Origin of the sequence: Rathayibacter sp. VKM Ac-2835 (assembly GCF_013266705.1) — a bacterium.
Lineage (GTDB): Bacteria > Actinomycetota > Actinomycetes > Actinomycetales > Microbacteriaceae > Rathayibacter.
The window spans coordinates 449,699-505,707 of record NZ_JABSNQ010000004.1; the positions used below are offsets into that span (position 1 = coordinate 449,699).

Here is a 56,009-nt window from a genome sequence, read left to right on the forward strand (position 1 = left end):
GAAGGCGAAGAGGAAGACCGTCGCGACGCCCGGGACGATCATCGGCCGCAGCACCGAGAGGAGGATGCGGAACGGGCCGGCCCCGTCGATCCGCGCGGCCTCGGTCACCTCGCGCGGGATCTGCGCGAAGGAGTTCCGCATCAGGAAGACCCCGAACGGCAGGTTGAAGGTGAGGTAGAAGAGGATGATGCCGAGGTGGGTGTCGGTGAGGCCGAGCGCGTTCATCTCGAGGAAGAGCGGGGTCAGCACCGCCTGGAACGGCACCATCATCGTCAGCAGGATCAGCCCGAACGCGATGTTCGAGCCGCGGAACGGGAAGAGCACCAGCGCGTAGGCGGCGAAGGTGGTCACGACCACGCTGAGCACGGCGGTGCCGAGGGCGATGATCAGCGAGTTGACGACGTAGGTGCCCGCGCCGATCGAGCCGAGCAGGCCGGTGTAGTTGTCGAGGGTCAGGTTCGAGAAGGACTGCTCGGCGGCGGGCGCGACGATCTGCGCGCCGGGCTGGAACGAGCGCAGGATCGACCAGGCGACCGGCGCGACGAACGCGATCGAGACCAGCGTGCCGAGCACGACGTAGAGCAGGGTGCGGAAGCGGGCGGCGGGAGTGCTGCGGCGGGTGGGCATCAGTCGTCCTTCATCACTCGGAACTGGAGCAGCGTCAGCGCGGCCGCGATGACGACCACCACGAACGACAGCGCAGTGGCGTAGCCGACCTGCAGATCGCCGAAGGCCTTGTTGTAGACGTAGAGCATCACGGTGAGGGTGCCGGTGCCCGGCCCGCCGCCCGTGATCACGTAGAACTGGGTGAAGGCGAGGATCGCGCCGACGAAGCCGAGCACGCTGAGCAGGCCGAGGTAGCGCTTCACCAGCGGGACCGTCACCAGGAACTCCTGCTTCCAGCGGCCGGCGCCGTCGATCGCCGCGGACTCGTAGAGCGCGTCGTCGATGCCCTGCATGCCCGACATCAGGACGATCATGGTGAAGCCGGAGCCGACGTAGGCGCCGAGGAGGACGATGAGGGTGGTCGCGCTCGTCGCGTCGAGCAGCCAGGCGGTGGGCGCGTCGGTGAGGCCGACGGCCATCAGCACCTGGTCGAGCGCGCCGCTGTCGGGGCGGAACTCGAGCAGGGCGACGAAGCTCAGCGAGGTGAGGCCGATCACGTACGGCACGAAGACGGCGGTGCGGATGATCCCCGCCCCGCGCCGGTTGGAGCGGACCAGCACGGCGAGCAGGTAGCCGACGACGATGCCCAGCAGCGTCGAGACGACGGCGAACCCGAGCGTGTAGAGCACGGAGGCCCAGAACGTGGTGTCCGAGAAGGCGGTCGCGTAGTTGTCGAACCCGACGAAGCCGACGGTGCCGACCAGCGGCCAGTCCGTCACCGAGATCACCACGGCGAAGAGCAGCGGCACGACCACGAACACGACGACGAGGACGAGGGCGGGCAGGATCATCAGGAGCCCGGTGCGGGCGTCCTTCTTCCCGAGGGCGACGCTCATGCCTGGTTCACCTCCAGGACGCGGGCCGTCTCCTCCTGGCCGCGATCGAGGACCGCGTCGAGGTCCTCGTCGCCGAAGACCGCGCCGCGGAACATCGCGAGCCACGGGGACTGCACGGTGTTGGTGAGCTGGGTGTACAGGGTGGTCGGGGCGGCGAAGCCCTCGTTCATCCGCTCCATCCCGGGGACCATCAGCGGGAACTCGTCGGCGAAGCCGGTCTCGAGCACGTCGTCGCGCACCGGGTACCAGCCGAGCGCGGCGAGCCCGGACTGCTGCTCCAGCTCGGTGACGAAGCGCATGAAGTCCCAGGCCGCCTCGGGGTTCCTCGCCCCGCGCGGAATGGAGAGCACCGCGCCGCCGGAGAACTGCGAGACGCCGCCGTCGGGGCCGGGGAACGCGCTGACGCCGAGGTCGCCGAGGAACTCGGTGGTCGCTCCGCCGACGATCAGGTCGTAGGAGCCGGGGAAGAGGCCGACAGTGCCGTCGAGGAAGTCCTTGCCCCAGGCCGTGCCGCTGTCGGCGGAGGCGCCCGGCTGGGCGAGGCCCTCCTGCTCGAAGGTCCGGTACAGCTCGAGGGTGCGCCGCAGCGGCTCGTTGCCCGCGACGGTCGCGCGCTGGCGGCCGACGACGCCGTCGTAGAACGGACTCTCGTCGGCCCAGAAGTGCGGCTGGATCACGTAGCCGAGGATGCCGGCGGAGTTGCCGGTGAAGGTCACCCCGGAGACGCCGTCGAGCCGCTGGAGCGCGCGGGCGTGGGTGAGGTACTCGTCGAAGTCGGTCGGGCCCTGCTCCGGGTCGAGGCCGGCCTCCTCGTAGAGGCGCTTGTTCCAGAAGAGCTGCGAGACGTTGGAGAGGGCGGGCAGGCCGTAGACCCTGCCGTCGTAGGAGGCGACGTCGAGCAGCGGCCGGTTCAGCCGGTCGGCGTAGGGCAGCGCCTCGATCAGCGGGGTGAGGTCGGTCAGCGCCTCGCGGGAGCTGAAGACCGGGGTGGTGACCGAGTCGGGAGCGACGACGTCGGGCACCGCGTTCGCGCGGATGGCCGTCGCGAGCTTGGTGACCATCTGCCCCTCGGGGAGCACGGTCAGCTCGACCTGGACCGCGCTCTGCGCCGCGTGGTACTTCTCGACGATCGCCTGGGCCGGCGTGAAGGCGACGCTGCGGCACCAGAAGCGGATCGTGCCGCTCGGGGCGGCGGCGAACGAGGGCGCCGAGACGTCGGCCTCGGGCAGCACGGCGGAGCAGCCGGTCAGGCCGAGCGCGGCCGCGAGGCCGGCGCCGCCGAGAGCGAGCGCGCGCCGGCGGGTCAGGTCGGGCAGGTGCGGGTCGAGCAGGCGGAGAGGAGAGTGCATCGTCGGTCCCTCGTCGGTGGTCGAGTGCGTGCGGTCGGGTGCGGGCGGCGGGTCAGGTGGAGTCGCGGACGATCAGCTGGCAGGGGTGCGCCTCGATCCCGGCGCGGGGGCGGCCGTCGATGGCCTCCAGCGCGCGGGCGCCGGCCGCCCGGCCGAGCTCCTCGAGATTCATGTCGACGGTGGTGAGGGCGGGGCGGGAGTTCATCGCCGCAGCGGCCCAGTTGTCGAAGCCGACGATCGCGACGTCGTGCGGGACGCTCACCCCGGCCTCGCGCAGGCCGTCGGCGACGCCGCGGGCGATCTCGTCGCTCCCGCAGAGCACCGCGTCGACAGGCTCGACCCGCTGGCGCAGCATCTGCGCGGCCTGGCGTCCCCAGGTCTCGGTCCAGTTGCCGTAGAGCGAGCGGTCGCCCACCAGGCGCAGGCCGAAGGAGGGCGCGTGCTCCTGGACCGCCTCGGCGCGGATCCGGGCGGAGTAGTCGAGCCGGGGGCCGGCGACGTAGGCGATGTCGCGGCGGCCGAGCGCGGCGACGTGCTCGAGGGCGAGCAGGACGCCCTGGGTCTGGTCGACGACGACCGACATGTCGGCCGGATCGTCGGAGGAGCCCATCACGTAGACGATCGGCACGCTGGTCGCCGGCAGCGCCGGGCGCGGACCGGTGAGGTTGGTCATCACGACGATCGCGTCGACGCCGCGGGCGGCGAGGATCTCGACGCAGTGCCGCTCCCGCACCCGGTCGCCGCGGGAGTTGCTCAGCAGCACCGACGCCTGCTCGGCGGGGAAGGCGTCCTCGAGTCCCCACATCACCGGGATGCTGAAGCGGCCGATGTCGTCGGAGGTGACCAGGCCGATGGTGAGCACCCGCTGCTGGGGCGCCGGCCCGCTCGCGGCGGCCGGCAGCGCGAAGCCGAGCTCGGCCGCGGCGGCGAGGATCCGGCCGCGGGTGTCACCGCTGAGCTGGCCGCGGTTGTTCAGCGCCTTCGAGACGGTGCCGACGGAGACGCCGGTCGCCGCGGCGACGTCGCTGAGGGTGACGCGGCGGGCGGGGAAGCTCATCGTGGTCGTCCTCTTCTCGTCGTCGAGAGCGCGGGATGCGGTGACGGCCACGGTAGCTTGCGGCAACTTTCCGCGTCAAGGCAAAGGTTGCCGCTCCGTGCGGCGGCGTGCGCGGAGGTGTGCATCCCCTCCATGTCCGCGGCGCCGGGTTGAGCCGGGGCCGCGATCTCGGCATCGTGGCTCCCTCATCGATCACGGACGGAAGGAACGACCCGATGCTCACGCTCACCGACAACGCCAGCACCGTCGTCAAGACCATCACCGGTCAGACCGAGACCCCCGTCGAGGGCGGACTCCGCATCAGCGGCGACGACCTCGACGCCCGCAACTTCGCCGTCGCCGTCGCGCCGGCCCCGGAGACCACCGATGCGGTCGTGGAGCAGGACGGGGCGCGGGTCTTCCTCGACGTCGCCGCCTCCGTGGCCCTCGGAGACAAGGTGCTCGACGCGCAGGTGGACGAGGGCGGCTCCGTCACCTTCGGCATCACGCCGCAGGGCTGACGCTCCACCGCTCGAACGACGGAGGCCGCCCTTCCGCTGCTGCGGGGAGGGCGGCCTCCGTCGTTCCGGCGGCCCAGGACAGGTCGTTCCGGGCGGCTCAGGACAGGACGTCGCGGGTGGTGAAGCGCGCGATCGCCAGCGAGCCGAAGACGGCGACGTAGGCGAGCTGCAGCAGCGCGTTCTCGCCGAACGAGCTCCAGGCGATCGGGTCGCGCAGCAGGTCGGCGAAGTCGAACCAGCGGTCGGTGAAGAGGAACGGGTGCAGGGCGTCGAGCTGCGAGAGCGAGCCGACGATCTGCGCCGCGATCGACACGACCACCGTCGCGGCCATCGCGCCGACCGGGACGTCGGTGAGCGTCGAGATGAACAGGCCGATCGCCGCCAGCCCGATCAGCGACAGCGCCGCGTACACGGCGATGGCGAGTGCGCGCCCGATCGCGTCGGCCAGCGGGACGGTGCTGCCGGAGAGCAGGGTGACCGGACCGGCCGGGAAGAGCGCCAGGCCGATCAGGATGCCGACGACCATCACGGTCAGCGCCGCGGCGAGGCAGAACGCGATCGCGGCGGCGAACTTGACCACGAGCAGCCGGATCCGGCCGACCGGGCTGACCAGCAGATAGCGCAGGGTGCCGAGCGACGCCTCCCCCGCGATCGCGTCCCCCGCGACGACGCCGACGGTCAGCGGCAGGAAGAGCGGGACGGCGACCGTGATCGCCGCGAAGCCGGTGAACAGGCCGTTGCCGGCGATCGCGCCGACGAAGGAGGGGCCGCCGCCGTCGCCGCCGGACAGCCGCACGGCGACCGCCAGCAGGATCGGGATGGCCGCGAGGGCCGCCAGCAGCGCCCACGTGCGCCGGCGGCGGAAGAGCAGGGCCAGCTCGGAGGCGAGCAGCGAGCCGATCCCGAGGCGGCGCGCCGGGCGGGCGGGGGCGGCGGGGGCGGCGGCGGCGGTCTCAGCGCTCGACATCGAAGCCCTCCCCGGTGAGCTGGACGAAGCGCTCCTCGAGCGAGGGGCGGCGGACGGAGAAGCCGCGAACGCGGACGCCCGCGGTGACGAGGGACGCGACCACGGACTCCGGGGCGGCGCTCGCGGGCATCGCCGCGACGACCAGCGGCGGATCGATCGGGTGCTCGGCGGGGACGAGCCGCGGCGCGAGCCCCAGCTCGACGAGGGCGCGCTGGGCGTCGACCACGTCGGGCGTGAGCAGCTCGAGCGAGGCCGCGTCGCCGCGGAGCTCGTCCAGGCCGCCCTGCGCGACGAGGCGGCCGGTGCGCATCACGGCGGCGTGGGTGCAGAGCTGCTCGATCTCGGCCAGCAGGTGGCTGGAGACGAGCACCGTCGTGCCGTCGGCGTTGAGGCTGCGCACGAGCGAGCGGACCTCGCGGGTGCCCTGCGGGTCGAGGCCGTTGGTCGGCTCGTCGAGGACGATCAGATCGCGCGGCGACAGCAGGGCGACGGCGATGCCGAGGCGCTGCTTCATCCCGAGCGAGTACGAGCCGACCTTCTTGCCGGCCGCAGCGGAGAGGCCGACGCGCGCGAGCGCCTCCTCCGCACGGCTGTCGCGGCTGCGCGAGGACGTGCCCGCCTCGGCGGCGTCGAAGCGGCGGAGGTTGGCGCGGCCGGAGAGGAACGGGTAGAAGCCCGGCCCCTCGACGAGCGCGCCCACGCGCGGCAGCACCTCGGCGGCGCTGCGCGGCATGGCGGAGCCCAGGACGGTGATGCTCCCCTCGGTCGGCGCGGCGAGAGCGAGCAGCATCCGGATGGTCGTGGTCTTGCCCGAGCCGTTGGGCCCGAGGAAGCCGAAGACGGCGCCGCGCGGGACGGCGAGGTCGAGACCCGACACCGCCTCCTGGCGCCCGAAGCGCTTGGTGAGGCCCCGGGTCTCGACCGCGAGCTCGCCGGTCGTCACCGACCGGCGGCCGCGGTGAGCGCGTCGACCGGGACGGCGCCTGCGAGGACGCGACCGTCGTCGGTGAAGAGGACCGTGAACAGGGCGGAGGAGAGCACGCGGCCGCCGTCGACGGCCGTGGTCACGGCGTCGAGCTGGGCGAGCGACTCGGAATCACCGGCGGGCAGCTCGACGATCGAGCCCCAGCCGGTGCCGGTGGTGGTGACGCCGGAGTCGCCCTCGGGCGCGGCCGGGACGCCGGCGGCGTCGGTGGGCGCGGTCGCCTCCTCGTGGACCGGGGCCTGCTTCTCGGTGACCTCGGCGCCGGCAGGCGGGGTGAAGGAGAACATCGAGGCGTCGGGCGCCGAGACGTCGATGCTCGTGTAGGCGACGCTGAAGGCGGGCGCGGTGCCGCCGACCGCCGTGACGGCCACGCCGAGGGGCAGGCCGGTCTCGCCGTCGATCGAGACGGTGACCGAGCCGACGAGGGTGCTGCCGCCCCGCGGGGTGAGCACGAGCTCGTACGCGTCGCGGCCGGCGACGCGCACGTCGGAGCCGACGGCGACGGTGGTCGTCGGGTCGATCGCGGCGAGCAGCTGCTCCGCGATCGAGGAGGGCGTGGGGACCTCGCCGGCCGGCGCGTCGGGCCGGGGGGCCTCGGCGCCGTCGCCGGTGGGCGGGAGCAGGTGGGTGACGGCGTTCTCGGCGGAATCGTAGATCCAGACGCCGTCGGTCCTCGTGGCGACGACGTCGCGCTCGGCGAGGCGGTCGAGCACCTGGAGGCGCGCGCCCTGCTCGGCGTCGACGTAGACGCGGGCCTGGTGCGAGCCGGTCGCGAGCTCCATCAGCGCGCTGGTGGCCGAGGCGTCGTCCGCGCCCTGCGCACCGGAGCCGGTGCCGCCGAGAGCGGAGAGGTCGGGCAGGCCGAGGGCCGAGGTCTGCTGGACCTCGCCGGAGAAGGCGGTGGTGTCGCTCTCGGCGACGAAGGCGAGGAGATCGGTGGCGGACTTCTCCGGGAGGTCGCCGGCCGCGTTCGCGGACAGGGGCAGGGTGACGGCCGCGGCGACGACGACCAGGGGGACGACCGCAGCGGGGACCCAGCGCTTCCAAGAGGTGCTCATAGTGCTCGACGCTACGCCTCGAAACGCGGAGCCGCCTCCGAGTCGGGCGCCGTCACGGCGGACCGTCAGGCGATGCGGTCGGCCGACACGACGACGTTGTCGACGTAGTGCCCGTAGGAGTCGTCGAACACTCCCCCGCAGGTGATCAGCCGCAGCTGCGCCGTCGGGCTGGGACCGTAGACGTCCTCGGTCGGGAAGTCCTCCTTGGGCACCGAGACGGAGCCGGTGACCGAGAAGGTGCGGGTGCTGCCGTCCGAGAGGATCACGTCGACGGTGTCGCCGGGCACGAGGGCCGTGAGGTCGAGGAAGACGCCCGGGCCGATGCGCGAGTCGACGTGCCCCGCGATGACCGAGGGGCCGATGTCGCCGGGGACGACGCCGTCGCGGTACCAGCCCGCCTCGTCCACCTGCACGGGCGGCTGGATCCAGCCGGTCTCGTCGCGGGTGAGCGATTCGAGCGAGGAGTCGACGCCGATCGCGGGGATGACGACGCGCACCGGGGTGACCGCGGAGCGGGCGGGTGCCGCCGCGGCGACCGGGTTCTGCAGCGCGCCCGCGTCGCCCGGCGACGGGGTGGCCGGTGCGGTGGCGGCGGGCGCGGCCGAGGCCGTGGTCGTCGCAGCGGGTGCGGCGTCCTGCCCCGCGGCGGAGCAGCCGGCCAGGAGCAGGAGCGCCGCGAGGGCCGCCCCCGCCCCGGCGAGGCGGCGCATCAGCTCGCTCGGCCGGTGCCGACCGAGGAGCGGCGCGCGATCAGGGCGAGGGCGCCGGCGACCGCCGCGAAGACGCCGAGGACCGACAGGACGCCGAGGAGTCCGTCGACCAGCGGCGCGGCGGTCGCGGAGTCGGCGGAGGCGACGTGCACGGCGGTGGCGCCGCCTCCGGTCTGGATGCCGCCCGTGGGCAGGTCGCCGATCGCTGCCGAGTCGAGCACGGGCGAGACGACGAGGCCGTTCGAGGCGTCGTCGAGGACGAAGAGCGAGGCGACGGAGCCGGGCGCGAGGTCGAGGTCGGCCGTCGCGGTCACGGCACCGGCCGAGAGGTCGAGGCTCCAGGGGCCGGCGGGGACGCTGGTGTAGCCGGTGGCGGTGCCCTGCGCGGCTCCGGTCGCGAGCAGCGTGCCGGTCGTGGTGGCCACGTCCACCTGGCTGGCGGTGGTCGACGCCTGGACGACGCGGACGCGCGCCTGGCCGTCCGCGGGCGGGGTGAGGTCGTCGGTGAAGACGGTGGTGCGCAGGACGGCGTTGCGGCCGAGGGCGGCGACCGTCAGCGGGGTGCCGGCCGAGACGTCGACGGACTGCTCGATGACCGGGGCGGTGCCCTCGGGCGCATCGGAGGGAACCATCGCGACGACGTAGGTGCCGGGCTGCAGCGTCCAGTAGGGCGAGACCGCGCCGTAGGCCACGTCGTCCAGCTCGAAGGCCGCGCCGCCGCCGCCGAGGGCGGTCAGGGTCACGTCGACCGACTTGGTGTCGGGCGAGAGGTGCGCGACCCGCACCCAACCGGTCGCCGGCGGCGCCTCGGCCGCCGAGGCGGGCGCGGCGCCGAGAGCGGCGAGCGCGGACACCGCGGCGAGGGCGAGCGCGGCGCGCGCGAGACGGAGGGGGCGGATCGGGTTCATGGCGGGTCCTTCGGGTGGGGGCGTGCTACTGAGCGCCCGGGAGCAGCCCGGTCGGCTCATCGAGGTCGAGGGTGACGAGGAGACCCTCGGGGGTCGACTCGACGGACGTCGGGACGAAGTCGCCCGACTGGCTGCCGAGCCACGTGGTGGCGCTCTGGAGGGCGGCGACGTCGGCGGGGAGCGACGCGCCGTTGTAGCCGGACAGGATCATCCGGTGGCGGACGCCGTCGACCTCGTTCGCGCCGACGGGGAAGTCGACGACGGAGAGAGGAGTGAAGGCGAGCTGCTGGCCCAGCAGGAGCAGGAGGCGCGAGTCGACGCGACCCTCCTCGAGCAGGGTGCGGGCCGCGTCGGTCGTGGTCAGCGCGGGGTTGGCCGCGAGCTGGCCACCGGCCGAGGCGCGGGCGGCGGTGAGCACGGTGGCCGCGGCGGCGGCCTGGTCGGTGCCCTGGTCGAGGACCCGGCGCACCTCCACGGCGGTGTCGCCGCTGCCGAAGCTCGCGACGGTCTCGGAGTTGTCGAGCGCCGTCCCGGTCTCGCCGGTCGCGGTCGCCCGCAGGCTCGGCGTGGCGAGGATGTAGTCGGCCGCGCGCCAGGCGGAGTCGGGCGCCGCCGCGCTGAGCGTCGACTCCGAGACGACGGTGTCGCCGGGGAAGCCGGCGTCCGTCACGTCGCCGACGAGGTCGTCCTGCACGAGGAGCACCGAGGCGGGGTCGATCGTCTCGGCGACCCAGGAGACGGCGGCCTCGGTGGTGCCGGGAGCGGCGGCCGCGACGGGGCCCGCCCCGTCGCCGCCGTCTCCGCCGCCGTTCGTGATCAGCGGGACGGCGACGAGCGCGCCGCCGATCAGCAGCACGGCGGCGCCGATGCCGGCGCCGATCAGCACGGCCTTGCGGCGGGAGCGCGGGCGGCCCTCGTCGTCGGCCGGGTCGGCGGCGACGGGGGTGCCGTTCCACTGGTGGGCGGTCGCGGGCACCGGGGGCGCGAGGAAGCCGGGCGCGTCCTCGGTGTCGGTGTCGTCGATATCGGCGCGGTCGCCGCGGCCGGGGAACGGGGCCGGAGCGAGGAACCGCTCGTCGAAGAGGTCGCGGGCGGGGTCCGCGGTGCGGTGCTGCGGCTCGGCGTGCTGCTCGGGCTCGGCGACGCGGTCGGGCCCGGCGAGGTGCTCGGGCTCCGGGTCGTGCGGGGGCTCCGGGTGGCGCTCCTCCTCGGCGGGCGCGGACCGGCGCGCGGGGTCGGGCAGGAGCAGGCCGAAGGCTCCGCGGGGGCGGCCCTGCACCGGGACGAAGGACGCGGCGTTCGGGTGCGGGAACTCGAGGTGCTCGGTGTCGAGCTCGCAGATCTCGCTGATGACGGGCGCCGGCGCGGGGCCGGTGGCGCCGGTCGGGGCCAGGGCGAAGCCCCGGAGGAGCGCGGCGTCGACGATCGGCGCCGGCGGGGTGACAGCGACGGGGGGCGGTGGCTGGACCGCGGACGGCGCGGAGGTCGGCGGCTCGAAGAACAGGGCGTCGACGGGCTGCGGCTCGGCGGGCGGGGCCGCGGTCTCGGACTCCTCGGGCTCTGACTCCGCGGGCCCGCTCTCCTCGGGCTCGCTCTCCTCGGAGGGGAGCTCGACCGGCTGCTCGGCGAGGGGCGGGGCGACGACGGGCGGGGCCGGCCGCACCGGCGGCGCGGGGGGTGCGGGCGGACCGTCGAAGAACTGCGCGTCCACGGGCTGCGGCTCGAAGCGCGACGGCGTGGCCGACGGCGTGGCCTCGGCGGCCTGCGGCTCCTCGACCTCCTCCGACGGCGCGAAGTCGCGCGGGAGGTCGATCATCGGCGACGGCGCGGCGGGAGCCGGGGCGGGCGGCGGCGGGCTGCGGAACGCACTGTGCGATCCCCCGCCGCGCGGGGGGCGGGAGAGGTCGGGCACGAAGGAGGCGACCCCCGGATGGGGGAATTCGAGAGCATCCGCGTCGAGCTCGCAGTACTCGCCGATCGCGGGCGCGGGCACGTCGAAGACGCGCCCGGCATCCGCGTGCGCCGGAGGGGCGTGCTGCCCGAGGAGGGCGTCCCGGCGGGGAGCCTCCTCGTCGCGCGCCGGAGCCGGCAGGTACTCGGTCACGTCGGGTTCGACTCCGTACGGGGGTTCCCCTTCCCCGGGAGAGTCGCTGCGCCGCGAGCGCGAGAACAGCTGCCGGGCGGCCGAGACGGCGGTGCGCGCCATCAGCGGCGGCTCCGTCCGGCGTCGTTCCGACATTCGAGGGTCACAGCTCCTCTTCGGAGCGGACGCGCCGATCGGTCTGGTCTGGCGCGCGTTCCGGAGTGCTGTCCCCACATGCTCATGAGGCGCAGTCTTCCGTATCCGCTGGCGCGAAAGGTACCGGAGGTGGCGCTTGTGATCTGTTCGTCACGCGGTCGAGCCTGGGGAGGAGCCTCTCTGAGAGGGGTGCGCCGGGCCGGCCGCGGCGAGGATGATCGCAGGATGGACCTCCCGTTCCCCCTCCCCCTCGCCCCGATGCTCGCCAAGGCGGTCGCCGCCGTGCCCGCCCAGGACGCGGTGGCCGGCGGCTACTCCTACGAGCCGAAGTGGGACGGCTTCCGCGCGATCGTCTCCGTCTCCGGCGGGGAGTGCGAGATCGGCAGCCGCGGCTCCAAGCCGCTCACGCGCTACTTCCCCGAGCTGGTCGAGGCGTTCCTCCGGCTGCTCCCCGACGGCTGCGTCCTCGACGGCGAGATCGTGCTGGCGACCGGGCCGGCGGGCGCGCAGCGGTTGGACTGGGAGCTGCTCTCGCAGCGGATCCACCCGGCGGCCAGCCGCGTCGCGACGCTCGCGGCCGAGACTCCGGCGATGCTCGTCGCCTTCGACCTGCTCGCCGTGGACGGCCGGAGCCTGCTCGACGAGCCGTACTCGGCGCGGCGGGAGGCGCTCGCCGCGATGCTGGACGGCGTCGCTGCGCCCGTGCACCTCGGTCGGACCACCGCCGACGAGGCGCTCGCCCGCGACTGGCTGGAGCGGTTCGAGGGCGCGGGGCTCGACGGCGTGATCGCCAAGCCGCTCGCGGCGCCCTACGCGCCGGGCAAGCGGACCATGCTGAAGGTCAAGCACCACCGGACGGCCGATGTGATCGCGATCGGCTACCGGGAGCACACGTCCAAGCCCGGCCTCGGCTCGCTGCTGCTCGGCCTCCGCGACGCCGACGGGACGCTGCGGCAGGTGGGCGGCGCCTCGGCCTTCACCGACGCGCGGCGGGTCGAGCTGATCGACGAGCTCGCCGACGTCGTCGAGCGCGATGCGGACGGCGAGGCGGTGCGCGGCGACGGCGAGCGCAGCCGCTTCTCCGGGAGCCGCGACACCTCGTTCGTCCGGCTGCGACCCGAGCGGGTGCTCGAGGTGCGCTACGACCAGATGGAGGGGTCGAGGTTCCGGCACACGGTGCAGTTCGAGCGCTGGCGGCCGGACCGCGACGCGGACTCCTGCACCTTCGAGCAGCTGGAGACGCCGACCGCGTACGACCTGGGCGACGTGCTCGGCTGAGGCCTCCCGGCTACTCCTCCGACTCCTCCGCCGCCGGCTTCTTCGCGCGGCTGGGCTGCACGCGGGGCGGCTCCCCCGGCATCTTCGGGAAGTCGGGCGGGAACGGCAGCTCACCCAGGCCCGCGGAGAGGTCGCGCTCCCACCAGCCGAGCAGCACGTCGAGCCGGCCGGGCGCGTCGTGCATCCGGGCCCACGGGTCGCCGGTCGTGCTCAGGCGCTCGGGGACGGTGCGGATCGTGAAGGCGGTCGGATCGACGCCGTCCAGCTCCTCCCACTCCAGCGGGCACGAGACGGGCGCGTGCGCCAGCGGACGCGGGCTGTAGGCGCCGGCCATCGTGCGGTCGCGGTTGGCCTGGTTGAAGTCGACGAAGATCCGCTCGCCGCGCTCCTCCTTCCACCACGCCGTCGTGACCTGCTCCGGCATCCGCCGCTCGAGCTCGCGGGCGGCGGCGATGACGGCGTGCCGCACGTCGAGGAACTCGTGCTCGGCGACGATCGGCGCGAACACGTGCAGCCCGCGATTGCCCGAGGTCTTCACGAACGACTCCAGGCCCGCCTCGCGGAGCACCTCGCGGAGCGCGTGCGCCGCGACGACCGCGTCGGCGACGTCGGTGCCCGGCTGCGGGTCGAGGTCGATGCGGAGCTGGTCCGGACGGTCGCTGTCCTCGGCGCGCGACGCCCACGGGTGGAAGACGAGGGTGTTCATCTGCGCGGCCCAGACGGCGACGGCGGGCTCGTCGATCACGAGCTGCGGGTGCACGCGGCCGCTCGGATAGGTGACGGGGACGGAGCGGACGTACTCCGGAGCGCCCTTGGGCGGGTTCTTGGAGAAGAACTGGTCGCCGTCGATGCCGGAGGAGAAGCGCTGCAGCGAGATCGGCCGGTCGCCGTTCGCGGCGACGAACGCCTCGCCGACCGCGATCAGGTACTCCGCCACCTCGCGCTTGGTGATGCCGGGCTCCGGGAACAGCACGCGGCCCGGGCTGGAGAGGCGCACCTCCCGGTCGCCGTGCGGTCCGGGGACGGTGAGGACGACGGCGTCGCTGCTGGGCATGTCAGCGAGGCTAGCTGGCGCCGCCGCCGGGCGACAGGGGCCCGCCGGGGCGGCGGCGCAGGCGGATCGGGCCCTTCGCGCGGGACGGATCGACGATCTGCCCGCCCTGGACGATGTCGATCTCGCCGCGGTCGACGAGGCGGCGGGCGGCGCGGCGGACCGGCTCCATCAGCGGCCGCCACTCCTCTCCCCCGACGCGGCGGGCGACCTCGGACGGGCAGGCGGTGGAGGACGCGGCGCGCGCGAGGAGGACGGTGCGGATCTCCTCCTCGAGGCGCTGCTCCTCGGGGCCGACGCCGCGGCGGCGGCAGGCGTCGGAGCAGTAGCGGACGTTCTCCCAGTCGCGCGCCCACTTGGCGCGCCACTCGATCTCACGGCCGCAGGAGGCGCAGGTCTTGTTCTCGGGGCGGGTGCTCGACTCGCGGGGGCGGTGGGCCATGCTCACGAGTCTGCGCGCTGCGGGACGGGGGTGCCACGGGTTGCGCGGGGAGCGGACGCGGAGGCCGTGTGGCGGCGGGGGGGGGGGGGCACGGTGGGGGTGGTCCGATCTGCAGGTGATCCGAGGGAGGCAGCACCCCCGTGCGCGGGTGGGAGGGCTCTCGCCGTCGCGTCGCCTGCAGATCGGACGGACGGTGCGGGCCTCGGGGAGGCGGAGGCGGGAGTGTCATACTCCGCAATGAGGCGAGCGGCCCCTGCCCGGTGCGACAGGCTGGAGGGGCTGCGCTGCGGCGCGAGGGCGGGCCCGTTCCGCGCCGCCACCCCGATCGATCTGGAGTCTCCGATGAGCCGTGAGAACCTCGCCACCACGTCCGAGTCCACGCCCGCGGGCGACCCGCGGCCGCACGCGGCCTTCGCCGGGCTCTCGCCCGCGGACTTCAAGCTCGCGTTCCGCAACCACGCCGCGGGGGTCGCGCTGATCACGGCCGATCCGGGGACCGGACCGGTCGCGCTCACCGCGACCTCGGTCTTCTCGGTGAGCGCGGAGCCGCCGCTGTTCGTCTTCTCGCTGTCGTCGGCCTCGTCCAGCTCGCCGGCCATCCAGGCGTCGGAGACCCTCGTCGTGCACCTGCTCGGAGCCGAGCAGCTCGACCTCGCCCGCCTCGGCTCGACCAGCGGCATCGACCGCTTCGCCGACACCTCGATCTGGTCGCGGCTGCCGACCGGCGAGCCGTACTTCCCCGGCGCGTCCGCGTGGATCCGCGGCACCGTCATCAACCGCATGGAGGCCGGCTCGTCGACCATCGTCGCCGTGCACGCCCTCGAGGCGCACGTCCCCGACGACTCCGACGCCACCGCGCCGCTGGTGTACCACAACCGCACGTGGCACCACCTCGGCGAGCACTCCCGCCTGGGCTGACACCCGGGTCGGCCGGCCCACTCCTCAGAAGTTGCGGTAGTCGAGCGCGACTACCGCAACTCTGGCGGAGTCGCCGACGGCCGCGGGTACTCAGAAGTCGTCGTACTCGAGTGCCCGCGACGACACGTTCTGCGGAGCGGGTCGGACTGCGCGGCAGATCCCGGTCGGGTGCGACGCATCGTCAGCGGAGGAGGCCCGTCAGCCGCGATGAGCGACGAGCGGGGCTCTCGGCTGATGTCCTGGTCGCGGCTAGGTCTCGAGACGCGCTGCGCGCTGCTCGACCAGCATGGGGCGGCCGGATCCTTCACCAGCAGGGGCGGCCGCGGCCTTCTGCACGCGCGACGCCCGATGCCGTCGCCGATGCTTGAGAAGTTCATGATGATCGAGAAGCGCGCGCGGCGCGCGTATCGAGATCCACTGTCTGCTCGTCGCGGTGTCGACGTGCTGACGGGTGTCGGCCCTCCCCCGGAGGGTGGGTCTCGATACGCACTGCGCGCTCCTCGACCAGCAGGAAGAGGGCTAGGCGTCTGCGCCGGTGGCGACCGGGCGGGCGGGGGTGTTCGACCACTGGGACCAGGAGCCGGGGTAGAGGGCGGGGGCGAAGCCGGCGAGGGTGAGGGCGACGGCGTCGGCGGCGGCGGTCACTCCGGAGCCGCAGTAGACGCCGACGGGGGCGTCCGAGCGGACGCCGATCGACTCGAAGCGCGTGCGCAGGGCGGCGCCGTCGAGGAAGCGGCCGTCGGCGTCGACGTTCTCCGTCGCGGGGGCGTTCCGGGCGCCGGGGATGTGGCCGGCGCGGGGGTCGATCGGCTCGACGTCGCCGCGGTAGCGCTCGGGGGCGCGGGCGTCGAGCAGCACGCCGGTGGACGGCAGCGCGGCGGCCTCGTCGATGTCGAGCACCGGCAGGGCGCCGTAGGCCAGCTCGACGTCGCCCGCGACCGGCGTCACGGGGCCGGCCTCGAGGGCACGACCCGAGCCGGTCCAGGCGCGCAGCGAGCCGTCGAGCAGGCGCACGTCGGCGACTCCGGCGGCGCGCAGCAGCCACCAGGCGCGCGCGGAGGAGAGGTTCTTCAGGTCGTCGTAGCCCACGACGGCCTGCCCCTGGCGCAGTCCCCAGCCGCGCGCCGCCTCCTGCAGCGCCTCGATCGGGGGCAGCGGGTGGCGGCCGTCCTCGGGGGCGGCGTGCGCGGCGAGCTCGTGGTCGAGGTCGACGTACACGGCACCGGGGATGTGGCCCTCCGAGTACGCGGGGCGGCCGTCGGGCCGGTCGAGGCGCCAGCGCACGTCGAGGACGAGCGGGGGCTCGGGCGACGCGAGCGCCGCCTCCAGCTCGTCGGGGGTGACGAGCACGTCGGAGCGGAGGGTGGTGGTCATGTCGGTCCTCTCGAGGGGTGCGCTCACAGCGCGGTACCGGGATTCAGGATGCCCTGCGGATCGAAGACCCGCTGCACCGCGCGCTGCAGGGCGACGACGTCGGGGCCGAGCTCGCGGCGGGCCCAGTCGCGCTTGAGGGCGCCGACGCCGTGCTCGCCGCTGACGGTGCCGCCGAGCTCGAGGGCGAGGGCGAAGACGGCCTCGGCCGCGGCGTCGGCCTGGCGGCGGGACTGCTCGGAGTCGTCGCGCAAGCGGATGATCGGGTGCAGATTGCCGTCACCCGCGTGCGCGAAGACGTAGACGTCGGCGCCGGTGTCCGCGGCGATCGCGTGCACGCGGCGGATCGCCTCGGCGAGACGGGAGCGGGGCACGGCGATGTCCTCGATCAGCACGCGGCCGCGGGCCTCGATCGCGGGCAGGGCGTCGCGGCGGGCGCTCGCGAGGGCGAGCCCCTCGGCCGGGTCGAGGGTGGTCTCGACGCTGAGCGCGGTGGCGGCGAGCACCGCGCGCACCTCGGCGATCTCCTCGGCGGCGCCGAAGCCGTCGGTCTGCACCAGGAGGAAGGCGCCGCCGCGGCCGGCCAGGCTGGAGCCGCGCAGGGCGTCGATGGCTTCGAGCGTGCGGTCGTCGACCAGCTCGAGGACGCTCGGGCGCAGTCCGGCACGGGCGAGGGCGACGGCGGCCTCGGCGCCCGCGGCCACGTCGGCGAAGAACGCGGCGGCGGTCGCGGTCGCCCGCGGCCGGGGCAGCAGGCGGAGGGTCGCGCCGACCACCACGCCGAGACTGCCCTCGGAGCCGACGACGAGGGCGGTGAGGTCGAGGCCGACGACGCCCTTCACAGTGTCGCGGCCGAGGTGGACGAGCGAGCCGTCGGCCAGGACGACGTCGAGGGCGAGGACGGCGTCGCGCGTGACTCCGTACTTCGCGCCGCGCAGGCCGCCGGCGTTGGTGGCGATGGTGCCGCCGATCGTCGCGATCTCGACGCTGCCGGGGTCCGGGGCGTAGAGGAGGCCGTGCACGGCAGCGGCGCGGTCGAGGTCGGCGGTGATGACGCCCGGCTCGACCCGGGCGACGCCGTCGACGGGGTCGATCTCGAGGATGCGGTCCAGGCCCGAGACGTCGAGGACGAGGTCGCCCTCCCCCGCGCTGGCGCCGCCGGCGAGTCCGGAGGCGGCGCCGCGGATGACGACGGGGATGCCGTGGGCGGAGGCGTGCCGGAGCGCGGCGCGGACGTCGTCGACCGAGCGGGCGCGCACGACGCCGAGCGGGGTGCCGCCGGGCGACCAGCCGGAGCGGTCGGCGGTGGGGAGGTCGGCGGTGATCTCGACGGGGGTGGCGTCGGTGGGGTCGAGGGCGGGGGCGAGCGCGCTCACTCCGCGAGCCGCTCGATGACGGGCGCGGCGACGGCCGACGCCTTCACCCGCTCGAGGAACAGGATCACCGTCGCCGCGGCCGAGCGGTGCGTCGCGTCGTTCAGCGCGTCGTGGCGGCCGTCGGCGAGCACGTGGATCTCGGCCCGTGGGGCGGTGCGGTAGACGGCGACCGCCTCCGCGAGCGGGCTGATCGCGTCGGCCGCGCCGTGCAGCGCGAGCAGCGGGACGGTGACGGCACTGGCGGCGACGGCGAGCAGCTCGGGCGGCAGGGCGGCGGCGCGCGCGGCGGAGTCGGTCTCGCGCTCGAGGACGCCGGCGTGGTTCGGGCAGGCGGTCCGCTCGCCGATCCCCCCGCCGCTCTCGGCGCGCACGGGCAGTCCGGCGAGGACGACGGCGTCGACGGGCTCCGTCGCGGCGAGCTCGAGGGCGACCGCCGCGCCGGCGTCGGAGCCGACGAGGACGAGCGGCGCGATGGTCGAGGGGTCGCGGAGGAGGGCGAGCGCGGCGTCCCGGACGCCGGCGGCCGTCGCGTCGCCGAGGGCGCGGACGCGGTACGCGTCGCGGGCGATGCGGGCGCCGAAGCGCTCGTAGACGGCGGGGGTCTCGCCGCGGCCGCCGAGGACGACCAGGGTGCCGCGCGGAGCGATGCCCTCGGGCTCGTCGAAGGCACGGGCGGCGCGCGCGGCGGTGGGCGGGTGGGTGAGGGTCATGGGAGGGACTCCTTGTTCGGGCGGGCGAGAGGGTGGGTGTTCGGAGGGAGGTGGGTCTCGATACGCCCCTGCGGGGCTACTCGACCAGCATGCAAGCGCCCCTGCGGGGCTACTCGACCAGCATGGAAGCGGCTTCGCGGGGGTGCTCGACCAGCCTGGACGCGGGATCGAGCGGGTCAGCGAGCAGGTCTGCGAGCGCGAGCGGCGCGACGGCCGCGGCGCGGCCGCGGAGGCCGAGCAGGAGCTGCAGGCGCTCGTTGACGGGGGCGGGCACGCCGGCGCGGCGGGCGAGCAGCACGATCTCGCCGGTGAGGTGGTCGATCTCGCTGCTCGTGCCGCGGGCGGCGCTCTGCCAGGTGGACAGCCGGCCGGCGGTGTGACCGGGCACGGGATCGACGGCGAGGCGGGTGCCGTCGTCGGGGGCGACCGCCGGCCCGTTCGCGGCGAGGACGGCGCGCGCCTCCGCGACGAGCAGGTCGCGCGCGGCGGCGCGCTGCTCGGCCGGGCCCTCGAACAGGTCGAGGCCGTTGGCCGCGTTGACGAGCAGCTTGCGGGCCTTCCAGGCGCCGATGTCGGGCACGGCGCGGGCGGCGAAGCCGGCGCTCCGGAGGATCGCGGCGAACTCCTCCGCCCGCGGGTCGGCGGCGTCGGGGTGCCGGCCGATCCAGAGCACGCCGACGGTCGGGAAGGAGGGCGAGACGACCTCGCCGGGCACCAGGAAGCTCGCGGCGATGCCGATCGACACCCCGTAGACCGCGGCGAAGCGGCGCAGCGCGCTGTCCTCGGTGGCGAGTCCGTTCTGCAGGGTCAGCACCGGCAGCTCGGCGCCGGCCCCGCCCCCGGCGAGCGGCGTCCAGGCCCACTCGGCGAGCGCCGCCTCCGCGTCCTGCGCCTTCACCGCGAGCACGAGGACGTCGCCGCGCGCGGGTGCCGCCTCCGCCGGGCCAGCGGCGACGGGCAGCCGCACGATCTCCTCGCCCCCGGGCCGGCGCACGCGCAGCCCGTTCTCGCGGAGGAGCCGCAGGTGCTCCCCGCGCGCCACGAGCACGACCGGCTGCCCGGCCAGGTGCAGCTGCGCGGCGAGGACGGAGCCGACGGCCCCGCCGCCGATCACGAGGAACCGGCCGCTCACGGGCGCACCGCCGCTCGGCCGGGGATCGCCGCGAGCAGGGTGCGGGTGTACTCCGCGGCGGGCGAGCCGAAGACGCGGGCCGTGGTCCCCGCCTCCTGCACCCGCCCGCGGTCGAGGACGACGACCTCGTGCGAGACCTCGGCGACGACCGCGAGGTCGTGCGAGACGAACAGGTAGGCGACGCCGAGGTCGCGCTGCAGCTCGACCAGGAGCTCGAGGATCTGCGCCTGCACCGACACGTCCAGCGCCGAGACGGGCTCGTCGAGGAGCACGAGATCCGGCCCGAGGGCGAGCGCGCGGGCGATCGCGACCCGCTGGCGCTGACCGCCGGACAGCTCGGCCGGCAGCCGGGAGAGGAAGGAGCCGGGCAGCCCGACCCGGTCGAGCAGCTCGCGGGCGCGCTCCAGCCGCGAGGCGCGGTCGCCGATCCGGAACGAGACCAGCGGCTCGACGACCGACTCCAGCACCGTGAAGCGCGGGTCGAGCGCGGCGAACGGGTTCTGCTGCACCAGCTGGATCCGCCGGCGCAGCGGCCGCCACTGCCGGTCGCTCGCCGCGGTGAGGTCCTCCCCCTCCACGAGCACCCGGCCGCTCGACGCCCGCTCGAGACCGAGGGCGATCCGGAGCGCCGTCGTCTTGCCCGAGCCCGACTCCCCCACCAGCGCGAGGGTCTGCCCCGCGCGGATCGTGAACGAGACGTCGTCGAGCGCCCGGAACGGCGGGCGGCGGCCCGGCAGCGCGAAGTCCTTGACCACGCTCTCGACCCGGACGATCTCGGGAGCCGGTTCGACGTGCTCGAAGCGCGGCACGAGCTCACCACCCAGGCCGGGCGCCGCCGCGAGCAGCTCGCGGGTGTACTCCTCCCTCGGCGCGACCAGGATCTGCGCGGGCGGGCCCTGCTCCACCACCCTGCCCTCCCGCAGCACGAGGACGCGGTCGGCCCGGTCGGCGGCGACGGCCAGGTCGTGGGTGATGATCAGCAGCGCGATGCCCTGCTCGCGGACGAGCGACTGCAGGTGGTCGAGCAGGCGCTTCTGCACGGTGACGTCCAGGGCCGAGGTCGGCTCGTCGGCGATGATCAGCCGCGGCCGGCCGGCCAGCGCGATCGCGATCAGCGCCCGCTGGCGCAGCCCGCCGGACAGCTCGTGCGGGTACTGCCGGGCGCGCAGCTCCGGGTCGTCGATGCCCGATTGGCGCAGCGCCTCGAGCACCTCGGCGTCGACGGAGCGGCGGTCGACGCCGCGCAGGCGCACCGCCTCCGCCACCTGGGCGCCGATGCGCAGCGTCGGGTTCAGCCCGACCATCGGGTCCTGCGGCACGAGGCCGACGAACCGGCCGCGCAGGTGCCGGAGCCGCTTCTCGGCCGCGCGGGTCACGTCCTCGCCCGCGAGCACGATCGAGCCGCCGGTGATCCGGCCGCCGGAGGGCAGCAGGCCGAGCACGGCGTTCGCGGTCGTCGACTTGCCCGAGCCGGACTCGCCGACCACGGCGACGATCTCGCCGGGCGCGATCTCGAGGGAGACCTCGCGCACGACCGTGCGCTCGCCGTAGGCGACGCTGAGCCGGTCGAGCCGCACGAGCCGACCGGCCGCGGCGGGGCCGGCCGCGGCGGACCCGGCGGCAACAACGGCGGCGCTCATCGCTGCACCTCCTCGAGGCTCTTGGCCACGTGGTTGAGGGCAAAGACGAGCAGCCCGACGAAGAGCCCCGGCAGCAGCGACAGCCACGGGCTCGTGACGAGGTAGTTGCGGCCGCTGGAGATCAGCGTCCCCCACTCCGCTGCGGGCGGCGCCGCGCCGAAGCCGAGGAAGCTCAGCGCGGCGATCGCGATGATCGCGGTGCCGAGATCGAGCACGGCCAGCACGGCGACCGGCCCCCAGGAGTTGGGCAGCACGTGCCGCACGAGCACGCGCAGCCGGCTCGCCCCTCCGGTGCGCGCGGCCTCGACGTAGGGCAGCGTGCGCACCCGGAGCACCTCGGCGCGGGTGGTGCGCGCGAAGCCGGGCAGGATGCCGATGCCCACGGCGAGCGCCACCGGCAGCGTGCCGAAGCCGATCGCCGTCACGATCGCCAGGGCGAGCAGCAGCCCGGGGATCGCGAGCAGCACGTCCACGATCCGCATGATCACCGCGTCCACGACTCCGCCCGCGGAGCCGGAGACCACGCCGAGGGTCAGCCCGCCGACCAGGGCGATCGCGAGGGCGATCACCGTCGCCTGCACCGTCAGCGCGCCGCCGTGCAGGACCCGCGCGAAGAGGTCGCGGCCCAGTTCGTCGGTGCCGAAGAGGTGCGCGAGGCTCGGCGCCTGCAGCTTGTCGGTCGGCGCGGTCGCGGTCGGGTCGACGCCGGTGAAGAGCGCGGGAGCGATCGCCGAGGCCAGCACGAAGAGCACGAAGACCAGCGCCAGGACGAAGCCCGGGCGGCGCAGCAGCAGGCGGAGGATCCGCGCGCGGCGGGCGCCCCGGCCGTGCGCCGCGCGGGTGAGCGGCTCGGGGGCGACGAGCGCCTCGGGCCGGGTGAATTCGAGAGTCATGGTCGGCTCGCCTTCGGTGTCGAGGTGATGCGCGGATCGAGGAGGGGGTAGAGCAGGTCGACCAGGAGGTTGATGCCGACGAACACGACGGCGGCCAGCACGACGATCGCCTGGACGACCGGCACGTCCTGGGTGAGCACCGACTCCTGGGCGAGCGTGCCGATGCCCTGCCGGGCGAAGATCGTCTCGGCGACGATCGCTCCCGTGACGGTGTTTCCGGCCAGGATCCCGAGGATCGTCAGCGTCGGCAGCGAGGCGTTGCGGAAGGCGTGCCGCCACTGCACCGCGCCGCGGGAGAGGCCCTTGGCGCGGGCCGTCGTGGTGTACGCCTCCGCCTCGACGTCGGCGAAGCTGCGGATCAGCACCTGGGCGAGCATCGCCGAGGTCGGGATCGCCATGGTCACCGCGGGCAGGATCAGGCTCGCCGGGGTCGCGCTGCCGGTGGAGGGCAGCAGGTGCAGCGAGAAGGCGAAGAACTGGATGAGCAGCAGGCCGATCCAGAAGCCGGGGAACGCCACACCCGCGGAGGGCAGCCGGCCGAGCACCGTCTTCATCGGCGCCCAGCGGACGTACGCCGCCAGGTAGGCGAGCACCGTGCCGCCGATCAGCGCGAGGCCGATCGCCAGGGCGCTGAGCTGCAGGGTGCCGGGCAGCTTCTCGGCGATCAGGTCGGTGACCGGGATCCCCTTGGTGATCGAGGTGCCGAAGTCGCCCCGCAGTGCAGTGCCGAGCATCGTCGCGTACTGCTGCCAGACCGGCTGGTCCAGGCCGTAGCGCGCCTGGGCCTCGGCGAGCTGCTGCGGGGTGAGCGAATCCACCTCGACGTTGTTGGCCGAGAGCAGGAGCGCCAGCGGATCGCTCGGCAGCAGCCAGAGCACCGCGAAGGTGACGGTGTAGGCGGCCCAGAGCACCAGCACCGCCTGGCCGAGCCGGCCGAGGAGGTAGCGGCCGAGGCCCGAGGGGGCCGAGCGGGTGCCCGGCCTCCCCGGTGCTGTCCCCGGTGCCGCCGCCGGGGCCGGGGCCGAGCCGAGCGCGGTCACGGCTGGATCCAGGCGTCGGCGAAGTCGCCGAACGCCTCCGAGGTGAAGCGGAAGCCGTGCACCGCCGACGAGACGCCCGCCAGCTGGACCCGCTCGGCGAACGGGAAGACCAGTGCGTTGTCGATCAGGTAGTCCTGCAGCTCGCCGTAGACCTCGGCGCGGGCCGCGGTGTCGACCGTCTGCACGCCCTCGTCGAGCAGGGCCTGCACCGTCGCGGCCTGCTCGGCGTCGAGGCCGTTCGTCGCCTGCGCCTTCGAGCCGGCGTAGCGGGAGTCGATGATCCACTGGATCACGCCCGGGTCGGCCCGCGTGTAGTAGGTCGAGATCAGGTCGTAGTCGCCGCTGTTCAGCACGTCGGCGCGCTGGGCGCTGGTGATCACGTTCAGCTCGAGCTCGATGCCGACCTGCTTCAGCTGGTCCTGGATCAGCTGATCGCCGGCGCCGAACTGGGTGACGATCGGCACCGACAGCGTGAGTCGCCGCCCGTCCTTCGAGCGGTAGCCGTCGTCGCCGAGCTCCCAGCCCGCCTCGTCCAGCAGCTCGCCCGCGCCCTCGGCGTCGAAGGCGAGCTTCGACGCCTCGTCTTCGTAGAACGGAGTCGTCGTGTTGTAGATGCTGGTCGCGGCCGGGTAACCGGCGCCGAAGACCGTCGTCGCGTAGGTCTCGCGGTCGATCGCCTTCTGCACGGCCTGCCGCACCCTCTCGTCCGAGAGGATCTTCCCCTCGGCGACGTTCGGGTAGTAGTTGCTCGCGGGGCCCGGCAGCGAGCGGCTCTCGACCGTGTCGCCGGAGCCGGTGATCACGGCCTGGTCGTTCTCCGAGATCGGGTTCCGCGGCCAGGCGATGTCGATCTCGTCGCTGGTCAGCTGCCCGACGCGGACGCTGTCCTCGGCGACGTAGCTGATGTCGATCCCGTCGAGGTGCGCCTCCCCCGTGTTCTCGCGCAGGGCCGAGCCCCAGGCGTACCCGTCGCGCTTGTCCAGCGTGATGCCGGTGCCGGGGGTGTAGCCGGTCAGCGTGAACGGGCCGGAGCCGACGATCCCGCCGAGGCAGCGCCCCTCGGGCGTCTTCTCGTAGGACGAGGCGGCGAGGATCGCCAGGTTGGTGGTCGAGGTGCCCTGCAGGAACGCGGCGTTGGGTGTGGAGAAGACGACCTTCACGGTGTCGGTGTCCACCACCTCCGTGCCGGAGTAGCCGGCGAGGTAGACGCCGCCGTAGGCCGAGGGCAGCTGCCCGAGGGTGGCCTTGTCGTTGTCGAACGAGGTCTTCACGCTCTCCGCGGTGAAGGGCGTGCCGTCCGAGAAGGTGACGTCGGTGCGCAGGTCGAAGGTGTACTCGGTGCCCGCGTCGTTGACGCTCCAGTCGGTCGCGAGCCAGGGCTGGATCTCGCCGGTCTCCGGGTCCTGGTCGGTGAGCGAGTCGGCGACGTTGCGGATCACGGTGCGGTGCTCGATCCAGTAGGTCTGGAACGGGTCGACGCAGGAGAACGCGGCGTTGTCGGGGAAGAAGGCGAGCGAGAGCCGACCGCCGTCGACCGGGGTCGCGTCGTCGGCGGCAGTGCCCGCGCCCGAGGCGCCCGAGCAGGCGGAGAGGGCCAGCGCGGAGGCGAGGGCGAGCGCGGCGGCGGCGGTGCCCGATCGTCGGAGGGGGCGTGAGCGGTGGAACGTCATGGCGGTGGTCTCCCGTGCAGAGAAGTCGGAGTGCGGGGTGTCGGAGTGCGGGGTGTCGGAGTGCGGGGTGTCGGAGTGCGGGGTGTCAGAGTGCGGCGGCAGCGAGTGAGCGCGTGCCGGCGATCAGGAGGGCGGCGTCGTCCTGCGGCGGGTGCACCCGGGAGGCGAGGACGTCGCGGAGGTGCCGCTCGATCGGGTGGTGCCGGGTGAGTCCGGGGTTGCCGAGCGCGGCGACGGCCGTCTCGACCGCGGTGACGGCCGAGCGGGTGGCGAGCAGCTTGCCGACGACGAGGCGCTCGGCGGCGCGCGGATCGCCCGCGTCCACCCGCGCGGCCAGCGAGAGCAGCACCTCCTCGGCCTGCACCAGCTGCGCCTGGATCTCGCCGGCGACCGAGCGGATCCGCTCCGTGGTGGCGATCGGCCGGCCGAGCGAGGTCGGGACCCGCTCGTTCGCGAAGCGCACGAAGAAGCTCTGCGCCGCCCGCCCGACACCGACGTAGAGCGCCGCGACCGCGAGGCCGAAGCCGCCGGTCGCCCCGGCCTCGGGCGCGAGCTGCGAGCGGGGCGTGCCGCGGAAGTGCGCGAGCGGCAGACGGACCTGCTCGTAGACCACGTCGTGCGTGCTCGACGCCCGCTGGCCCAGGTGGTCCCAGGTCCGCTCGATCCGGACGCCCGCAGCGTCGCCGGGCACGATCGCGTGCGCGAGCTCGGGCTCGCCCGACGCCCCGCCGTGATCGACCGCCCAGACCAGGTGGTACGCGAGCCCCTCCGAGCCGGTGGCGAAGCCCTTGCGGCCCTCGAGCAGCCACCCGTCGCCGTCGCGGCGGATCGTCGTGGCGGGCAGGCCGCCCCGGGCCGGAGCGCCCCACTCGGGCTCGGCGCGCACCGCGTTGAGCAGCACGGGGCGCTCGGCGGAGTCGGCGAGCACCGAGCGGTAGAGCGCCTCGGGCCACAGCGCGGCGCGGTCCTGTGCGGCGTGCTGCAGCACGGTCATCGCCGAGATCAGCGCGACCGCCGGGTCGCCCTGGCCGAGCGCGCCGAAGACGCGGACGAGGTCGACGGTGGAGGCGGGCGTGCCGCCGTAGCGCGTGCCGACTCCGAGGGAGAGCAGTCCCGCCTCGTGCACGGCCTGGATCCCCTGCCAGGGGAACTCGGCGGTGCGGTCGTAGTGCTCGGCGGTCTCGGCCAGGCGGGCGGTGACCCGGGCCAGCGCGCGGTCGGAGAGGTCGGGCGCGGGCAGGACGGGCGCGGGGAGCACCGTGGCGGGCGCTCCCGTGAGCAGCGTCACGCGATCGCCCCGGCGAGCTCGGCCTCGAGCGGGGGCTGCGCGACGATCTCGCCGCGGCGCCCGGTCGCCTCGCGGTGCGCGAGCTCCTCGCGGACCAGCGGGATGACGTACCGGCCGTAGTCGACCGCGTCGTTCAGATTGTCGTAGCCGCGGATCGAGATCAGGTCGGCGCCGAGGTCGACGTAGTCGAGGATCGCCGCGGCGACCGTCTCCGGCGTGCCGACGAGCGCGGTGGACGCGCCGGCCGCCCCGGTGGCGGTCGCGGTCGGCGTCCAGAGCGCGCGGTCGTGCAGGTCCTTCCGCCGCGCGATGTCGAGCAGGCGCTGCGAGCCGACGTTCGCCGGGCCGGTGGCGCTCGGCGTCTGCACCCAGAGCCCCTTCTCGCCCTTGCGCGGGTTCGTCGTGCCGCCTCGGCTCTGCAGGATGCCGAGGATCCGGTGCGCCTTCTCCCAGGCGAGCTCCTCGGTCGGCGCGATGATCGGCCGGAAGGTGACCCAGGTGCGCGGGGTGTCGGTGCGGCCCGCGGCGAGCGCCGCGTCCGCGATCCGGTCGATCTGCTGCTGGGTGTCGGCCAGCGGCTCGCCCCACAGGCCGAAGACGTCCGCGAGCGCGCCGCCCTGGCGGTAGGCCTCGTCGCTCGAGCCGCCGACCGAGATCGGGATGGTGCCGCGCACCGGCCGCACCCGCGAGACGAAGTCCTCGAAGCGGTAGTACTCGCCCTCGTGGTCGAACGGCTCGGTCGCCGACCAGACCTTCCGGAGGATGCGGAGGTACTCCTCCTGCCGGGCGTAGCGCTCGGCCTTGCTCAGCCGGTCGCCCTCGCGGGCCTGCTCGTGGTCGTTCCCCCCTGCGATGAAGTGCACGACGGCCCGGCCGCCCGAGAGCTGGTCGAGGGTGGCGAGCGCCTTCGCCGCGACGGTCGGGTAGACCGTGTTGGGCCGGAGCGCGACGATCGGCTTCAGGTGCTCGGTGTACTGGGTGACCGCGGCGGCGATGGTGAACGGGTCGTGCCCGGCCGAGCCGTAGGGCACCAGCGTGTAGTCGAAGCCGCCGTCCTCGAGGATCCGGGAGTAGCGGCGCAGATAGGCGACGTCGATGGCCGGATCGGCGAGGCCGTTGACCTCGTTCGAGTGGTTGACGTTGATCGCGGAGATGAACTCGACGGTCATGGGAGGTCCTTTCGAGAGGGTGCGCGGGCGCACCGGGGAGGCGCGCGGGCACGCCGGAGGAGCGCGGGAGGGCGCGGAGAGAGGGACGCGCGGCGGCCGCGGAGGCGGGCGGAGGCGCGCAGAGGCCGGGACGGGAGCGGCTGGTGCCGGCCGTCGGGCGGAGGAGTCGGGCGGAGGAGTCGGGCGACGCGGAGGCGTCAGCGGGAGACCGGACAGGAACATCCGCGCACCGGCGCGAAGGGGTTCCCGTCCGAGGACATTCGAGCGCCGGGCATCCGACCGGCGGAGCCGATGACGCCGATGCTCCCGCGGCTCGCTGCACCGGTCGCGCCGAGGGGCGCGGCGGCGGTGAGGGCGGGCGGGAAGGTCATGGCTCCGACGCTACGGCCGAGGTGCTCCGGGCGTCCAACGATGATTCCGGATGCGTTCCGATCGGCGATCCCGATCGTTGGTAACGATTCGTCACACCCGCGTCGGGCGGCCGGCGACGGTGGTCACACTCGCGCGCCCGCGGGCACCGCGACCGGCCGTGCCCGCACCGTGCCGAAGACCTCCGCGAGCGCGGCGAGGGCCGTGTCCTCCACGTCCGGGGCGAGGCCGCGCCGCGAGACCAGGCGGAGGTTGACCGAGCCCAGCGCCGGCAGATCGTGCCGCACGACGAGTCCCTCGGCGACCGTGCCGCGGTGCGCGGTCGGCAGCACCGCGACTCCGACACCCGCGCGGGCCGCCGCGATCACGCCCTCCAGCCCGGCCGACTCGGCGACCACCCGCACCTCGTGACCGAAGGCGCCGAGCTGCTGCAGCGCGCGCTGGCGCATCCCGCACGGCTCGGAGTAGGCGACGAGCGGGATCGGCGCGTCCTCCGGCGGCTGCCAGCCGGGTGCCGAGTACCAGTCGAGCGGGAGCGTCGCGACCTGGCGGCCCGGCAGGTCGCCGCCCACGCCGAGGATGACCGCGAGATCGACGACACCGCGGGCCACCGCCTCCGTCAGGTGGGTGGAGCGGTCGAGCGTGAAGGTGAGCGGCCGGTCGTCGAAGGCGCGGTGCAGCGTCTCGAGCAGGCGCGGCAGCAGCTGCTCCGCGGCCGGCTCGGTCAGGCCGAGGGCGAGCGGGTTCTCGCTCGCCGCGTCGAGCAGCTCCAGCGCGTCGTCATGCACGGCGAGGATGCGCCGGGCCTGCACGAGGAGGCGCTCGCCGGCCGGTGTGAACCGAGTGCGCCGGCCGACCTTCTCGATGAAGGTGCGCTCCAGGCGCCGCTCGAGCGTGCGCACGTGCTGCGAGACCGTCGGCTGGCTGATGTGCAGGGCGACGGCCGCCCGCCCGAACCCGCCGCAGTCGGCGATCGCCACGAGCGTGCGCAGATGGACGATGTCGAGCGTCTCGGGCATCCCCCGACGCTACGCAGCCACCCGACCCGGGGCGACCGACGGCGCAACACGCGGACATCTCCCCTGCGCACGCGAACGGCCGAGGTCCCCGCTGCTGCGGAGCGCCCCGGCCGTCCCGTGCGAACGCCTCTCGGATCAGGCGCCGGAGATGCCCACGTACCCGTTCGGCTGCCAGTCCCAGAGCGCCCGGCCGTTGGCGCTGCGCACTACGAGGTTGCCGTCGTTCTGCATCGTCAGCACCGATCCCGGATTGCCGCCGGTCCCGGAGGACCACAGCGCTCGGCCCGAGGCGCTGTAGACGACCGCGTTGCCGTCGTTCTGCATCACGAAGCGGTTGCCCGCGCCGGAGGTTCCCGTGCTCCACAGGGCGACGTCGCCGGAGGGACTGCCGTAGTACACGACGACGTTGCCGTCGCTCTGCAGCACCGTGCGGACGTCGCCGCCTCGCGAGCGGAGGAACTGGCCGACGGAGAGCTGCGCGCCGGGCACCAGCGAGTCGCGGTATGCCGGGCTTCCGGCATCGCTCGACCAGAGGACGCGGAACGAACTCGAGTAGAGCACCAGATTGCCGTCGTTCTGCATCTCGAGCTGAGAGCCGTTGAAGTGGGACGTCCCGGTGAACCAGACCGCGGCCTCCCCCTGGTAGCTCACCAGGTCGCCCGACTGCAGAGAGAGCAGCGTGCCGCCGCTCGTCCCGGCGCTCCAGCGGACCCCGCTCTGCCCGATGACGACGAGGTTGCCGTCGTTCTGGTAGACGGCGCGGTAGCGGCCGTCGGCGGAGGCGAGCGCCTGACCGCGGACGAGCTGGCGACCGTCGACGAGGATGCTCTCGCCGCGGCTCGCCCAGAGCGGTGCCGCCGTGGCGGAGTAGGAGACGAGGTTGCCGTCGGCCTGGATCGCGAGGAACGACGGCTCCCCGCGGCCGTTGCTGCCGCTGGCCCACAGCGCCGCGCCCTGCGCGGAGTAGATCACGATGTTTCCGTCGCGCTGCAGCGTGAGCAAGTTGCCGGCACCCGAGGTGCCACTGACCCAGAACGCCCCACCGTTCGGGTCGTAGACGACCGCGTTGCCGTCGGTCTGCATCACGAAGCGGAAGACGCCCTGGCTGCCGAGGTTCGACCGAAGCTCCTCACCGGCCTTCAGCGTCGCTCCGACGGCGAGCCGATCGCCGGTCGCGACGGCCGCGGCGGCGGCCTCCGTCGAGACCCGCGAGGCGGGAGCCGCGAGCGCCGGACCGGCGACGGCTCCGCAGGTCAGGGTGGTGGCGAGGACGACGGCCGCGAGGCGGCCTCGAGTGGACAGGATCATGTGGTTCCCCCGGTGAATCGATCGCCCGCGGCAGTGCGGGTCCGCTCATCCTGGCAGTCGCGCACGACGGCCCGCCGACGCCGTTCTCACGATCCGATCACGGCCGCACGACGACGCGGCCCCTCCCCCGACCCGCCCTGTCGGACGGTCGTGGAAGGGGCCGCGCGGTGGTGCGGATCAGTGCGCGAGCACCGGCTCCGCGGACGCTCCGGACGAGACCGCCAGGCCCGCCGAGCGGCGGCGGAACAGCAGCACCGAGAGCACCGCGCCGAGGGCGAAGAAGCCCGCTCCCCAGCCGTAGGCGACCGCGTAGCTCTGCACCGCCGCCTCCGCCGCGGTGGTCGCCGTGGTCGGGGTGTGCGTGAGGAGGTAGTCGGTGACCGCCGTCGCCGCGAGCGTGTTCAGCAGCGCGGTGCCGATCGAGCCGCCGACCTGCTGGCTGGTGTTGACCATCGCCGAGGCGACGCCGGCGAAGCGCATGTCGACTCCGCGGGTGGCGGTCTGCATCGAGCCGGGCATGATCGAGCCCATCGCGAAGCCGAGCACCATCAGCGCCGGCAGCACGTCGGCCGCGTAGCCGCTGTCGAGGTCGAGGCGGGTGAGCAGCAGCATGCCGACCACGCCGAGCAGCATGCCGAAGGTCACCATGATCTTCGGGCCGAAGCGCGGCAGGAGCAGGTTGGTCGAGAGCTGCGCGGCGAGCACGAGCATCCCGATCATCGGCAGGAACGACAGCCCGGTCTGGATCGGCGAGTAGCCGAGCGAGACCTGCAGGTAGTAGGTGACGAAGAGGAAGATCCCAAACATCCCCGCGCCGGCGATCAGCACCGAGAGGTACGCGGCGCCGCGGTCGCGGTCGAGCACGATCTGCAACGGCAGCAGCGGGTGCTCGGTGCTGCGCTGGCGGAGGACGAAGCCGACGAGGAGCACGACCGCCGCGGCGAGCGGCACCCAGGTCATCGGCGAGTCCCAGCCGTCGGTCTCCGCGTTGGCGAAGCCGAAGACCAGGCCGAAGAGGGCGGCCGAGACGAGGATCGTCCCGGGGACGTCGAGCCGCGGGCGCGGGCCGACCCGGTCGATCGTCGGCACGAAGACGATGGCGCCGATGACCGCGACGACCGCGATCACGACGTTGATGTAGAGGTTCCAGCGCCAGTCGAAGCTCTCGGTGAGCACGCCGCCGAGGAGGAGACCGACCGCGCCGCCGGCGCCGGCGATCGCGCCGAAGACGCCGAACGCGCGGGCCCGCTCCTTCGGGACGGTGAAGGTGGTGGTGAGCACGGCGAGGGCGGTCGGAGCGAGGAGGGCGCCGAACACGCCCTGCAGGGCTCGGGCTGCGATGAGCAGCTCGAAGTTGGGGGCGGCACCGCCGAGCGCGGAGGCGATGGCGAAGCCGATCAGGCCGATGATGAAGGTGCGCTTGCGGCCGATCAGGTCGGAGAGGCGCCCGCCGAGCAGCAGGAGGCTGCCGAAGGCGAGCGAGTAGGCGGTGACGACCCACTGGCGGTCGCCGTCCGAGAAGCCGAGGTCGGCCTGGGCGGCGGGGAGGGCGATGTTCACGACGGTGGAGTCGAGGACGACCATGAGCTGGGCGAGCCCGACGGCGACGAGCGTCCACCAGCGGCGGGAGGACGGGGCCGGAACCGCGGGGGCGGCGGAGTCCGGCAGTGAAGTGGTCTGCGACATGGAGGAGACCATATACGAGACTCGCTAGTTTCGGAACTGCGGAGTTCTTCAATTAGCATGGTGTTCACACGGGCCGTCTCGCGCGGCCCTCCCGAACCGATTGGAGAAGCCGCGATGACGCCGCCCACTCCCCCCGCCGGCACCTGCGACGCCCCGGCACGCCCCGGCCGCCGCCGCGACCCGAACCGCGACGGCGAGATCCTCACCGCCGCCCTCGACGTGCTCGCCGAGACCGGCTACGACGGCATGACGATCGACATGGTCGCCGCCCGCGCGAAGGCCGGCAAGGCCACGCTCTACCGCCGCTGGGAGTCGAAGGCCGAGCTCGTCCTCGATGCCGTCGCCTGCCTGAAGGGCGCCGACCTCGACCAGGACGCGCTCCCCGACACCGGGACCCTGCGCGGCGACCTGGTCGCCCTGATCCGCCCGCGCGCCATCGAGGACGCCGAGCGCAAGCTCCGGATCATGTCCGGCGTCGTCGCGATGATCTCCAAGGCCCCGGAGCTCGCCGACGCCGTCCGCCAGGCCATCGTGGAGCCGCGCGCCCGCGCCAACCGCACGCTCCTGCGCCGCGCCATCGACCGCGGCGAGATCCCCGCCGACGTCGACGTCGACATGCTCGCCGTCCTGACCCCCTCGATGGTCTCCTACCGCGTGCTCCTGATGCGCGAGCCCGTCGACCGCGACTATTTGATCTCCCTGGTCGACAACGTGCTCCTCCCCGCGGTCGGCCTGCGCGCCGGAATCCCCGCCGCCTGACCGCCCACGCCAGGCCTCGACCATGCTGATCGAGTAGCCCGCCCAGCGGTCGTATCGAGATCCACCTCTGCCAGAAGCCGAGTCCGCAGACCCACCCTGCTGCCGGCGGCGGGTCTCGATACGCCCCTCCGGGGCTACTCGACCATCATGTCTGGGCACTCTCGCATCCGCTCCTCGTCGCCGAGCCGCGAAGCGGCCTCCCCGCTCGGTCCGCCCGCGAGCCACTCGCCCCAGTGGAGTCCGGGTCGAGTGGACTCGAGACGGGGTCCGGCAGAGATACAGGGCACGATGCGGGTCCACTCGGGAACGCCGACGGTTCCGAATGGACGCGAACCAGTGGCTACCCAGCGCTCGAAGCCCAGTGCGAGTCCGTTCGAGGATCAACCCCGATCGCGACACGACGAGCGAAGGCCCGCCTCCGATGGTCAGGAGACGGGCCTTCCAACTTCTTGACGAACTACTCGCAGGCGACGAGGTCTCCGTCGCGGTCGAGACCAGCGACGTCTCCGTAGTACGGGTAGTAGGTGTTGAACCACGCCTGTGCTGCTGCCTGCGACGAGAAGTCGTCGCAGTTGACGGCATTGCCCGGATTACCGGGCTGGCTCGGTCCGGGCGCGGGCGCCGGTCCCGGCTGCGGCGCCGGCGCGGGCGCCGGCTGGTTGCTCTGCCAGAGCGCGCGGCCGTCGGTCGAGTAGATGACCAGGTTGCCGTCGTTCTGCATGACCATGCGCGCACCGCCGTTGCCTGAGGTGCCCGACTGCCAGACGGCACGGCTCCCCGAGTAGATGACGGCGTTGCCGTCGCCCTGCATGACGAGGCGGTTGCCCGCTCCGCTCGTTCCGGCGCTCCAGCGGGGGCCGCCGTTGCTGTAGACGACGAAGTTGCCGTCGCCCTGCATGATCGCCTCGCTGCTGCCGTTCGACGAGCGGAGGAGACGACCCGAGCCGAGCTCGTTGCCCGAGTTCAGCGTGTCGCTGATCACGGGTGCGGGCGGCGCCGGCGGCGTGTAGCTCGACCACACGGCGCGGTTGCCCGAGTAGATCACCAGGTTGCCGTCGTTCTGCATCACCATGCGCGCGCCCGGGTTGCCCGAGGTGCCCGACTGCCAGCGCACAGCGCCACCGGAGGAGTAGACGACCGCGTTGCCGTCGGTCTGCATCGCGAGGCGGTTGCCGCTGCCGGACGTGCCGGTGGAGAAGCGGACCTCGCCACCGCGGTAGACGACGAAGTTGCCGTCGCCCTGCATCGCGGCGCGCGAGCCTCCGTCGCTCGAGACGAGCTGCTGACCGGAGCGGATCTCGCCGCCGCCGTTCAGCACGTCGCGGATCACGGGTGCCGGCGGCGCGGGCGGGGTGTAGCTCGACCACAGGGCGCGGCCCGAGGCGGCGTAGATGACGAGGTTGCCGTCGTTCTGGATGACCATGCGCGCACCCGGGTTGCCCCCGGTGCCCGACTGCCAGCGCACGGCGCCGCCGGCGGAGTAGACGACCGCGTTGCCGTCGCCCTGCATCGCGAGGCGGTTGCCTGCGCCCGAGGTGCCGGCGCTCCAGCGTGCGGAGCCGTTGCTGTAGACGACGAAGTTGCCGTCGCCCTGCATGACCGCCCGCGAGCGCGAGTCGGTCGAGGTGATCTGCTGGTCGGCACGCAGCTCGGCGCCACCGCGGAGGGTGTCGCCGACGACGGCGGGCGGAGCGGCCTGGTACGAGGTCGCCCAGGCGGGGGTGCCGTTGGTGCGGTAGACGACGAGGTTGCCGTCGTTCTGCATCACCAGGAACGCGCCGGGGTTGCCACCGGTGGCCGACTGCCAGAGCGCGCGGTTCGCCGTCGTGTAGACGACGAGGTTGCCGTCGGCCTGCATCGTGATGCGGTTGCCGGTGCCGGACGTGCCGGTGCTGAAGGTCGAGCGGCCCGCGGCGTCGTAGACGACCGCGTTGCCGTCGGTCTGCATCACGAAGCGGAACTGGTCGTTGCGCGAGACGATCCGCTGCCCGGCGGTGAGCGTCGAGTCGGAGGCGAGCCGGTCGGTCGCCGCGGCCGGGGGCTGCGTCGGAGTGGGGGTCGGCGTCGGCGTCCGCGTCGGGCGCGGGGTCGAGGTCGGGGTGGCGGTGGGCGTGGCCGTGGGAGTGACGGTCGGAGTGGCCGTCGGAGTCGGCGTCGCGGTGGGCGTCGGCTCGGGCGTCGCGGTCGGCGTCGGCGTCGGCTCGGGAGTCGGCTCCTGCGTCGGCGTCGGCTCGGTCGTCGGGGTGGGTGTCGGAGTCGGAGTGTCCGTCGGGTCCGCCACCGAGGACGAGAGCGCGGACGCGGTCGGAGCGAGCGCGGCGGCACCTCCCGCCGCGAGGAGGCACGCGAGCGTGAGTGCTGCGAGGCGGCGGGCGGGGGGCTGTGGCATGAAGCGCCTTTCACAGTGCGGATGCAGAGGAGGCCCGCGCATCATCGAGCGGGCCAGCCGGAGCCTCCCATGCGCTCTCCCCGCCCGTCCATCCTTTTGGGTAGAACTACCCAACAGATGTCGCGCGAGCGTGCGCGTCACGAGCGGCCCCGCGAGTCTCCTAAAATCGGAGCCATGTCGAAGGTCTTGAACAGTCTGCCCGTGGGCGAGCGCGTCGGAATCGCATTCTCGGGAGGGCTCGACACATCGGTCGCGGTCGCCTGGATGCGCGAGAAGGGTGCGGTGCCCTGCACCTACACCGCCGACATCGGCCAGGCCGACGAGCCCGACATCGACAGCGTGCCCGCGCGCGCCGCGCAGTACGGCGCCGAGATCTCGCGCCTCGTCGACGCGAAGAGCGCCCTGGTCGAGGAGGGGCTCGTCGCGCTGCAGTGCGGCGCCTTCCACATCCGCTCCGGCGGCAAGACCTACTTCAACACCACTCCCCTGGGCCGCGCCGTCACCGGCACCCTGCTCGTCCGCGCGATGCGCGAGGACGGGGTCGACATCTGGGGCGACGGCTCCACCTACAAGGGCAACGACATCGAGCGGTTCTACCGCTACGGCCTGCTGGCCAACCCGCGCCTGCGCATCTACAAGCCCTGGCTCGACGTCCAGTTCGTCAACGAGCTCGGCGGCCGCACCGAGATGTCGGAGTGGCTGGTCGCCCGCGGCTTCCCGTACCGCGACGCCACCGAGAAGGCGTACAGCACCGACGCGAACATCTGGGGCGCCACCCACGAGGCCAAGCGCCTCGAGGAGCTCTCCAGCGGCATGGAGCTGGTCGAGCCGATCATGGGCGTCGCCGCCTGGCGCGAGGACGTCGAGATCGCCGCCGAGACGGTCAGCGTCCGCTTCGAGGCCGGCCGCCCGGTCGCGCTCAACGGCGTCGAGTACTCCGACCCGGTCGCCCTCGTCCTCGAGGCGAACGCGATCGGCGGACGCCACGGCCTGGGCAACTCCGACCAGATCGAGAACCGCATCATCGAGGCGAAGAGCCGCGGCATCTACGAGGCGCCCGGCATGGCCCTGCTGCACCTCACCTACGAGCGCCTGCTCAACGCGATCCACAACGAGGACACCATCGCGCAGTACCACTCGGAGGGCCGCCGCCTCGGCCGCCTGATGTACGAGGGCCGCTGGCTCGACCCGCAGTCGCTGATGCTGCGCGAGTCCATCCAGCGATGGGTCGGCTCCGCCGTCTCCGGCGAGGTCACCGTGCGCCTGCGCCGCGGCGACGACTACACGATCCTCGACACCACCGGCCCCGCGCTGAGCTACCACCCCGACAAGCTGTCGATGGAGCGCGTCGGCGACGCCGCCTTCGGCCCCGAGGACCGCATCGGCCAGCTGACCATGCGCAACCTCGACATCGCGGACTCCCGCTCGCGCCTCGAGCAGTACGCCGCCGCGGGCCTGGTCGGCGGCTCGACCGCCGAGCTGGTCGGCCACCTCGAGATCGGCGAGTCCGAGGCCATCACCGAGGGCAACGGCTCCGCCGCCGCCGACGCCCTCGGCCGCGCCACCGACCTCGCCTCCGAGGGCGCCGCCTTCGACGCCGGCACCGACTGACGCACCACCCCTGAGGGCCGGCGGAGACTCCTCCGCCGGCCCTTCTGGGTACCCACGGCCCGTGCCCCCACCTCCGGCACGCGATACCACCCCCGGCACGCCGAAACGGCCCGATTCCGGGAGCCGAACGTCACTCCACGAGCCGAAGCTCCCGCCCAGCCGCCCTCGGCACGCGAAACGACCCTCGGCACGCCAGAACAGCCCGATCCCGCGAGCCCGACCCGGTTCCACGAGCCGGACGTCCGCCCGACAGCCCGCCTGCGCCGCCCGAGCCCAGACATCTCCTCTCCGGCCGGAGCGCACGGCCGCCGCCACCTCCTCCGTCCGGAGGGGTGGTCGCGGTGCCTCGTCGCGGCTCCTGGCTCGGGTCTGGCGGGCGCGCCGCAGGCGCGCGGGAAGGAGCCGCGACGAGGCACCGCGTCCACCCCGGTCGCGCCGAGCGCGACGTCGCGAAGCGACGAGCACGTCAGCATTCGGCACCCGGGGTGGTCAGTCCCCCCGCACCAGCCCGAGCGCCGCCTCCGCCGTCGCGACCGACTGCCCCGGATCGACCCGCGCCAGCACCAGCGCCGTCACCAGCAGCGACACCAGCACCCCCGCCTGCCGCCCCCGCCACTGCGCCGATTCCCCCGGCCACCGCGCCGCCGCCCCTGCGAGCATCGCCCGCTGCAGCTCCGCCCGGTACTCCGCGATCACCTCGCGCACCGCGTCGTCGCGCGCGATCGGCGCCCCCGCCGCGTTGAGCAGGAGGCACCCGCTCTGCGCCGACACCGTCCGCGGATCGGCGAGCGCGTCCCGGAGCCCCGAGAAGTAGTCCTCGAGGGCGGTCGGAGAGACCTCGTCGCGGGTCAACGGCGCGAGCCGAGGCCGCACGATCTCGTCGAGGTAGCTCTGCACCGCCGCGTCGAAGAGCCCGCGCTTGCTGCCGAACGCGTGGTAGAGGCTGGAGCGGCCGAGACCGGTCGCCGCCTCGAGCTCGGGCAGCGACGCCTCCTCGAAGCCGCGGTCCCAGAAGACCGTGCGCGCCGACCGGACCACCTGGTCGGTGTCGAAGCTCTGCGTGCGTCCCACGGCGACTCCCTCTGCTGACGACCCGGAACCGGCGGACTGTTGTGAACCGGTCGTTCCAGTATAGAGTGGGCCCGTTCGGTAGTGAACCGAGCGATACACAATCAGGAGGCCCCGCCGTGATCGTCATCGGACTCGTTCTCGCCGTCCTCGCGGCGCTGCTGCACGTCTACATCTTCGTGCTGGAGTCGCTGCTCTGGACGACCCCGCGCGCCCGCTCCACCTTCGGCACCACCGCCGGCGAGGCCGAGTCGACGAGGGAGCTCGCGTTCAATCAGGGCTTCTACAACCTGTTCCTCGCGATCGTCACGATCATCGGCGTGATCGTCCTCGCCTCTGGAGCGACCGCCGTCGGCGCCGCGCTCGTCTTCACCGGCACCGGATCGATGGTGGCCGCAGCGCTCGTGCTGCTGCTCTCCTCCCCCGGCAAGCGGCGCGCGGCGCTCACGCAGATGGCGCCCGGACTGCTCGCGGTCCTGGCGCTCGGCATCGGCCTCGCCGTCTCCTGATCCCCGCCCCCACGACCCCTCGGAAGGCTCCATGACCACCGTCACCAGTACCCAGATCCAGCTCGTCCGCCGCCCCGTCGGCTGGCCCGTCGCCGAGGACTTCCGCACCGCGCAGGTCGAGTACGACGAGCCCGCCGCCGGCGAGATCCGCGTCGAGAATGCCTTCCTCTCCGTCGACCCGTACATGCGCGGCCGGATGAACGACGTGAAGAGCTACACCCCGCCGTACGCGCTCGGCGAGACGATGACCGGCGGCGCGATCGGCCGCGTCACCGTGTCGAGCGACCCCGACTTCCCCGTCGGCGCCGTCGTGCTGCACCAGCTCGGCTGGCGCGACATCGTGCAGGCCGAGACCTCGGCGTTCCGCGTCGTCCCCGAGATCCCCGGCGCCCCGCTGTCGCTGCGGCTCGGCGTCCTGGGCATGACCGGCCTCACCGCCTTCGTCGGCCTCACCACCATCGCGGGGCTGAAGGAGGGCGACACCGTCTTCGTCTCCGGCGCCGCGGGAGCCGTCGGCTCGGCCGCCGGCCAGATCGCGCGGCTGCTCGGCGCGAAGCGCGTCATCGGCTCCGCAGGCTCGGCCGAGAAGGTCGCGCTGCTCACAGAGAAGTACGGCTACGACGCCGCGTTCGACTACCACGCCGGCCCCGTCCGCGAGCAGCTCGCCGCGGCGGCACCGGACGGAATCGACGTCTATTTCGACAACGTCGGCGGCGACCACCTCGAGGCGGCGCTCGACGCCTTCAACGACGGCGGACGCGCGGCGCTCTGCGGCGCGATCGCGGGCTACAACAGCACCGAGAAGCCGGCCGGCCCGGACAACATGGCGAACATCATCACCCGTGCGCTGACGCTGCGCGGCTTCACGCTCGCGGCCTACCTCGACCACGCGCCGGAGTTCAACCGCCTGATGGGCGGCTGGTTCGCCGCCGGCGAGATCGCCTACGACGAGACCGTCGTCGACGGCATCGACCACGCGGTCGACGCCTTCCTCTCGATGATGCGCGGCGGCAACACCGGCAAGATGATCGTCCGCCTCTAGTGCGACGCCGAGGCGTCCCCGGACCGTCGAGACGTCCCGCTGCTGCGGGCTGTCTCGACCGTTCGGGGACGCCTCGCTCGGCCCATGCTGGTCGAGTAGCCGCGCAGCGAGACCCACCCACCGGACGACGCCGGATCTCGATACGCCCTCTCCGAGGGCTACTCGATCAGCGTGAAGTGCGCGCGAACGCCGGTCAGCGCTTGACGGCGTCGATCTTCAGCATCTTCGCGATGACCGAGTCGAGCTCCGAGTCGTCGAAGATCTTCTTCCAGTCGTCCTTGATGAGCGCCTCGCGGCCGTAGCCCATGGCGATGTGGCACGCCTCGGAGAAGGGGTTGGAGCCGCGCAGGCCGTTGGTCAGCGCGATCCAGGTGTGGCCGTAGAGCATCGCGCGGGCGGCCTCGTAGGGCACGCCGACGCCGTTGACGGTCTCGTCGAGCGCCTCCTTGAGGAACTCGCCGACCATGCAGGCGATGGTCTCGACCAGGGTCGGCTCGAGCACGGCGAGCTGCTTGACGGTCACCCAGTGCACCGCGATGACGGGCGCGTAGATGGTCGAGATGACCTTCTCCGCGATCGCCCGCACGTCGTCGTCGGCGTCCTCGAGGGCCGCGACGACCTCCTGCGGTGCGGCGATGCCGCCGAACGTGTCGGCCCACTCCTCCGGCGTGGTGCGCTCGAGGAACACCGACGGGTGGCACGGGTGCGCCACGGCGTAGTGGATGTCCTCGCGCTTCGCCAACAGCCCCGCGTATGCGGCGGCCGGGTCGAGCGTGAGGATGATCGCGCCCGACTTCATCTGCGGGATCACGTCCTCCGACACCGCGCCGAGCACGACGTCCGGGACGGCGAGGATGACGACGTCGGCGTCCTTCACGGCGTCGGGGGTCGCGGTGATCTCGCGGCCGGCTTCGCGGGTGCGCTCCTGGCCGGCGGGCGAGGCCTCGCTGTAGAGGGCGTTGTAGTCCGACTTCTGCAGGTTGTTGGAGACCCGCATGCCCATCTTGCCGCCGGCGCCGATGACGGCGACGGTGAGGGCGGAGGCGGCGGTGCCCGGTGCGGTGGTGGCGGTGGTGTCGGTCATGAGTTCCTTCTCCTGAGCTGGTCGAGGGTGGTGCGGGTCCACTCGGCTTCGAGCCGGGTGGTGACGAGCGCCTGCTCCGCGGCGGGGACGGTGTCCTGCCAGGGGAGCCAGAACTCGATGATCTGGGTGATGCCGCGCTCCGCCGGCCGGAGCAGCACGAGCATGGCGTCGTAGTCGAGGCGGCCGTCGCCGAGCGCCGTGCCGGTGTAGACGAAGCCGACCCAGCCGGGATTGCGGCTGAAGTCGAAGTCCTTCACGTGCCAGTTGGCGACGTACGGGGCGCAGCGGGCGGTGACGTCCTCCGGCAGCTCGAGGTTCGCGACGGTGTTCGCCGGGTCGAGGCAGATCCGGATCCGCGGGTGATCGAGCGTCGCGATCACGTCGACGAGGTCGGCCGTGCTCACCTGCTCGTAGGTCTCCAGGGCCAGCGTGACGCCGGCCTCCTCCAGCTCGGGCGCGATCTCGCGCAGGCGCCGCAGCGTCTCCTCGCGGCCCGGCCGGTCCTCGCCCGACGTCCACATGCTGCGCAGCAGCACGACGTCGAGCGCGCGGGCCAGCCGGAGCCAGCGGCGCAGGTGGTCGGGGTCGGTGCCGCGGGTGCCGAGCTCGAGCGCGACCTCCGCGGCGTCCGCGACCCCGCGCAGCGACGCGAGCTGCTCGTCCGAGTACTCCTCGAGCGCCGGCACGTCGCACAGCTGCAGCAGGTCCACGCCGAGCGCGGCGGTCTCGCGGACCATGTCCTCGACGCCGAGCGGCTCGGGGACGCGGTCGGAGGAGCGCCAGAAGAAGGCGTAGCTGCTCAGCCCGATCCGGCTCACGGGCGGACCCCCTCGGTGCCGCGGGCGAGGGCGAGCGCCTCGTCGAGGATCGCGCCGACCGCCTCGGGGTCGTGCGCGAAGCGGCCGAGGAACAGCCCGGGCACGCGGCCCTCGAGCGCGGTCAGGAGTCCGGGTCCGGCGCTGCCGCCGTAGATCACGCGACTGCCGGCGCGGCCGGGGAGCTCCGCGAGCGCCGCCTCGAGCGCGGTGACGACGCCGGCGATGAAGGCCGGCTCGGCGGGCTCGGGAGCGCCGATCGCCCAGACCGGCTCGTAGGCGGCGAGGATCGGGCCGTCTGCACCGGCCTCGTCCGCGTCGGCGAGGGCGGAGCCGATCTGCGCGAGCACGAGCTCGACGGCGTCCTCGACGGAGCCGCGCTCGGTCTCGCCGATGCAGAGCAGCGGGACGAGGTCGTTGCGGAACGCCGCCGCGACCTTCGCGCGCACGCGCTCGTCGTCGTCGCCGAAGAGCGCACGCCGCTCTGCATGCCCGATCTCGACCAGCCGGCAGCCGATCTCGCGCAACTCCGCACCGCTCACCTCGCCGGTGAACGCTCCCGCGTCCTCCCAGAACAGGTCCTGGGCGCCGAGTGCGACGCCGGACTCCGCCGCGAGGATTCCGACCGGCACCAGCGCGGGGAAGGTCGGCACGACGAACAGCTCGACGGCACCGGAGGCGGTCGCCTCGTGCGTCCGCGCGATCTCCGCGATGCGCTGCATCCACTCGAGCGTCCGCGCGTGGCCGAAGTACATCTTGAGGCTCACACCGACGGTGAACGCCGGGGCGTCCCCGGCGGCGCGGCTCAGCACGAGCCGGCCGAGGCGGCGTCGTCCGCGACCGGGTTCCCGGCCTCGTACTCCTCGATCACGCGGACCTTCTCCGCGGAGGCGGAGGACGTGTCGAACTCGTAGCCGAGCCACTCCTTCGCGAGGCGGCGGGCCAGCTCGATGCCGACGACGCGCTGGCCCATGCAGAGCACCTGCGCGTCGTTGGAGAGGATCGAGCGCTCGACCGAGAACGAGTCGTGCGCGGTGACGGCGCGGATGCCGGCCACCTTGTTGGCGGCGATCGCGACGCCGAGTCCGGTGCCGCAGATCAGGATCGCGCGGTCGGCCTCGCCGCGGGCCACCATCTCGGCGGCCGCGATGGCGACGCTCGGGTAGGGCGTGTGCGACGAGGCGTCGACGCCGACGTCGACGACGGACGCGACGCGGGAGTCCTTCTCGAGGTCGGCCTTGACGATCTCCTTGTAGTCGAGACCGGCGTCGTCGGAGCCGACGACGAGGCGGAAGGGTGCGCTCATGGGTGTTCTCTCCTTGCTGGAAGCGGTCGTGGGGACGGAGTCGACGCTACGCGCCGGTGCCGACAGAGCCGGGGGCCGCGGCGAGCGGGGCGTCGTCCGAGTGCAGCACCGCGCCGATCGCGGTGACGATGAGCCCGAGCGAGTGCGCTCCCGCGTCGGGGGTGCCGAGGCTCTTCTCGGCGTGCGGCCGGGCGCGGCCCATCCTCGGCAGCAGCTGCGCGGTCGCGGCGGCGGCGGTCGTGCAGGCCTCGGCGGCGCGGGTCCAGGCCGCGGGCAGCTCCTCCCCCGCCGTGACGGCCTCGCCGAGGACATCGGCGAAGGGCACGAGCGAGTCGACCATCGTCTTGTCGCCCGGCGTCGCTCCGAAGCGGAGGATCGCCGCGCGGGCGCCGTCGACCCCCTCGACCACCGAGGCGGCCGTGGGCGCGGCGGTGTCGCCGAGCGCCGAGCCGACCGCGGCGAGCGCGGCGCCCCAGAGCGCTCCGGAGGTGCCGCCGGCCCGGTCGGACCAGGCGTCGCCCGCGTGGGCGAGCACGGTGCCCGCCCCGGCGCCGGCCTCGAGCGCGGCCCGGGCGGCGGCGACCGCTGCGTGCACACCGCGCTGCATGCCGATGCCGTGGTCGCCGTCGCCGGCGACCGCGTCGATCCGGCCGAGCTCGGCGGCGTTCTCGTCGATGGTGCTCCGCGTCGCGTCGAGGGCGGCGAGCACGGTGCGGGCGGCGTCGCGGGACTCCTCGCTCGCGTCGCCGATGACGACCGCGGCCGACTCCTCCTCGGTCACCGCGGCCTGCTCGGCCGCGCGGACGGAGCCCTTGCGGTAGGCGGGCGCCTCGGCCGGCGCGGCCCAGAGCCGCTCCAGCTCGTCGTCGACCCAGAAGAAGGTGAGCGAGACGCCGGCCATGTCGAAGCTCGTGACGAGCTCGCCGACCTCGGGCTCGAGGACCTCGAGGCCGCGCTCGCGCAGGCGACGCTCGACGCCGGCGTAGACGACGAACAGCTCCTCGTACTTCACCGAGCCGAGCCCGTTCAGCACGACGACCAGGCGCGAGCCCTCGGCCGCGTCGACGCCGTCGGGCAGCTCCTCGAGCAGCGACGAGACCAGCAGCTCGGCGAGACCGTCGGCCGTCGGCACGTCGTCCTCGCGGATGCCGGGCTCGCCGTGGATGCCCATGCCGACCGCCATCCGGCCCTCCGGCACGGTGAACAGCGGCTCGGACGCCCCGGGCAGCGAGCAGCCCGAGAACGCGACCCCGAAGGAGCGGGTGCGCTCGTTGGCGAGGCGCGCGATCCGCTCGACCTCGTCCAGAGAGGCACCCTCCTCCGCCGCGGCTCCGGCGACCTTGAAGACGGTCAGATCTCCGGCGATCCCCCGGCGCTTGTGCTTCTCGGCGACGCTCGCGCTCGAGACGTCGTCCGTCACCGTGACGGTGCGGACGTCGATCCCCTCGTCGCGCAGGCGCCGCTCGGCCGCGTCGAAGTTCAGCACGTCGCCCGCGTAGTTGCCGTAGCTGAGCAGCACGCCGCCGCCGTGCTCGGCCGCCGCGGCGACCGAGTGCACCTGCTGCGCGGACGGCGAGGCGAAGAGATTGCCCATCGCCGCGCCGTGCGCGAGTCCCTGGCCGACGAGCCCGCCGAATGCCGGGTAGTGGCCGGAGCCGCCGCCCACCACGAGGGCGACCGAGCCGGGGGCGCTCACGGTCGAGCGCACCACGCCGCCCTGGACCCGCCGCACGAAGCGGCGGTTCGCGGCGACGAAGCCGTCGATCATCTCGTCGGCGAAGTCGGACGGGTCGTTGTAGAGCCGGGTCATCAGGGGTCCTGTTCGAGGAGGGGCGGCCAGCGTCGGGCGGTCAGCGGGTCGTGCGGGTGCTCAGTGCGCGATCACGTCGACGCTGGGGGCGTCGAGCGGTGCGTCCTTGTAGCGGCGCGCGAGGAGGGACATCAGCACCGCGGAGAGCAGCAGGAAGAAGCCGACGATGACCATCGGGACCTCGTAGCCGCCGGTCGCGTCCCGGAGGGCGCCGGTGATGTACGGGGCCGAGAACCCGGCCAGGTTGCCGATCGTGTTGATCAGCGCGATGCCGGCCGCGGCCGCCGCCCCGGTGAGGAACCGGGTCGGGAAGGTCCAGAAGTTGGGCAGGGCCGAGAAGATCGCCATCGCGGTGACGGTGATGACGGCGATCGTGGCCGCCGGCGAGCCGGCGAAGAGCGCGAGCGGGATGCTCAGGCCGCCGACGATCGCCGGGATCACGATGTGCCAGGTGCGGACGCCGCGGCGGGTGGCGTCGCGCGACCACAGGTAGAGGGCGATGGCCGCGGGCACGTAGGGGATCGCGGTGATCAGGCCCTTCTCGAAGATGCCGAAGGTGGTGCCGTACTGCTCCTGGAAGCCCTCGATGATCGTGGGCAGGAAGAAGGCGAGGGCGTAGAGGCCGTAGATGAAGCCGAAGTAGACGAAGCTCAGCATCCAGACGCGGCCGCTCTTGAAGGCGGAGGACATCTTGGGGTGCGTCGTGACGCCCTTGGTCTTCACGTCCTCCTCGCGCTTCAGCGCGGTGGTCAGCCAGACCTGCTCCTCGCGGGTCAGCCACTTCGCGTCGGAGGGCTTGTCCTTGAGGTAGAACCACGCGATGACACCCACGATGATCGCGGGCAGCGAGACGCCGAGGAACATGAAGCGCCAGCCCTCGAGGCCGAGGATGCCGTCCTGCTCGATCAGGAAGCCCGCGAGCGGGGCGCCGATGACCGTGGTGAGCGGCTGCGCCAGGTAGAAGAGCGCGAGGATCTTCGAGCGGTGCTTGGCCGGCACCCAGAGGCTGAGGAAGAGGATCGCGCCGGGGAAGAAGCCGGCCTCGGCGACCCCGAGCAGGAAGCGCAGGGCGACCAGCTGCTCGAAGTTCTGCACCCAGGTGAACAGCAGCGCGACGATGCCCCAGCTGACCATGATGCGGGCGAGCCAGCGGCGGGCGCCGAAGCGGTGCAGCGCGAGGTTGCTGGGCACCTCCAGCAGGATGTAGCCGATGAAGAAGACGCCCGAGGCGAAGCCGAACTGGGCCGCCGAGAGCGCGAGGTCGGCCTCCATGCCGTTCGGCGCGGCGAAGCCGATGGCCGTGCGGTCGAGGTAGTTGATGAAGAACATCAGGGCGACGAACGGCACGAGCCGGATCGACACCTTCCTGATGGCGCTCTTCTCGACGGCGGCGTCCGCCGTCGCGGTTCCGCCTGTGCGGGAGGGAAGGTCCACGTCGATCTCCTGATCCGTGTCAACGACTGTGTTGGGTGGTGCGATGTGGCTCGGGCCGCCTTCGGGGGAATTGGCTGACCGGTTGACCAATTAGAGGATGCCGTGCGGTGGGTGGAGTTGTCAACCGGTTCCTCGGTCGCGTCGCTGCGGGCCGGTCGACGGCGCGGTTGCTACGGTCGGTGCATGCCGGCGTACCCCGAAGACGACCCGTCCCTCGTGCGCCTGGAGCTGCAGGTCCTCCCCCGCGGCACCGCCGTCGCCGAGGTCGCCAAGCAGCTCACCTCGCTGCTCACCCGCGGCGACCTCGTGCCCGGGTCCCGCCTCCCCCCGGAGCGCCAGCTCGCCGAGAGCCTCGGCGTCGGCCGGTCCGCGGTGCGGGAAGCACTCGCGGCGCTCGAGATCCTCGGCATCGTCACGGTGCGCCCCGGCTCCGGCACCTACCTGCGCGACAGCACCTCCGAGCTGCTGCCGACGACGCTGAGCTGGGGGCTGATGCTCTCGGCGGGGCGCACGGCCGAGCTGATCGAGGTGCGCAGTGGTCTGGAGGTGCAGGCCGCGATGCTGGCGGCGCTCCGCATCGACGACGAGGGACTCGCCAGGCTGCACGCGCACCTCGAGGCGATGGAGTCGCACCTCGACGACATCGCGGCCTTCGTCGAGGCCGACGTGCGCTTCCACCTGCAGATCGCCCTCAGCGCCGAGAACGTGGTGCTGCGCGACCTGCTGCAGACCATCCGCTCGCTGCTGCGCCTCTGGGTCGAGCGCGCGCTCAGCAGCCCGGAGCAGGCCCGCGACGCCTTCACCGAGCACCGTGCCGTGCTCGAGGCGATCGAGGCGCGCGACCCGGCCGCCGCCGCGCGCGCGATGGAGGCGCACATGAGCACGGCCTCGCGGAGACTGGCGGACACCGGGAGCTGATCCGCGGGCGCCGAACCGCCGCCGCCGATCGGGACGCCGCCGATCCGTGGGCAGCCGATCCGGACGCCGCCGATCCGGGGGCAGCCGACCGCGCCCCGCAGTGGCAGACTCGGCCCATGAACGACCTCCTGCGCCGCGGTGCCGCGGCGGCCCTGAGCCTCGCCGCCGTCGGGCTCCTCGTGACCGGCTGCGCGGGGCGCGCCGACATCGCCTCCTCCACCTCGCCACTGCCGCGACCGAGCGCGACGGCGACGGCCTCGGCCACGCCGCCCGTCACACCCTCCGCGACGGCGACGGCCCCCGCGTCGACCGCTCCGACCGCGGAGCCGACCGTCGCACCGACGGCGGCTCCGGTGCCGGAGACCCCCGCCCCGGTGCCGGCCACCGAGCAGCCTCCCGCACCCGAGCCCGCGACCGCCCGCTGCGTCGGGAGCGACCTCTCGCTCGAGTACCGCGCCGATCCCGAGGCGTCCGGCGCGGGCAGCAGCGCCTTCGACCTGATCTTCACGAACACGACGGACCGGACCTGCACGCTCGCCGGCATCCCCGGGGTCTACGCCGCCGGGGCCGACGGCAGCCGCCTCGGCGCGGTCGCCTCCGCCGACGGCCCGAACCCGTCCGGCCTGCTCCCCCTCGCTCCGGCGGCCCAGGCGGACGTCCGGGTCGCCTGGCACGCCCCCGGCGCCTTCGGCTGCCCGACCGCGACGTCGGCCTTCCTGGTGGCCGAGGTGATCGACGCGGCCGACGCCGCCGTCCGCGCACCCGCCGCGATCGAGGTCTGCACGGACAGCACCGTGTACCTGGACGCCTCGACCTACACGCTGCTCGGCTGAACCGGAGCCCCAGCTCGTCGGGGCCGGGGCTCAGGTCCCGCGGAGGGCCGCGATCGGCTCGATCCGCGAGGCCCGCCGCGCCGGCACGCTGCCCGCCAGCAGCCCGATCAGGGCGCCCAGGAGCGCGCCGCCGAACGCGACGCCGGGGTCGAGCACCGGGGTCCACTGCTGGGCGAGGGAGACCGAGAGCACCGCGAGGACACCGGTCGCCGCACCGACCAGCCCGCCGAGGAGGCCGATCACCGCCGACTCGACGACGAACTGCTGCGCGATCCTCCGCCGCGTGGCGCCGAGGGCCCGCCGGAGGCCGATCTCGCCGACGCGCTCCATCACCGAGAGCGTGGTCACATTGGCGATGCCGACGCCGCCGGCCAGCAGCACCACCACCGAGAGGATGAGGAACACCAGGTCGACGTCGGCGCGCACGTCGCCGGCGAGGTCCGATCGGCCGCCGGGCGCCGAGACGGAGACGGAGTCGGGGGCGTCGGGAGCGAGGGTCAGCGGTGCCTGCGCCGCGACCTGGGGCCCGGCGCCGATGTCGATGCGCGCCTGCAGGTCGCCCGGAGCCGCGAGCGCGAAGTCCGCCCGCGCGGTGCCCGTGGGGAGGACGACCGCGTCGAGCAGCTCGGCGCGCGCGTGGACGTCGGCGAAGAGCCCGAGGACCGAGTAGGCGACGCCGTCGATCAGGATCGAGGGCCGGGAGTCGACGCGCTCCACCCCGAGCCGCTCCGCCGCGCGGGCGCCGAGGACGACGACGCGGTCGGCGCGGGCGTCGTGGCCGGAGTCGAACATCCGCCCGGCGGTCACGTCGCCCTCCAGAGTGTCGAGGAGATCCGCGGAGGCGGCGAACAGCCGCGGCGGAGCGGCGGCGGGTGCCGACGGGTCGTTGACGGGCACCGCGGTGATGCTCGCCCCCTCGCGCAGCGACACCTCGCCCACGACCGCCGCCTGCTCGACACCGGCGAGGCGGCGGACGCGGTCGACGGCGTCCCAGGGCAGCCGCCCGGTGGCGACGCTGTCGCCGTTGGAGTTCTCCGCCTCGGCCGGCTGCACGACGACCTGGGTGGCGGCGAACGCGTCGAACCGGCGGGCGAGCTGGCCCGCGGTCGTCTGCGCGAAGCCGATCGTGGCGACGAGGGCGCCGATGCCGAGCACCGTGCCGAGGAGGGTCATCACCAGCCGGGCGGGTCGCGTCCCGATGTCCGAGGTCGCCTCGGCGAGCAGGTCGGCGGCGGTGAAGCGGTCGGCGCGGCGGACGGGCCGCAGGAGCGGAGACGTGCGCGCCGACCGGTGCCGCCGTCGCCCGAACCGGCTGCGGAGCGCCGCGCGCACCGCGCTCACGCCGTCACCTCCTGCATCCGTCCATCGGCGATGCGGAGGCAGCGGCGGGCCCGCCGCGCGACGGCGAGGTCGTGCGTGATCACGACGAGCGTGAGTCCGGTGTCCGTCAGGTCCTCGAAGAGCCGCATGACGTCCTCGGTGGTCGAGCCGTCCAGGTTCCCGGTGGGCTCGTCGGCGAGGAGGAGGCTCGGCCGCGCGACGACCGCTCGTGCCACGGCGACCCGCTGGCGCTCGCCGCCGGAGAGGATCGTCGGCAGGAAGCCGAGGCGGTGCCCGAGACCGACCCGGAGCAGGGCGTCCCGGGCCCGCGCCTCGCGGTCGGCGCGCGGGGTCCCGCTGTACAGCATCGGCAGCATCACGTTCTCGAGCACGGTCCGCCTCGGCAGCAGGTGGAAGGACTGGAACACGAACCCGATGCGCTGCGCGCGCACGGCCGCGCGGGTGTCCTCGTCCAGCGCCCCGGTCAGCGCACCGTCGAGGCGGTACTCGCCGACGCTGGGACGGTCGAGGAGACCGAGGATGTTCAGCATCGTCGACTTCCCGGAGCCGCTGGGGCCGACGATCGACACGTAGTCGCCCTCCTCGATCCGCAGGCTCACCCCCTTCAGCGCCTGCACCTCGGGCGGTCCGGGGAAGGAGCGCGTGACGTCCCGCAGCTCGACGAGCGGAGCGGTCACCGGCCGACCACGACCAGATCGCCCTCGTCGAGCGCCCCGTCCACGGGCGAGACCTCGACCGCTCCCTTCGCGGCGAGACCGGTGCTGACGACGACGAGGCGGGTGGGTGCGCCGGGGTCGCGCGGGTCGCCGTCGACGACCTCGACCCGGCTCTCGCCGCCGGAGCCCGCGGACAGCGCGGCGACCGGGACCGAGAGCACGGCGCCCTCCGTCGCGCCGACCGCGACCGTGACCTTCACGTTGGTGTCGCGCAGCTGCTCGATCTGCTCCGGCGAGAGCGGATCGGGGGTCAGCGTCACCGTCCAGCGCCCCTTGCCGTCCTTCGCGGGATCGACTCCCGAGACGACGGCGCCGTGGGAGGTGCGGTCCGGCAGCTCGAACGCGGCCTTCTGCCCGACCGAGAGCAGGCGCGCATCGGCCTCGGCGGCGGATCCGGAGAGCTCGAGCTGCGCGCCCGAGACGGTCATCGCCGCGCCGGACAGGACGCTGCCGCGCTTGGCGGTGACCTCGTCCACCCGCCGGGGCAGCGAGGTGAGGAACAGCACCTCGCCCGCGGGGAGCGCCGGCAGGACGGACTGGCGGGCCCGGGTGAGGTCCTCCTGCGCCTGCGTCACCTGGGACTGCGCCGACTCCACGGCGGCGCGCTGAGCGCCCGGATCGGTGCTCGCGCCCAGCTGGGCCCGCCTGAGCTCGGCGAGCCCGAGTGCGTCGTCGAGGTCCGCGATGCGGAGGGCGTCCGGCGGCTCGGCCGCGCGGGCGGCCTCCAGCTCGCGTCGAGCGCTGGCGACCGCGTTGTCGGCCTCGCGCACCTCGACCGGCGAGGAGCCCGCCCGAGCCGTGTCGAGATCCTTCTGCGCGGCGACGAGTCCCTGCTCCGCCGACCGCAGCGTCTCCTGGGCGGCGCGGACGACGTCCTCGCCGTCCTCCTGCGTCACGGGCGCCGCGTAGCCGGCCTGGGCGTAGAGCTCGGTGACCGCGTTCGCGGCCGTCTCGTCGAAGACGTCGTCGGCCGGGTCGCCGGCGTCGATCCCGAGACCGCGCAGCGCCGTCTTGAACTGCACCACATCGGGCCCGGACACCCCGAACCTCAGGGTCCGGTAGGCCGGCAGATCGCCGGGGAGGACGATGACGGGGCGGCCCGCGATCTCCAGGGCGATCGACAGCGGCGAGAGCTCCGCGCCGGCCGCGGGGACCTGACCGGTCACCACCGCGGCGCCCTGGATCGACGTCGTGTCGATGCTCACCTCGACCGCGTCCGCGTAGCGCACCTCGCCCCGGAGGGTGACGTCGTTGCTCAGCTCGCCGAACGCGACGGGCGCGGTGATCAGACCGGGGGCGGGCGGCTCCGCGTTCGCGGCGGCCTCGGCGGGCGACACCACGAACCTCCCGACGAGCAGGCCCGCGACCAGGCTCAGGAGCGCGGCGGCGGCCACGATCCAGAGGACGCGGTTGCGCGAGACGACGGCGGCCAGAGCGGCGAACTGGCCCCGGCGAGTCCCCGCCTCGGTCTCGGCGCCGTCGGAGCCGTCGGCGGGTTCGGCGGCCGCGAGGAGGTCGAGCGGATCGGTCGGCGTCGGATCGGACGGCGTCGGATCAGACGGATCGGACGAGCCCGGGCGACGGGGGACGCGCATCTACTCGCCCTGCTCGGCGGCGGCCTTCAGCGCGTCCAGCTCGGCCCGGTGGTCGTCGATGAACTGCTGCTCCAGTGCGTCCTGGACCTTCTTGTGCACCGCCGTGTAGTCGGTCTTCTCCCGGCAGTCCAGGTCGGCGAGTGCGAGCTCGATCTCCTCGTCCTTCACGGCGACGAGCTTCGGATCGGTCGGCTCGATCCCTTGGTCGTCGGCTGACGCCCAGACCGCCGACGCCTTCTCGGTGATCGAGTTCACGGCGTCGAACCGGGTCGCGAAGCCCGGGTAGCCGGCGTCGCTCAGGCAGGAGGACCAGGCCGCGTCGAGATCCGCCAGCTCGGGGACCGACGGCAGCTCCGAGTAGAACTCGGTCAGCGCGTCGAGCACCGGCTCGTGCTCCTCCCCGGAGGTCGGGTCCTCCTCCTCCAGCTCGTGCGAGGCGGCGCCGTAGCAGCCCGCCGTCGTCCAGTCGTACTCGTACGACTCGTCGTCGGAGGCGGCGACGTCCTCCGGCTCCGGCGGGCCGTGCAGCGCCTCGGAGAACGCCGCCTGCTCGGACTCCGAGAGGCTGTCGTAGTAGTCGGCGTTGGCGTCGACGTAGTCGTCCTCCGGCTCGGCCGAGTCGTAGCGGCCGGGAGAGTCGACGACGCCGTAGCCGTACTGCGCGACCCACCCGCGGTCGTCCGGCTCGTAGGCGTCGTCGTCCGAGGAGTACGACGCGGACTGCACGCTCGGGGTGTACTCGAAGCCCGCCTCCTGCATGCACGTCGCGACGAGCTCCTCCCGCGCCCGGTCCTCCTCCCGGTACTTCTCCTCCTGCTCCTCGGGCGAGAGGTCGCCGCCGTAGAGCGAGCCGAGGTAGTCCGTCAGCGGCGAGGTCGTCTCGTCGGTCCTCCCCTCGTCCGCCGGGGCGGAGCAGCCGGAGAGTGCCAGCAGACCGGACAGCGCCAGTGCGGACAGAGCCAGTGCGGACTGAGCGGCGGTCAGGTGGGCGCGGCGTCGGTGCTTCACGGAGGACCTCTCGATCAGGGGCGCGCGGCGCGGGCGGGGGTCCCGCGCTCGCGCGCCGCTGACGACGGTACCGACGGCTCCTCACCACTGTGTGGTCGGCACGGTCCTCTGTCGCCGCACGTCGGTCGAGGGCTGCGAGACGTCTGCGCCGGGTGCGACCGCGGCGCCCGGGACGTCGGCCTCGCTGGCCCCTACTCCGTCAGCAGTGCGCGCGCAGCGCCACCGGGCTCGAGCACGAACGCTTCTCTCCCCACCGTCCCGGCCGACTCCCAGTGCTCGATCCCGGCCGGATCGACCGCCACCGCGACGCCGCCCAGGTTGCCGAGCAGCACCACGCGGCCGCCCGGTGCGACCGCTCCGAGCGCGACCAGCCCCGGCGCGTCCACCTCGAGTCGCGGCGAGCCGACGAGGTCCGCCGCCCACTGGAGCACGGTGCCCGCCGGTGAGACGCCCGTCGCCGCGGCGATCCCGCGCGGGCCCCACTGCTCGAAGTAGGCGAGGGAGTCGACGGCCGGGACAGCGAGCGCGGCGAGACTGCCGACGACCCAGGCCGCCAGCTCGGGCGCGTGCTGGCGCTCGTCGGTCGCGCCCGGGACGGCCTCCGGACCGTAGCCGGAGCGGTCGATGTCGGCGGCGCCGGGGTCGAACGGCGACGTCGACACGGCGTTCATCCGCGCACCGAGGGTGATCGGCCCGAGGTGCAGGCGGCGGCCGTCCGCGATCGCCGCCGCGTCGCGGACCACCGTGCGCTGCACGGCGATCGACTCGACGAGCTGGTGGCCCGACCGGTCGTGCATGAACGGGGTGATGCTGAAGGCGAGCGGTGCGTCCACCTTCGCGAGCGCATCGGCACCGCGGTTGAGCTCGGTGAAGTGCGAGCGGACGCCGCCGACGACCTCGATGCCGCGCTCGGCCGCCACCCGGCGTCCCTCCGCGAGCAGCTCGGGCGTGCTGCGGTGGCCCCGGGCGGCGAAGACCCCGAGCCGGGCGAGCGGCGCGTCGCCGAGCTCGTCGAGGACCGCGCGGACGTCGCCGGGAAGGGCGGCGACGATGCGCAGGTCGATCGGTCGTCCGCCGGCGTCCTCGATCGCGCGCTGCAGGGCGCGACGCCAGCCGGCCCAGCGGACGTCGCACTCGACCAGCAGGGCGAGCGGAGGCCGGGCGTCGGGCCGGAGGGCGGTCGGCGCACTCGCGGCCGAGGTGCGGATCTCGGGCAGCGGGTGGCCGGCGCCACCCGCGCGGAGGGTGCAGACGGTCGCGGTCGCCTCGTCGGCAGCGGTCGGCGTCGCACCGGCGCCGTCGATCCGCAGGCTCTGCCGGACGACCTCCCCCGCGGCGACCGCCACCGGGAACGGGAGGCTCAGCGGCGTCGAGTAGGTCTTGTACGACGCGTCGGTCCAGTTCCGCTGGTCCTCCGTCTCGAACACGTCGCCCTCGAGGGTCAGCTCGACGGGGACTCCGTCGGCGGTCCAGGCGAGTCCGGCGAGGTCCTGCGCGGGCTGGTGCGGCGCGATCCGGTCGGGGAAGGCGACGCGCTCGGCGCTGCCGTCCGGGTGGCGCACCTCCAGGGGCGCTCCGGCGCTCTCGACGCCGTGCAGCACGATCAGCCCCAGGCGGTTGCGGAGGAAGGGGGTGCTCGCGCGCGCCTCGAGCTCGACCGAGAGCGAGTCGTCGGAGAACGCGACGCGCAGGGCCCACGCGACATGCGCTTCGCCCTGGGCGCTCTCGCCGTCGACGACCAGCGCGCCGCCCTCGACGTCGAGGGCCGCGCGGACGGTCCCGAACGTCCCCCAGTCCTCGTCTCGGACGACGACGCGGACCCCGTGGAGGATCCGCGCCGCGCCGAAGCGGATGTCGTCCAGGCGGCCGTCCGAGTACCGGAGCGACCACGGACCGCAGTGCACCGTCCGCTCGTCGCGCTCCACCGCCTGGAGGAGCCCGGCGGGGACCGACGGCGGGGCCGGCCGGATCTCGATCGCGGCCACGATCAGAGGGTGGTCATGCCGCCGTCGACGCGGAAGAGAGCGCCGGTGGCGTAGCTCGACTCGTCGCTGGCGAGGTAGACCATGATGCCCTCCACGTCCGCGGCGGAGCCGGGGCGGCCGAGCGGGATGCGCGAGGTGATCGCCGCGCGGGCCTCGGCGTCGCCGGAGATGGCGGTCACCAGCGGGGTCTCGGTGTAGCCGGGGACGACCGTGTTGACGCGGATCCCCTCCCCCGCGTAGGCCGCCGCGACGGTGCGGGCGAGGCCGTGCATGCCGGCCTTGGAGCTGCTGTAGGCGGTGAAGTCCTGGCCCTCGCCGTTGAGCCCGGTCGGGCTGCCGGTGAGGACGATCGAGCCGCCGCGGCCGAGGAGCGCGCGGACGGCGTGCTTGACGGTGAGGAAGGTGCCGGTGAGGTTGATGTCGATCGTGCGGCGCCAGACGTCGAGGTCGAGGTCGGCGATCTTCGCGTCCTGCCCGAACAGCTGCACCCCCGCGTTCGCGACGACCACGTCGACCGCGAAGCCGTCGGCGGCCAGACGGGCGAAGGCCTGCTCGACGCTGCTCTCGTCTGAGACGTCGAGCTGGACGGCGACGGCGTCCGGGAAGGCGGCCGCCGCGTCCTGCGCTGCCGCGAGGTCGCGATCCGTGAAGGCGACCCGGGCGCCCTCGCGTGCGAAGCGCTCCGCCACGGCCCGGCCGATGCCGGAGCCGGCTCCGGTGACGAGGGCGGTCTTGCCAGTGAGGCGTCCGGTCATGCGTGCTCTCCTTCGAGTCGATCTCGTCCGATCATAGGAGGCGAACCGGTTGACCGCCTAGAGCTCTCCTGCCCGATGCTCGCGCCACGCGCGACCCCTTGACCCGGCCCGGTCCAGCCGCGACGCTCGCTCTACACGTTCCGCACCACCCCACCCCTCCCGGAGGTCCCCATGAAGGTCGGCTCGCTCGTTCTCCGTCTCACCGTCGGCGGTCTGTTCATCGGACACGGTCTGCAGAAGCTCCGCGGCTCGTTCGACGGGCCCGGTCTCGACGGCACCGAGCAGATGATGGAGAGCCTCGAGCTGCACCCCGCTCGCCGCAACGCGGTCGCGGCCGCGGTCACCGAGACCGCCGGCGGCGCCGCGCTCGCCCTGGGCCTCGCGACGCCCGTCGCGGCGGCCGGGCTCATCGCGACCATGGTGACGGCCGTCCGCAAGGTGCACTGGTCCAACGGGCTCTGGAACAGCGGCGGAGGCTGGGAGTACAACGGCCTGCTCGCTGCCGCCGCGACCGCGATCGTGGCCGACGGCCCGGGTGCGCTCTCCTTCGACGGGCTGGTCGGGAAGCGGAAGTGGGGCGCCGGCTGGGCCCTCTTCGCCCTCGTCGCCGGCGCCGCCGCCTCCACCGTCGTGATCGAGGCCGGACGCCGCGCCAAGGCCGCCGACGTCGAGGGCACCGCCGGCGAGACCCTCACCGCCCCGGACTCCCCCACGGCGTCGAGCGACACCGCCTCCTGACGACTGCTCTCCCGAGCACCCGCGCAGCCGCGCAGATGGTGATCGAGCAGCCCGCGAAGCGGGCGCGTCGAGATCCGCCGTCCTCCGAAGGAGTGTCTGCAGACCCTTCCTCGTGGAGGAGCCGGGTCTCGATACGCCCCTGCGGAGCTGCTCGACCAGCATCAGGAGGCCGATGCGAGGCGTCGAGCGGTCCCCTGTCAGCGGGGCCTCGACGGGGATCCCCCTGCTGGTCGAGCATCGGTCCGGAGGACGGCGCATCGAGACCCGGCCCCCGGCACCGCCGACCGCTAGCGTCGAGGCGTGACCGCCTCCACTCCTCCCGCCGTCCGTCAGCTGCGCCTGGTCGTCCAGGTGGACGACGTCGACGCCGCGCTCCGCTTCTACCGCGACACCCTCGGCCTGACCGAGCGCGCGGCCTTCGAGGGCGACGGCGATGCCCGCGTCGCGATCCTCGAGGCGGGCGTCGCCACGCTCGAGCTGGCGAACGCGCCGCAGGTCCGCATGATCGACCGCATCGAGGCGGAGGGTGAGACGAGCGACCCTCTCCGCGTCGCGTTCGAGGTCGACGACGCCGCCACCGTCACCTCGGCCCTCGTCGGCGCGGGCGCCGAGCTCGTCGCCGACCCTCGGGAGACGCCGTGGCACTCGCTCAACTCCC

Annotated in this window: 50 protein-coding genes (2 of these 50 running past the window's edge); 11 read left to right on the plus strand and 39 right to left on the minus strand. The window is 73.9% G+C overall.

Annotated features, from left to right (window positions below; genetic code table 11):
- The 4 genes in view from HRK28_RS18605 to HRK28_RS18620 are tightly spaced (at most 52 nt apart) and all read right to left on the minus strand, a layout consistent with a single transcriptional unit that may run on beyond the window.
- On the minus strand, window positions 1-627 hold the 5' portion of the coding sequence (locus HRK28_RS18605) for a carbohydrate ABC transporter permease (RefSeq protein ID WP_160090079.1). It extends 228 nt beyond the left edge of the window; only the first 627 of its 855 coding nucleotides appear in the window; the start codon lies at window positions 625-627; the stop codon falls past the left edge of the window.
- Window positions 627-1,502 carry a carbohydrate ABC transporter permease gene (locus tag HRK28_RS18610; RefSeq protein WP_123706545.1) on the minus strand — a complete coding sequence of 292 codons (876 nt, stop codon included), beginning with the start codon at window positions 1,500-1,502 and terminating at the stop codon, window positions 627-629. The genes HRK28_RS18605 and HRK28_RS18610 overlap by 1 nt, the downstream gene beginning before the upstream one ends.
- On the minus strand, window positions 1,499-2,851 hold the full coding sequence (locus HRK28_RS18615) for an ABC transporter substrate-binding protein (RefSeq protein ID WP_173252634.1): 1,353 nt from the start codon (window positions 2,849-2,851) through the stop codon (window positions 1,499-1,501). Before HRK28_RS18615 ends, HRK28_RS18610 begins: the two co-directional genes overlap by 4 nt.
- A gap of 52 nt (window positions 2,852-2,903) precedes the next feature.
- On the minus strand, window positions 2,904-3,959 hold the full coding sequence (locus HRK28_RS18620) for a LacI family DNA-binding transcriptional regulator (RefSeq protein ID WP_173252635.1): 1,056 nt from the start codon (window positions 3,957-3,959) through the stop codon (window positions 2,904-2,906).
- A gap of 164 nt (window positions 3,960-4,123) precedes the next feature.
- On the opposite strand from HRK28_RS18620, the gene HRK28_RS18625 reads away from it, so the two are divergent.
- The gene (locus tag HRK28_RS18625; RefSeq protein ID WP_123446096.1) at window positions 4,124-4,408 is read left to right on the plus strand and encodes a hypothetical protein; all 285 of its coding nucleotides are present in this window, start codon (window positions 4,124-4,126) and stop codon (window positions 4,406-4,408) included.
- A 97-nt stretch (window positions 4,409-4,505) separates the two neighbouring features.
- On the opposite strand, the gene HRK28_RS18630 is transcribed toward HRK28_RS18625, so the two are convergent.
- From HRK28_RS18630 to HRK28_RS18655, 6 genes are all read right to left on the minus strand, one after another.
- On the minus strand, window positions 4,506-5,375 hold the full coding sequence (locus HRK28_RS18630) for an ABC transporter permease (RefSeq protein WP_173252636.1): 870 nt from the start codon (window positions 5,373-5,375) through the stop codon (window positions 4,506-4,508).
- On the minus strand, window positions 5,362-6,318 hold the full coding sequence (locus HRK28_RS18635; RefSeq protein WP_160090089.1) for an ABC transporter ATP-binding protein: 957 nt from the start codon (window positions 6,316-6,318) through the stop codon (window positions 5,362-5,364). Before HRK28_RS18635 ends, HRK28_RS18630 begins: the two co-directional genes overlap by 14 nt.
- The gene (locus HRK28_RS18640) at window positions 6,315-7,418 is read right to left on the minus strand and encodes a DUF2092 domain-containing protein (RefSeq protein WP_160090091.1); all 1,104 of its coding nucleotides are present in this window, start codon (window positions 7,416-7,418) and stop codon (window positions 6,315-6,317) included. The genes HRK28_RS18635 and HRK28_RS18640 overlap by 4 nt, the downstream gene beginning before the upstream one ends.
- Before the next feature lie 65 nt (window positions 7,419-7,483).
- Complete coding sequence (locus tag HRK28_RS18645; protein WP_173252637.1) at window positions 7,484-8,128, minus strand: class F sortase; 645 nt, start codon at window positions 8,126-8,128, stop codon at window positions 7,484-7,486.
- Complete coding sequence (locus tag HRK28_RS18650) at window positions 8,128-9,036, minus strand: DUF4397 domain-containing protein (RefSeq protein WP_160090093.1); 909 nt, start codon at window positions 9,034-9,036, stop codon at window positions 8,128-8,130. Before HRK28_RS18650 ends, HRK28_RS18645 begins: the two co-directional genes overlap by 1 nt.
- A 25-nt stretch (window positions 9,037-9,061) precedes the next feature.
- Window positions 9,062-11,140, minus strand: coding sequence for a hypothetical protein (locus HRK28_RS18655; RefSeq protein ID WP_173252638.1), 2,079 nt, complete (start codon window positions 11,138-11,140; stop codon window positions 9,062-9,064).
- A 360-nt stretch (window positions 11,141-11,500) separates the two neighbouring features.
- Here HRK28_RS18655 and HRK28_RS18660 point away from each other — a divergent pair, with 360 nt between their 5' ends.
- A complete protein-coding gene (locus HRK28_RS18660) occupies window positions 11,501-12,553 on the plus strand; it encodes an ATP-dependent DNA ligase (protein WP_173252639.1) in 1,053 nt (350 codons plus the stop codon).
- A 10-nt stretch (window positions 12,554-12,563) separates the two neighbouring features.
- Here HRK28_RS18660 and ligD read toward each other — a convergent pair whose 3' ends face one another.
- Both ligD and HRK28_RS18670 read right to left on the minus strand, forming a co-directional pair.
- A complete protein-coding gene (ligD, locus tag HRK28_RS18665; protein WP_173252640.1) occupies window positions 12,564-13,607 on the minus strand; it encodes a non-homologous end-joining DNA ligase in 1,044 nt (347 codons plus the stop codon).
- A gap of 10 nt (window positions 13,608-13,617) precedes the next feature.
- Window positions 13,618-14,046, minus strand: a complete 429-nt coding sequence (locus HRK28_RS18670) for a DUF2256 and DUF3253 domain-containing protein (protein WP_160090099.1) — start codon at window positions 14,044-14,046, stop codon at window positions 13,618-13,620.
- A gap of 342 nt (window positions 14,047-14,388) precedes the next feature.
- Between HRK28_RS18670 and HRK28_RS18675 the strand changes: the two genes are divergently transcribed.
- A complete protein-coding gene (locus HRK28_RS18675; protein WP_160090101.1) occupies window positions 14,389-14,964 on the plus strand; it encodes a flavin reductase family protein in 576 nt (191 codons plus the stop codon).
- A gap of 519 nt (window positions 14,965-15,483) precedes the next feature.
- Here the strand turns inward: HRK28_RS18675 and HRK28_RS18680 are convergent.
- The 13 genes from HRK28_RS18680 to HRK28_RS18740 all read right to left on the minus strand — a co-directional run bounded on the left by HRK28_RS18680 (window position 15,484) and on the right by HRK28_RS18740 (window position 31,635).
- Window positions 15,484-16,338: a sulfurtransferase gene (locus tag HRK28_RS18680; protein ID WP_173252641.1), complete on the minus strand. Its 855-nt coding sequence runs from the start codon at window positions 16,336-16,338 to the stop codon at window positions 15,484-15,486.
- 23 nt (window positions 16,339-16,361) lie between these two features.
- A complete protein-coding gene (locus tag HRK28_RS20920) occupies window positions 16,362-17,711 on the minus strand; it encodes an FAD-linked oxidase C-terminal domain-containing protein (RefSeq protein WP_173252642.1) in 1,350 nt (449 codons plus the stop codon).
- Window positions 17,708-18,421, minus strand: coding sequence for an alpha/beta hydrolase (locus HRK28_RS20340; protein WP_173252643.1), 714 nt, complete (start codon window positions 18,419-18,421; stop codon window positions 17,708-17,710). Before HRK28_RS20340 ends, HRK28_RS20920 begins: the two co-directional genes overlap by 4 nt.
- Before the next feature lie 109 nt (window positions 18,422-18,530).
- Complete coding sequence (locus tag HRK28_RS20925) at window positions 18,531-19,553, minus strand: ketopantoate reductase family protein (RefSeq protein ID WP_160090109.1); 1,023 nt, start codon at window positions 19,551-19,553, stop codon at window positions 18,531-18,533.
- Entirely contained in the window at window positions 19,550-21,193 is a 1,644-nt protein-coding gene (locus HRK28_RS18700) for an ABC transporter ATP-binding protein (RefSeq protein ID WP_173252644.1), read from the minus strand. Before HRK28_RS18700 ends, HRK28_RS20925 begins: the two co-directional genes overlap by 4 nt.
- Complete coding sequence (locus HRK28_RS18705; protein ID WP_173252645.1) at window positions 21,190-22,086, minus strand: ABC transporter permease; 897 nt, start codon at window positions 22,084-22,086, stop codon at window positions 21,190-21,192. The genes HRK28_RS18700 and HRK28_RS18705 overlap by 4 nt, the downstream gene beginning before the upstream one ends.
- On the minus strand, window positions 22,083-23,126 hold the full coding sequence (locus tag HRK28_RS18710) for an ABC transporter permease (RefSeq protein ID WP_173252646.1): 1,044 nt from the start codon (window positions 23,124-23,126) through the stop codon (window positions 22,083-22,085). Before HRK28_RS18710 ends, HRK28_RS18705 begins: the two co-directional genes overlap by 4 nt.
- Window positions 23,123-24,796, minus strand: a complete 1,674-nt coding sequence (locus tag HRK28_RS18715) for an ABC transporter substrate-binding protein (protein ID WP_173252647.1) — start codon at window positions 24,794-24,796, stop codon at window positions 23,123-23,125. The genes HRK28_RS18710 and HRK28_RS18715 overlap by 4 nt, the downstream gene beginning before the upstream one ends.
- 85 nt (window positions 24,797-24,881) lie before the next feature.
- The gene (locus tag HRK28_RS18720; RefSeq protein ID WP_173252648.1) at window positions 24,882-26,084 is read right to left on the minus strand and encodes an acyl-CoA dehydrogenase family protein; all 1,203 of its coding nucleotides are present in this window, start codon (window positions 26,082-26,084) and stop codon (window positions 24,882-24,884) included.
- Window positions 26,081-27,253, minus strand: a complete 1,173-nt coding sequence (locus HRK28_RS18725; protein ID WP_173252649.1) for an LLM class flavin-dependent oxidoreductase — start codon at window positions 27,251-27,253, stop codon at window positions 26,081-26,083. Before HRK28_RS18725 ends, HRK28_RS18720 begins: the two co-directional genes overlap by 4 nt.
- A 494-nt stretch (window positions 27,254-27,747) precedes the next feature.
- Window positions 27,748-28,641 carry a LysR family transcriptional regulator gene (locus tag HRK28_RS18730; RefSeq protein WP_173252650.1) on the minus strand — a complete coding sequence of 298 codons (894 nt, stop codon included), beginning with the start codon at window positions 28,639-28,641 and terminating at the stop codon, window positions 27,748-27,750.
- A 135-nt stretch (window positions 28,642-28,776) separates the two neighbouring features.
- The gene (locus HRK28_RS18735; protein ID WP_173252651.1) at window positions 28,777-29,949 is read right to left on the minus strand and encodes a hypothetical protein; all 1,173 of its coding nucleotides are present in this window, start codon (window positions 29,947-29,949) and stop codon (window positions 28,777-28,779) included.
- Between the two features lie 177 nt (window positions 29,950-30,126).
- Complete coding sequence (locus HRK28_RS18740) at window positions 30,127-31,635, minus strand: MFS transporter (RefSeq protein WP_173252652.1); 1,509 nt, start codon at window positions 31,633-31,635, stop codon at window positions 30,127-30,129.
- Between the two features lie 114 nt (window positions 31,636-31,749).
- On the opposite strand from HRK28_RS18740, the gene HRK28_RS18745 reads away from it, so the two are divergent.
- Entirely contained in the window at window positions 31,750-32,394 is a 645-nt protein-coding gene (locus HRK28_RS18745) for a TetR/AcrR family transcriptional regulator (RefSeq protein ID WP_173252653.1), read from the plus strand.
- Window positions 32,395-32,851: 457 nt separating this feature from the next.
- On the opposite strand, the gene HRK28_RS20345 is transcribed toward HRK28_RS18745, so the two are convergent.
- Window positions 32,852-34,783, minus strand: coding sequence for an excalibur calcium-binding domain-containing protein (locus HRK28_RS20345; protein WP_254304992.1), 1,932 nt, complete (start codon window positions 34,781-34,783; stop codon window positions 32,852-32,854).
- Window positions 34,784-34,957: 174 nt separating this feature from the next.
- Between HRK28_RS20345 and argG the strand changes: the two genes are divergently transcribed.
- Entirely contained in the window at window positions 34,958-36,394 is a 1,437-nt protein-coding gene (argG, locus tag HRK28_RS18760) for an argininosuccinate synthase (protein WP_123446074.1), read from the plus strand.
- Between the two features lie 489 nt (window positions 36,395-36,883).
- Here argG and HRK28_RS18765 read toward each other — a convergent pair whose 3' ends face one another.
- On the minus strand, window positions 36,884-37,465 hold the full coding sequence (locus HRK28_RS18765) for a TetR/AcrR family transcriptional regulator (protein WP_173252654.1): 582 nt from the start codon (window positions 37,463-37,465) through the stop codon (window positions 36,884-36,886).
- Between the two features lie 116 nt (window positions 37,466-37,581).
- Here HRK28_RS18765 and HRK28_RS18770 point away from each other — a divergent pair, with 116 nt between their 5' ends.
- Together HRK28_RS18770 and HRK28_RS18775 are read left to right on the plus strand one after the other, a co-directional pair.
- The gene (locus tag HRK28_RS18770; RefSeq protein WP_173252655.1) at window positions 37,582-37,971 is read left to right on the plus strand and encodes a DUF1304 domain-containing protein; all 390 of its coding nucleotides are present in this window, start codon (window positions 37,582-37,584) and stop codon (window positions 37,969-37,971) included.
- Window positions 37,972-38,002: 31 nt separating this feature from the next.
- Complete coding sequence (locus tag HRK28_RS18775) at window positions 38,003-39,013, plus strand: NADP-dependent oxidoreductase (RefSeq protein WP_173252656.1); 1,011 nt, start codon at window positions 38,003-38,005, stop codon at window positions 39,011-39,013.
- Window positions 39,014-39,206: 193 nt separating this feature from the next.
- Here the strand turns inward: HRK28_RS18775 and HRK28_RS18780 are convergent, their stop codons facing one another.
- Genes HRK28_RS18780 through HRK28_RS18805 form a run of 6 tightly spaced genes read right to left on the minus strand, consistent with a single transcriptional unit; the run spans window position 39,207 to window position 45,462 of the window.
- Window positions 39,207-40,097: a phosphogluconate dehydrogenase C-terminal domain-containing protein gene (locus HRK28_RS18780; RefSeq protein ID WP_123735945.1), complete on the minus strand. Its 891-nt coding sequence runs from the start codon at window positions 40,095-40,097 to the stop codon at window positions 39,207-39,209.
- Window positions 40,094-40,915 carry a sugar phosphate isomerase/epimerase family protein gene (locus HRK28_RS18785; protein WP_173252657.1) on the minus strand — a complete coding sequence of 274 codons (822 nt, stop codon included), beginning with the start codon at window positions 40,913-40,915 and terminating at the stop codon, window positions 40,094-40,096. Before HRK28_RS18785 ends, HRK28_RS18780 begins: the two co-directional genes overlap by 4 nt.
- Window positions 40,912-41,679 carry a triose-phosphate isomerase gene (locus tag HRK28_RS18790; RefSeq protein ID WP_367948476.1) on the minus strand — a complete coding sequence of 256 codons (768 nt, stop codon included), beginning with the start codon at window positions 41,677-41,679 and terminating at the stop codon, window positions 40,912-40,914. The genes HRK28_RS18785 and HRK28_RS18790 overlap by 4 nt, the downstream gene beginning before the upstream one ends.
- 38 nt (window positions 41,680-41,717) lie before the next feature.
- Window positions 41,718-42,218, minus strand: a complete 501-nt coding sequence (locus tag HRK28_RS18795) for a ribose-5-phosphate isomerase (protein ID WP_160090141.1) — start codon at window positions 42,216-42,218, stop codon at window positions 41,718-41,720.
- A gap of 46 nt (window positions 42,219-42,264) precedes the next feature.
- On the minus strand, window positions 42,265-44,028 hold the full coding sequence (locus tag HRK28_RS18800) for a dihydroxyacetone kinase family protein (protein ID WP_173252658.1): 1,764 nt from the start codon (window positions 44,026-44,028) through the stop codon (window positions 42,265-42,267).
- Window positions 44,029-44,088: 60 nt separating this feature from the next.
- On the minus strand, window positions 44,089-45,462 hold the full coding sequence (locus tag HRK28_RS18805; RefSeq protein ID WP_173252659.1) for an MFS transporter: 1,374 nt from the start codon (window positions 45,460-45,462) through the stop codon (window positions 44,089-44,091).
- A 183-nt stretch (window positions 45,463-45,645) separates the two neighbouring features.
- On the opposite strand from HRK28_RS18805, the gene HRK28_RS18810 reads away from it, so the two are divergent.
- Together HRK28_RS18810 and HRK28_RS18815 are read left to right on the plus strand one after the other, a co-directional pair.
- Window positions 45,646-46,380, plus strand: a complete 735-nt coding sequence (locus tag HRK28_RS18810; RefSeq protein ID WP_160090147.1) for a FadR/GntR family transcriptional regulator — start codon at window positions 45,646-45,648, stop codon at window positions 46,378-46,380.
- Between the two features lie 116 nt (window positions 46,381-46,496).
- Window positions 46,497-47,213, plus strand: a complete 717-nt coding sequence (locus HRK28_RS18815) for a DUF4232 domain-containing protein (protein WP_160090149.1) — start codon at window positions 46,497-46,499, stop codon at window positions 47,211-47,213.
- A 30-nt stretch (window positions 47,214-47,243) separates the two neighbouring features.
- Here the strand turns inward: HRK28_RS18815 and HRK28_RS18820 are convergent, their stop codons facing one another.
- From HRK28_RS18820 to HRK28_RS18845, 6 genes are all read right to left on the minus strand, one after another.
- Window positions 47,244-48,554 (minus strand): ABC transporter permease, encoded by a 1,311-nt coding sequence (locus HRK28_RS18820; RefSeq protein ID WP_367948477.1) that lies wholly within the window; start codon window positions 48,552-48,554, stop codon window positions 47,244-47,246.
- Complete coding sequence (locus HRK28_RS18825; protein ID WP_160090151.1) at window positions 48,551-49,231, minus strand: ABC transporter ATP-binding protein; 681 nt, start codon at window positions 49,229-49,231, stop codon at window positions 48,551-48,553. Before HRK28_RS18825 ends, HRK28_RS18820 begins: the two co-directional genes overlap by 4 nt.
- A complete protein-coding gene (locus HRK28_RS18830) occupies window positions 49,228-50,865 on the minus strand; it encodes a hypothetical protein (protein WP_254304993.1) in 1,638 nt (545 codons plus the stop codon). Before HRK28_RS18830 ends, HRK28_RS18825 begins: the two co-directional genes overlap by 4 nt.
- A complete protein-coding gene (locus HRK28_RS18835) occupies window positions 50,866-51,873 on the minus strand; it encodes a hypothetical protein (protein WP_173252660.1) in 1,008 nt (335 codons plus the stop codon).
- A gap of 191 nt (window positions 51,874-52,064) precedes the next feature.
- Window positions 52,065-53,858 (minus strand): hypothetical protein, encoded by a 1,794-nt coding sequence (locus HRK28_RS18840; protein WP_173252661.1) that lies wholly within the window; start codon window positions 53,856-53,858, stop codon window positions 52,065-52,067.
- A gap of 2 nt (window positions 53,859-53,860) precedes the next feature.
- Window positions 53,861-54,613 carry an SDR family NAD(P)-dependent oxidoreductase gene (locus tag HRK28_RS18845; protein WP_173252662.1) on the minus strand — a complete coding sequence of 251 codons (753 nt, stop codon included), beginning with the start codon at window positions 54,611-54,613 and terminating at the stop codon, window positions 53,861-53,863.
- 171 nt (window positions 54,614-54,784) lie between these two features.
- On the opposite strand from HRK28_RS18845, the gene HRK28_RS18850 reads away from it, so the two are divergent.
- Window positions 54,785-55,351: a DoxX family protein gene (locus HRK28_RS18850; protein ID WP_160090161.1), complete on the plus strand. Its 567-nt coding sequence runs from the start codon at window positions 54,785-54,787 to the stop codon at window positions 55,349-55,351.
- 300 nt (window positions 55,352-55,651) lie between these two features.
- Window positions 55,652-56,009: the 5' end (the start) of a tetratricopeptide repeat protein gene (locus HRK28_RS20350; protein ID WP_367948478.1), read on the plus strand. The gene runs 560 nt beyond the window's last position; the window shows 358 of its 918 coding nt (coding positions 1-358); it begins with the start codon at window positions 55,652-55,654; the stop codon falls past the right edge of the window.

Bases quoted from the DNA above. Each gene is read 5' to 3' on its own strand.
- HRK28_RS18610 (WP_123706545.1), bottom strand. From the start codon at position 1,502: ATGAGCGTCGCCCTCGGGAAGAAGGACGCCCGCACCGGGCTCCTGATG.
- HRK28_RS18615 (WP_173252634.1), bottom strand. From the start codon at position 2,851: ATGCACTCTCCTCTCCGCCTGCTCGACCCGCACCTGCCCGACCTGACC.
- HRK28_RS18625 (WP_123446096.1), top strand. From the start codon at position 4,124: ATGCTCACGCTCACCGACAACGCCAGCACCGTCGTCAAGACCATCACC.
- HRK28_RS18630 (WP_173252636.1), bottom strand. From the start codon at position 5,375: ATGTCGAGCGCTGAGACCGCCGCCGCCGCCCCCGCCGCCCCCGCCCGC.
- HRK28_RS18640 (WP_160090091.1), bottom strand. From the start codon at position 7,418: ATGAGCACCTCTTGGAAGCGCTGGGTCCCCGCTGCGGTCGTCCCCCTG.
- HRK28_RS18645 (WP_173252637.1), bottom strand. From the start codon at position 8,128: ATGCGCCGCCTCGCCGGGGCGGGGGCGGCCCTCGCGGCGCTCCTGCTC.
- HRK28_RS18650 (WP_160090093.1), bottom strand. From the start codon at position 9,036: ATGAACCCGATCCGCCCCCTCCGTCTCGCGCGCGCCGCGCTCGCCCTC.
- HRK28_RS18660 (WP_173252639.1), top strand. From the start codon at position 11,501: ATGGACCTCCCGTTCCCCCTCCCCCTCGCCCCGATGCTCGCCAAGGCG.
- ligD (WP_173252640.1), bottom strand. From the start codon at position 13,607: ATGCCCAGCAGCGACGCCGTCGTCCTCACCGTCCCCGGACCGCACGGC.
- HRK28_RS18670 (WP_160090099.1), bottom strand. From the start codon at position 14,046: ATGGCCCACCGCCCCCGCGAGTCGAGCACCCGCCCCGAGAACAAGACC.
- HRK28_RS18675 (WP_160090101.1), top strand. From the start codon at position 14,389: ATGAGCCGTGAGAACCTCGCCACCACGTCCGAGTCCACGCCCGCGGGC.
- HRK28_RS18680 (WP_173252641.1), bottom strand. From the start codon at position 16,338: ATGACCACCACCCTCCGCTCCGACGTGCTCGTCACCCCCGACGAGCTG.
- HRK28_RS20340 (WP_173252643.1), bottom strand. From the start codon at position 18,421: ATGACCCTCACCCACCCGCCCACCGCCGCGCGCGCCGCCCGTGCCTTC.
- HRK28_RS18700 (WP_173252644.1), bottom strand. From the start codon at position 21,193: ATGAGCGCCGCCGTTGTTGCCGCCGGGTCCGCCGCGGCCGGCCCCGCC.
- HRK28_RS18705 (WP_173252645.1), bottom strand. From the start codon at position 22,086: ATGACTCTCGAATTCACCCGGCCCGAGGCGCTCGTCGCCCCCGAGCCG.
- HRK28_RS18715 (WP_173252647.1), bottom strand. From the start codon at position 24,796: ATGACGTTCCACCGCTCACGCCCCCTCCGACGATCGGGCACCGCCGCC.
- HRK28_RS18725 (WP_173252649.1), bottom strand. From the start codon at position 27,253: ATGACCGTCGAGTTCATCTCCGCGATCAACGTCAACCACTCGAACGAG.
- HRK28_RS18730 (WP_173252650.1), bottom strand. From the start codon at position 28,641: ATGCCCGAGACGCTCGACATCGTCCATCTGCGCACGCTCGTGGCGATC.
- HRK28_RS18735 (WP_173252651.1), bottom strand. From the start codon at position 29,949: ATGATCCTGTCCACTCGAGGCCGCCTCGCGGCCGTCGTCCTCGCCACC.
- HRK28_RS18740 (WP_173252652.1), bottom strand. From the start codon at position 31,635: ATGTCGCAGACCACTTCACTGCCGGACTCCGCCGCCCCCGCGGTTCCG.
- HRK28_RS18745 (WP_173252653.1), top strand. From the start codon at position 31,750: ATGACGCCGCCCACTCCCCCCGCCGGCACCTGCGACGCCCCGGCACGC.
- HRK28_RS20345 (WP_254304992.1), bottom strand. From the start codon at position 34,783: ATGCCACAGCCCCCCGCCCGCCGCCTCGCAGCACTCACGCTCGCGTGC.
- argG (WP_123446074.1), top strand. From the start codon at position 34,958: ATGTCGAAGGTCTTGAACAGTCTGCCCGTGGGCGAGCGCGTCGGAATC.
- HRK28_RS18775 (WP_173252656.1), top strand. From the start codon at position 38,003: ATGACCACCGTCACCAGTACCCAGATCCAGCTCGTCCGCCGCCCCGTC.
- HRK28_RS18780 (WP_123735945.1), bottom strand. From the start codon at position 40,097: ATGACCGACACCACCGCCACCACCGCACCGGGCACCGCCGCCTCCGCC.
- HRK28_RS18795 (WP_160090141.1), bottom strand. From the start codon at position 42,218: ATGAGCGCACCCTTCCGCCTCGTCGTCGGCTCCGACGACGCCGGTCTC.
- HRK28_RS18800 (WP_173252658.1), bottom strand. From the start codon at position 44,028: ATGACCCGGCTCTACAACGACCCGTCCGACTTCGCCGACGAGATGATC.
- HRK28_RS18810 (WP_160090147.1), top strand. From the start codon at position 45,646: ATGCCGGCGTACCCCGAAGACGACCCGTCCCTCGTGCGCCTGGAGCTG.
- HRK28_RS18815 (WP_160090149.1), top strand. From the start codon at position 46,497: ATGAACGACCTCCTGCGCCGCGGTGCCGCGGCGGCCCTGAGCCTCGCC.
- HRK28_RS18830 (WP_254304993.1), bottom strand. From the start codon at position 50,865: ATGCGCGTCCCCCGTCGCCCGGGCTCGTCCGATCCGTCTGATCCGACG.
- HRK28_RS18845 (WP_173252662.1), bottom strand. From the start codon at position 54,613: ATGACCGGACGCCTCACTGGCAAGACCGCCCTCGTCACCGGAGCCGGC.
- HRK28_RS18850 (WP_160090161.1), top strand. From the start codon at position 54,785: ATGAAGGTCGGCTCGCTCGTTCTCCGTCTCACCGTCGGCGGTCTGTTC.